The organism is uncultured Thalassospira sp. (assembly GCF_963976115.1).
Lineage (GTDB): Bacteria > Pseudomonadota > Alphaproteobacteria > Rhodospirillales > Thalassospiraceae > Thalassospira.
In genome coordinates, this window is record NZ_CAXBJJ010000024.1 from 1 (window position 1) to 57,094 (window position 57,094).

General features: G+C 52.8%; 47 protein-coding genes and 3 tRNA genes. 30 read left to right on the forward strand and 20 right to left on the reverse strand.

Features of this window, described 5'->3' with window-relative positions:
• Window positions 1-195: 195 nt before the first annotated feature.
• Complete coding sequence (locus AAC086_RS21680; RefSeq protein ID WP_339781941.1) at window positions 196-1,104, reverse strand: DMT family transporter; 909 nt, start codon at window positions 1,102-1,104, stop codon at window positions 196-198.
• A 200-nt stretch (window positions 1,105-1,304) separates the two neighbouring features.
• On the opposite strand from AAC086_RS21680, the gene AAC086_RS21685 reads away from it, so the two are divergent.
• Window positions 1,305-2,198: an AraC family transcriptional regulator gene (locus AAC086_RS21685; protein WP_339781943.1), complete on the forward strand. Its 894-nt coding sequence runs from the start codon at window positions 1,305-1,307 to the stop codon at window positions 2,196-2,198.
• Here AAC086_RS21685 and AAC086_RS21690 read toward each other — a convergent pair.
• Window positions 2,182-2,373: a hypothetical protein gene (locus tag AAC086_RS21690; protein WP_339781945.1), complete on the reverse strand. Its 192-nt coding sequence runs from the start codon at window positions 2,371-2,373 to the stop codon at window positions 2,182-2,184. The genes AAC086_RS21685 and AAC086_RS21690 overlap by 17 nt on opposite strands.
• Before the next feature lie 122 nt (window positions 2,374-2,495).
• Here AAC086_RS21690 and AAC086_RS21695 point away from each other — a divergent pair, with 122 nt between their 5' ends.
• The 5 genes from AAC086_RS21695 to AAC086_RS21715 all read left to right on the forward strand — a co-directional run bounded on the left by AAC086_RS21695 (window position 2,496) and on the right by AAC086_RS21715 (window position 8,206).
• Window positions 2,496-3,089 (forward strand): GNAT family protein, encoded by a 594-nt coding sequence (locus AAC086_RS21695; RefSeq protein ID WP_339781946.1) that lies wholly within the window; start codon window positions 2,496-2,498, stop codon window positions 3,087-3,089.
• 113 nt (window positions 3,090-3,202) lie between these two features.
• Window positions 3,203-4,054 carry an AraC family transcriptional regulator gene (locus AAC086_RS21700; RefSeq protein WP_339781948.1) on the forward strand — a complete coding sequence of 284 codons (852 nt, stop codon included), beginning with the start codon at window positions 3,203-3,205 and terminating at the stop codon, window positions 4,052-4,054.
• Window positions 4,055-4,205: 151 nt separating this feature from the next.
• Entirely contained in the window at window positions 4,206-5,099 is an 894-nt protein-coding gene (locus AAC086_RS21705) for a DMT family transporter (RefSeq protein ID WP_339781949.1), read from the forward strand.
• A 195-nt stretch (window positions 5,100-5,294) separates the two neighbouring features.
• The gene (locus AAC086_RS21710; RefSeq protein WP_339781951.1) at window positions 5,295-7,076 is read left to right on the forward strand and encodes a sulfotransferase; all 1,782 of its coding nucleotides are present in this window, start codon (window positions 5,295-5,297) and stop codon (window positions 7,074-7,076) included.
• Between the two features lie 155 nt (window positions 7,077-7,231).
• Window positions 7,232-8,206 carry an adenosine deaminase gene (locus AAC086_RS21715; protein ID WP_339781953.1) on the forward strand — a complete coding sequence of 325 codons (975 nt, stop codon included), beginning with the start codon at window positions 7,232-7,234 and terminating at the stop codon, window positions 8,204-8,206.
• A 66-nt stretch (window positions 8,207-8,272) separates the two neighbouring features.
• On the opposite strand, the gene AAC086_RS21720 is transcribed toward AAC086_RS21715, so the two are convergent.
• Window positions 8,273-9,274 (reverse strand): phytanoyl-CoA dioxygenase family protein, encoded by a 1,002-nt coding sequence (locus AAC086_RS21720; protein WP_339781955.1) that lies wholly within the window; start codon window positions 9,272-9,274, stop codon window positions 8,273-8,275.
• 142 nt (window positions 9,275-9,416) lie between these two features.
• Between AAC086_RS21720 and AAC086_RS21725 the strand changes: the two genes are divergently transcribed.
• Window positions 9,417-10,337: an AraC family transcriptional regulator gene (locus AAC086_RS21725; RefSeq protein WP_339781957.1), complete on the forward strand. Its 921-nt coding sequence runs from the start codon at window positions 9,417-9,419 to the stop codon at window positions 10,335-10,337.
• A gap of 36 nt (window positions 10,338-10,373) precedes the next feature.
• Here the strand turns inward: AAC086_RS21725 and AAC086_RS21730 are convergent, their stop codons facing one another.
• The 3 genes from AAC086_RS21730 to AAC086_RS21740 form a co-directional block, all read right to left on the reverse strand.
• Window positions 10,374-11,363: an alpha/beta hydrolase gene (locus AAC086_RS21730; protein ID WP_339781959.1), complete on the reverse strand. Its 990-nt coding sequence runs from the start codon at window positions 11,361-11,363 to the stop codon at window positions 10,374-10,376.
• Window positions 11,364-11,460: 97 nt separating this feature from the next.
• The gene (locus AAC086_RS21735) at window positions 11,461-12,756 is read right to left on the reverse strand and encodes an alpha/beta fold hydrolase (RefSeq protein ID WP_339781960.1); all 1,296 of its coding nucleotides are present in this window, start codon (window positions 12,754-12,756) and stop codon (window positions 11,461-11,463) included.
• Window positions 12,757-12,959: 203 nt separating this feature from the next.
• Window positions 12,960-13,364, reverse strand: coding sequence for an OsmC family protein (locus AAC086_RS21740; protein WP_339781962.1), 405 nt, complete (start codon window positions 13,362-13,364; stop codon window positions 12,960-12,962).
• 316 nt (window positions 13,365-13,680) lie between these two features.
• On the opposite strand from AAC086_RS21740, the gene AAC086_RS21745 reads away from it, so the two are divergent.
• On the forward strand, window positions 13,681-14,034 hold the full coding sequence (locus tag AAC086_RS21745) for a hypothetical protein (protein ID WP_339781964.1): 354 nt from the start codon (window positions 13,681-13,683) through the stop codon (window positions 14,032-14,034).
• 143 nt (window positions 14,035-14,177) lie between these two features.
• The gene (locus AAC086_RS21750) at window positions 14,178-15,890 is read left to right on the forward strand and encodes a diguanylate cyclase (protein ID WP_339781966.1); all 1,713 of its coding nucleotides are present in this window, start codon (window positions 14,178-14,180) and stop codon (window positions 15,888-15,890) included.
• Window positions 15,891-16,020: 130 nt separating this feature from the next.
• Here AAC086_RS21750 and AAC086_RS21755 read toward each other — a convergent pair whose 3' ends face one another.
• The 3 genes from AAC086_RS21755 to AAC086_RS21765 all read right to left on the reverse strand — a co-directional run bounded on the left by AAC086_RS21755 (window position 16,021) and on the right by AAC086_RS21765 (window position 19,285).
• Window positions 16,021-17,082: a Tat pathway signal protein gene (locus AAC086_RS21755; RefSeq protein ID WP_339781968.1), complete on the reverse strand. Its 1,062-nt coding sequence runs from the start codon at window positions 17,080-17,082 to the stop codon at window positions 16,021-16,023.
• 391 nt (window positions 17,083-17,473) lie between these two features.
• Window positions 17,474-18,883, reverse strand: coding sequence for a type I glutamate--ammonia ligase (gene glnA, locus AAC086_RS21760; protein WP_339781970.1), 1,410 nt, complete (start codon window positions 18,881-18,883; stop codon window positions 17,474-17,476).
• Window positions 18,884-18,946: 63 nt separating this feature from the next.
• A complete protein-coding gene (locus AAC086_RS21765) occupies window positions 18,947-19,285 on the reverse strand; it encodes a P-II family nitrogen regulator (RefSeq protein ID WP_007091888.1) in 339 nt (112 codons plus the stop codon).
• A gap of 494 nt (window positions 19,286-19,779) precedes the next feature.
• On the opposite strand from AAC086_RS21765, the gene AAC086_RS21770 reads away from it, so the two are divergent.
• Window positions 19,780-20,946 carry an aminotransferase gene (locus AAC086_RS21770; RefSeq protein ID WP_339781972.1) on the forward strand — a complete coding sequence of 389 codons (1,167 nt, stop codon included), beginning with the start codon at window positions 19,780-19,782 and terminating at the stop codon, window positions 20,944-20,946.
• Window positions 20,947-21,045: 99 nt separating this feature from the next.
• Here the strand turns inward: AAC086_RS21770 and AAC086_RS21775 are convergent, their stop codons facing one another.
• Window positions 21,046-22,044 (reverse strand): Gfo/Idh/MocA family oxidoreductase, encoded by a 999-nt coding sequence (locus AAC086_RS21775; protein WP_339781974.1) that lies wholly within the window; start codon window positions 22,042-22,044, stop codon window positions 21,046-21,048.
• Between the two features lie 288 nt (window positions 22,045-22,332).
• Here AAC086_RS21775 and AAC086_RS21780 point away from each other — a divergent pair.
• Both AAC086_RS21780 and pyrC read left to right on the forward strand, forming a co-directional pair.
• Window positions 22,333-22,409, forward strand: a tRNA-His gene (locus tag AAC086_RS21780).
• A 180-nt stretch (window positions 22,410-22,589) separates the two neighbouring features.
• The gene (pyrC, locus tag AAC086_RS21785) at window positions 22,590-23,636 is read left to right on the forward strand and encodes a dihydroorotase (protein ID WP_339781976.1); all 1,047 of its coding nucleotides are present in this window, start codon (window positions 22,590-22,592) and stop codon (window positions 23,634-23,636) included.
• 225 nt (window positions 23,637-23,861) lie between these two features.
• Here pyrC and AAC086_RS21790 read toward each other — a convergent pair whose 3' ends face one another.
• Together AAC086_RS21790 and AAC086_RS21795 are read right to left on the reverse strand one after the other, a co-directional pair.
• Entirely contained in the window at window positions 23,862-24,728 is an 867-nt protein-coding gene (locus AAC086_RS21790; RefSeq protein ID WP_339781978.1) for a putative metalloprotease CJM1_0395 family protein, read from the reverse strand.
• Between the two features lie 394 nt (window positions 24,729-25,122).
• Entirely contained in the window at window positions 25,123-25,356 is a 234-nt protein-coding gene (locus AAC086_RS21795; protein ID WP_339781980.1) for a hypothetical protein, read from the reverse strand.
• A gap of 315 nt (window positions 25,357-25,671) precedes the next feature.
• Here AAC086_RS21795 and AAC086_RS21800 point away from each other — a divergent pair, with 315 nt between their 5' ends.
• The 11 genes from AAC086_RS21800 to AAC086_RS21850 all read left to right on the forward strand — a co-directional run bounded on the left by AAC086_RS21800 (window position 25,672) and on the right by AAC086_RS21850 (window position 34,707).
• On the forward strand, window positions 25,672-26,598 hold the full coding sequence (locus AAC086_RS21800; protein WP_339781982.1) for a DMT family transporter: 927 nt from the start codon (window positions 25,672-25,674) through the stop codon (window positions 26,596-26,598).
• A gap of 157 nt (window positions 26,599-26,755) precedes the next feature.
• Window positions 26,756-29,581, forward strand: a complete 2,826-nt coding sequence (gene gyrA / locus AAC086_RS21805; protein ID WP_339781984.1) for a DNA gyrase subunit A — start codon at window positions 26,756-26,758, stop codon at window positions 29,579-29,581.
• A gap of 14 nt (window positions 29,582-29,595) precedes the next feature.
• On the forward strand, window positions 29,596-30,123 hold the full coding sequence (gene coaD, locus AAC086_RS21810; protein WP_339781985.1) for a pantetheine-phosphate adenylyltransferase: 528 nt from the start codon (window positions 29,596-29,598) through the stop codon (window positions 30,121-30,123).
• Between the two features lie 67 nt (window positions 30,124-30,190).
• Complete coding sequence (locus AAC086_RS21815; RefSeq protein WP_339781987.1) at window positions 30,191-30,721, forward strand: peptidylprolyl isomerase; 531 nt, start codon at window positions 30,191-30,193, stop codon at window positions 30,719-30,721.
• 165 nt (window positions 30,722-30,886) lie between these two features.
• Window positions 30,887-30,962: transfer RNA gene (locus tag AAC086_RS21820), tRNA-Lys, on the forward strand.
• A gap of 172 nt (window positions 30,963-31,134) precedes the next feature.
• Window positions 31,135-31,210: transfer RNA gene (locus AAC086_RS21825), tRNA-Lys, on the forward strand.
• Window positions 31,211-31,688: 478 nt separating this feature from the next.
• Window positions 31,689-32,600 carry a MotA/TolQ/ExbB proton channel family protein gene (locus AAC086_RS21830; protein WP_339781988.1) on the forward strand — a complete coding sequence of 304 codons (912 nt, stop codon included), beginning with the start codon at window positions 31,689-31,691 and terminating at the stop codon, window positions 32,598-32,600.
• Between the two features lie 5 nt (window positions 32,601-32,605).
• Entirely contained in the window at window positions 32,606-32,998 is a 393-nt protein-coding gene (locus AAC086_RS21835) for a biopolymer transporter ExbD (protein WP_339781990.1), read from the forward strand.
• Window positions 32,995-33,399 (forward strand): biopolymer transporter ExbD, encoded by a 405-nt coding sequence (locus tag AAC086_RS21840; RefSeq protein ID WP_339781992.1) that lies wholly within the window; start codon window positions 32,995-32,997, stop codon window positions 33,397-33,399. Before AAC086_RS21835 ends, AAC086_RS21840 begins: the two co-directional genes overlap by 4 nt.
• 10 nt (window positions 33,400-33,409) lie before the next feature.
• Window positions 33,410-34,417, forward strand: a complete 1,008-nt coding sequence (locus AAC086_RS21845; RefSeq protein WP_339781994.1) for a TonB family protein — start codon at window positions 33,410-33,412, stop codon at window positions 34,415-34,417.
• 5 nt (window positions 34,418-34,422) lie between these two features.
• Complete coding sequence (locus AAC086_RS21850; RefSeq protein WP_339782023.1) at window positions 34,423-34,707, forward strand: helix-turn-helix domain-containing protein; 285 nt, start codon at window positions 34,423-34,425, stop codon at window positions 34,705-34,707.
• Between the two features lie 35 nt (window positions 34,708-34,742).
• On the opposite strand, the gene AAC086_RS21855 is transcribed toward AAC086_RS21850, so the two are convergent.
• Complete coding sequence (locus AAC086_RS21855) at window positions 34,743-36,065, reverse strand: globin-coupled sensor protein (protein ID WP_339781996.1); 1,323 nt, start codon at window positions 36,063-36,065, stop codon at window positions 34,743-34,745.
• A 561-nt stretch (window positions 36,066-36,626) separates the two neighbouring features.
• On the opposite strand from AAC086_RS21855, the gene AAC086_RS21860 reads away from it, so the two are divergent.
• Window positions 36,627-37,718, forward strand: coding sequence for a TRAP transporter substrate-binding protein (locus AAC086_RS21860; RefSeq protein ID WP_339781997.1), 1,092 nt, complete (start codon window positions 36,627-36,629; stop codon window positions 37,716-37,718).
• A gap of 355 nt (window positions 37,719-38,073) precedes the next feature.
• Window positions 38,074-39,165 carry a TRAP transporter substrate-binding protein DctP gene (dctP, locus tag AAC086_RS21865; protein ID WP_339781999.1) on the forward strand — a complete coding sequence of 364 codons (1,092 nt, stop codon included), beginning with the start codon at window positions 38,074-38,076 and terminating at the stop codon, window positions 39,163-39,165.
• 105 nt (window positions 39,166-39,270) lie between these two features.
• Here dctP and AAC086_RS21870 read toward each other — a convergent pair whose 3' ends face one another.
• Window positions 39,271-39,663: a hypothetical protein gene (locus tag AAC086_RS21870; RefSeq protein ID WP_339782001.1), complete on the reverse strand. Its 393-nt coding sequence runs from the start codon at window positions 39,661-39,663 to the stop codon at window positions 39,271-39,273.
• A gap of 137 nt (window positions 39,664-39,800) precedes the next feature.
• Between AAC086_RS21870 and AAC086_RS21875 the strand changes: the two genes are divergently transcribed.
• Window positions 39,801-43,721, forward strand: coding sequence for a NahK/ErcS family hybrid sensor histidine kinase/response regulator (locus AAC086_RS21875; RefSeq protein WP_339782003.1), 3,921 nt, complete (start codon window positions 39,801-39,803; stop codon window positions 43,719-43,721).
• A 167-nt stretch (window positions 43,722-43,888) separates the two neighbouring features.
• Window positions 43,889-44,581: a phosphatase PAP2 family protein gene (locus AAC086_RS21880; RefSeq protein WP_339782004.1), complete on the forward strand. Its 693-nt coding sequence runs from the start codon at window positions 43,889-43,891 to the stop codon at window positions 44,579-44,581.
• Window positions 44,582-44,785: 204 nt separating this feature from the next.
• Here the strand turns inward: AAC086_RS21880 and AAC086_RS21885 are convergent, their stop codons facing one another.
• The 4 genes from AAC086_RS21885 to AAC086_RS21900 form a co-directional block, all read right to left on the reverse strand.
• Window positions 44,786-45,583: an outer membrane beta-barrel protein gene (locus AAC086_RS21885; RefSeq protein ID WP_339782006.1), complete on the reverse strand. Its 798-nt coding sequence runs from the start codon at window positions 45,581-45,583 to the stop codon at window positions 44,786-44,788.
• 154 nt (window positions 45,584-45,737) lie between these two features.
• A complete protein-coding gene (locus AAC086_RS21890) occupies window positions 45,738-46,349 on the reverse strand; it encodes a LysE family translocator (RefSeq protein WP_339782008.1) in 612 nt (203 codons plus the stop codon).
• 152 nt (window positions 46,350-46,501) lie between these two features.
• The gene (locus tag AAC086_RS21895; protein ID WP_339782010.1) at window positions 46,502-47,335 is read right to left on the reverse strand and encodes an AraC family transcriptional regulator; all 834 of its coding nucleotides are present in this window, start codon (window positions 47,333-47,335) and stop codon (window positions 46,502-46,504) included.
• 71 nt (window positions 47,336-47,406) lie between these two features.
• Window positions 47,407-48,087 (reverse strand): response regulator transcription factor, encoded by a 681-nt coding sequence (locus tag AAC086_RS21900; protein ID WP_339782012.1) that lies wholly within the window; start codon window positions 48,085-48,087, stop codon window positions 47,407-47,409.
• Window positions 48,088-48,450: 363 nt separating this feature from the next.
• Here AAC086_RS21900 and pepN point away from each other — a divergent pair, with 363 nt between their 5' ends.
• Window positions 48,451-51,084 (forward strand): aminopeptidase N, encoded by a 2,634-nt coding sequence (gene pepN / locus AAC086_RS21905; RefSeq protein ID WP_339782013.1) that lies wholly within the window; start codon window positions 48,451-48,453, stop codon window positions 51,082-51,084.
• Window positions 51,085-51,155: 71 nt separating this feature from the next.
• On the opposite strand, the gene AAC086_RS21910 is transcribed toward pepN, so the two are convergent.
• Complete coding sequence (locus AAC086_RS21910; RefSeq protein ID WP_339782015.1) at window positions 51,156-53,438, reverse strand: methyl-accepting chemotaxis protein; 2,283 nt, start codon at window positions 53,436-53,438, stop codon at window positions 51,156-51,158.
• 829 nt (window positions 53,439-54,267) lie between these two features.
• Between AAC086_RS21910 and AAC086_RS21915 the strand changes: the two genes are divergently transcribed.
• Together AAC086_RS21915 and upp are read left to right on the forward strand one after the other, a co-directional pair.
• Entirely contained in the window at window positions 54,268-55,206 is a 939-nt protein-coding gene (locus tag AAC086_RS21915; RefSeq protein WP_339782017.1) for an SPOR domain-containing protein, read from the forward strand.
• 198 nt (window positions 55,207-55,404) lie between these two features.
• Window positions 55,405-56,055, forward strand: a complete 651-nt coding sequence (gene upp / locus AAC086_RS21920) for a uracil phosphoribosyltransferase (RefSeq protein WP_339782019.1) — start codon at window positions 55,405-55,407, stop codon at window positions 56,053-56,055.
• A 93-nt stretch (window positions 56,056-56,148) separates the two neighbouring features.
• On the opposite strand, the gene AAC086_RS21925 is transcribed toward upp, so the two are convergent.
• Window positions 56,149-56,607 carry a hypothetical protein gene (locus AAC086_RS21925; protein ID WP_339782021.1) on the reverse strand — a complete coding sequence of 153 codons (459 nt, stop codon included), beginning with the start codon at window positions 56,605-56,607 and terminating at the stop codon, window positions 56,149-56,151.
• Window positions 56,608-57,094: the final 487 nt, after the last annotated feature.

Below are 57,094 nucleotides of genomic sequence, written 5' to 3' on the forward strand. Positions count from 1 at the left end.
CCAGGCGGCAGATTGAGCTGGCAAAATGGGTCATATTAAAGGAAAAATGCTTTAGTTCCTTCCGGCAGGTTCAAGCGCCAGGGTGGCGGCTTGGTTTTGTGCCGGAAGGATATGGTTTTAACGGGGTCGTTGCTCGCCATCTTCGGACGTTAACGTTGGGGTATCGCTGCTATAACGCGATGGCAGGCGAGGGTATTATTGGGCGATGCGCGGGGCTACCGCTTTGCGATTGCGGGCCGGAAAGCGGGCGAAAATGGTGATATTGCCCAGCAGGATCAAGGCGAGGCCTACCGCTCCGGTCGGCGTCCAGACATAGCCTTCGAGAAATGTTGAAACGCTAAGGGCGACCACGGGAAACAGAACCGTGACATAGGCGGCCTTGCCCGCCCCCACCCGGTTGACCAGCGCCAGATAGGCCAGAAACGCAATGATGGAGCCAGGAATGGCAAGATACAGCAGGCTGCCGATATAATAAGGATCGGTCGGCAGCACCAGGGTTTGGCCGCGCAACATGGAAAACACGAATAACAAAGCCGCACCATAGGCCATGCCCCGCACCACGGCATCGCGGGTGGGAATGCCCATTTTATGCAGTTTGACCGACACCATATTGCCCGATGCAAAAACAGCCGTTCCCCCCAGCGCGCACGCCATGCCGGTAATGGCAGCGGCATTGTGCGACAATGTTGCCAGTTGGTTGGCAAACAGACAGGCAATACCGCCCAGCCCCAACACCGCACCGCCGACAAAGCGCCAGCCAGGCCGCTGGCCATAAAACACCCAGTTCCCCAACGCGTTAAAGATGGTCGATGTGGTGAATAAAACCGCGATAATGCCACTGGCAATATAGGATGACGCGGTGTACATCGCGATAAAGTTGATGGCAAATAACCCGCATCCCAGTAGAAAAATCCACGGATGGGCGCGCCATGGCACCGGGCGGAGCCGCCCGGTTAAGGCCATTCCGGCGGCCAGGATTGCGGCGGCCAGCGCAAAGCGGTAAAAGATTGAAATTTCAATCGGAATGGTCCCGATCTGTAATTTGATGGCATACCAGGTAAAACCCCAGCACAGGGTCACAATGGCGAACAGGGCGGCGGTCATGGGGCAACTTTCGCAAAATCAATTTCAGGCTGTGTTATAGCCCCGATTAATACGAAGGGCTTTCACGATATTGCGGCGTTTTTCAGATTCTTGCGCAAAAACGCCTCTAAAGTAAGCGAAGGCTGGTCAAACAGGGGGCATGATGCAAATATCTGTATCCGGTTTGATTTCCCCGGTTTTGCCAAGGTCCTCTGTATTCAATGACGATACCGCGTTACCAGAATTATACTGTTTATAACGAATTAAAACGTGATGCCGATCTGGTATCGGCGGGGGATTTTGGTGATAGCATTTCAGCGGCACACTGGCGGCGAGATGTGCATGTACAAAGCCGGTATGACGACCCCGACCATCACACCCTGAGCCTGTATCTGACCGGGGGAACCGGTATTCTGCGCCAGCGTGGTAATGGTCCGTTATCGGGGGGCGGGCCGGGGCGTGTTTGTGTGATGCCGGCCCATGTTTCGTCGGACTGGATGGTGCGCGGGCAGGTGGAATTGTTTCATTTGTATATTCCGGTGGCGGCCTGGAACCGGGCTGTTATTGAAACCCTTGATGTTGATCCTGCCGGTATTGAACTGGCAGAGAAAATATTTTGGGTCGACCCGGTTGTGGAAACAATGGTGCGCGACATTATCATGCCGCTGGACTGGCGCCTTCCGGCGGATCGGCTGGCGATGTCATCGGCAGGGCATTTTCTGCTGGGTCATCTTTTGGCACAGTATACGTTGCAGCGGCCTAATGTTGCGGCGGTCCGTGGCGGGTTATCTGGCGCGGTGCGCCGCCGGGTGCTTGACTATATTGCCGTCAATCTGGAACAGGCGATGACGCTTGATGATTTGGCAACGGTTGCCGGTTTGTCTGTTTTTCATTTTTCACGCATGTTTCGGGCCAGCTTGGGCGAAGCCCCGCACCAGTTTGTTTTGCGTCAGCGCATTATGCAGGCGCGCGCCATGCTGGGGGATGGTGAACTGACCCTTGCCGAAATTGCTCATGCCTGTGGTTTTTCCAGCCAGGCGCATTTAACCACGCGGTTTGGCAATATGGTCGGTGTATCCCCCGCGCGCTATCGTCAGATTATAACGGATGGCTGATCTCATCGTCGCGGGCAATCGGGCTTCTGGTGGCGGCAATTGGCTGAAACAGGCAGACTGCGCCAACGCCATTTAGAATAATCATGATGTTCATACCAATGGCGCACGCCAGCATATCGGCATTACCCGAAATTGCAATATAAGCGCCGGTAAAACAAAAATAGATGGATACCATGCCGATTTGGATACATTTTTAATAGCCGGTTTGATTAATCACGAAATAGTGTGCAGACCTTGGGGAAAAATGCATTTAACACATCAATTGGTTAATGATTTTCAAGAGATAACAGGCTTCATATGCAAGAAATTATTACAGATCGATTGGTCATAAGGCAGTTTTCTGAAGATGATGCTGCCAGTCTGTTCGAATATATTTCTAATCCACGAGCAAACTGTTTTCTGATTGATAAGGTTAATACCTTGGCCGAGGCTGAGGCGGAAGCCAAAAGACGCGCTAAAGACGGGTCTTGTGTCGCGGTGTGTTTGAAAGATACAGGAACTTTGATTGGGGACTTGTTTTTTCATAAAGAAGAAGAACATGGCACGCAGACCGAACAGGCTGATACCTATTCAGTTGGCTGGAATTTTAACGGCGCGTTTGAAGGCAAGGGCTATGCCAGTGAAAGTGCGCGGGCCTTATTTGATTATTTGTTTTCTCAACAAGGTGCGAGACGGCTTTACGCATATGTCGAGGATAACAATTTTAGATCTCAAAAGCTGTGTGAAAAGCTTGGTATGCGCAAAGAGGGCTGCTTTGTGGAGTTTATTTCGTTTGTCAATAATGCGGACGGTACGCCTGAATATGAGAACACCTTTCAGTATGCGATTTTAAAAAAGGAATGGCCTCCGAAGGGTGATTCAAAAAACATATTAACCAGTTGCTGTCATTAGGTCGGCTTGAATGAGGCTGGGGCCTTGTCGATCTTATTGCGGATCCTTGTTGTCAGGACTGTTGCAGCGCGCATAATAGCCAATAAGCAAAGGGGGCCGTATAGAGGAAAGACATGTCGCTTAGTTTTCGCAATTACCGGTCAGAAACCCGGTCGCACAGCCACGATGATTTTCACCAGATCATTGTCTCGCATCATGGCGTGCTTGATCTTGACGTTGAAGGGGCCGGGGGCGAAGTGCGCGGGCGACAAATTGCTTTTGTGCCTGCCGGGGCCTGTCATGCGTATCGCGCACAGGGGATGAACCGGTTTTTAGTCATCGATCTGAATACCAACCTTGCGGCCCAGGCCGGGATTGAACAATTATGGCATCGGGCTGGCGGCGGGGCGTATTTATCGATCACGAATGATGTGCGTTTTGGTGATCTTGAAGCTTTGTTTGCCGGGGATGCGTGCGATGTGGCAGCACCGCAGGATGTGTCGTCAGTCTCATCCTCATTATCATCTCATCGTGCTGTTTCCCTCAACCATCGTCAGCCCAATCCGCCGGTTTTGGCTTTTTTGGCCGATTTGTTGCGCCATGCGCGGCGCGGCGCGGCAGGGCGGCATGATGCACATGTCGGTGATTGGGGGGTTCCGCCCCGGTTGCGGCGCACAATGGAATGGGCGGAAGCCCGCCTGAACGAACCCGTTAGCGTCTCGCAAATGGCGCAAATTGCGGCCTTGTCGGAAAGCGCGTTATTCGCCGCGTTTGACCGCCATGTGGGATGTGCGCCGATGCGCTGGCTGGGATTAATGCGCCTGGATCGTGGCCGGGACCTGCTGGCCGATGCCAGTCGCACGGAGAGCGTTGCCTTTATTGCGCAACAGGTTGGCTTTCAGGACCAGGCAGCGTTTTCGCGGGCTTTTTCAAGGCGTTTTGCTATAGCACCCGGCCAGTTTCGCAAACAGTGCCGCCAGAACTGATCCGGTCTTCATCCTGGTCCCTGTCAGCAGGGCGTTGTGGCGGGTTGCTGTTAAGAATTTCATTTCGTTTCCAAGGCAGGAGTTTGGGCAAAGACAGCAAGGGACAGGGGCGTTATGACAGTGTGACATTTGCTCACAACGGAAGATGAACATGACTTTGCTGGACGCCAAAACCAAAGCAACCCTGATTGGCACAATTGCCGTTCTGTTATGGGCATTGCTGGCATTGTTTACCACGGCAGTAAAATCGATCCCGCCTTTTGAACTGGTCAGCCTGTGTTTTATGGTGGCGACGGTTTTTAGCGCCCTGTGGATTTCGCGCAAGGGGGGCGGTGCATTCAGGGCGTTGCGCCAACCTGTGGGGGCGTGGATTTTGTCCGTCGGCGGGTTGTTTGGCTACCATTTTTTCTATTTTGTGGCCCTTGCCAATGCCCCCGCCGTGGATGCCAGCCTGATCGCCTATTTATGGCCGTTGTTTATTGTTTTGTTATCGGCATTGCTGCCGGGCGAAAAACTGCGCTGGTATCATGTGGCCGGGGCGGTGTGCGGGCTGGGCGGGGCGGCCGTGCTTGTTAGCAAGGGGCAGGGTTTTGTCTTTGATCCGGCCTTTAGCTTGGGTTATGGCGCGGCATTGGCATGTTCACTTTTGTGGTCCGGCTATTCCGTTTTAAACCGCCGTTACCGTACTGTTCCGGTGGAGGCCGTGTGCGGGTTTTGTGGTGCGACGGCTATTTTGGGGCTTGTCACCCATGGCCTTTTGGAAACCTGGGTGACCCCCGATTTTATCCAGTGGCTGGCCATTGCCGGGCTGGGGCTCGGCCCGGTGGGGGCGGCCTTTTTTGTTTGGGACTATGGCACCAAGCATGGCGATATTCAGGTTCTGGGGGTGTCGGCCTATGCCGCTCCGCTGCTTTCAACACTGATCCTGATTGCTTTTGGGCGCGCTTCGGCCAGCCCGGCAGTTATTTGGGGTTGTATGCTGATTGTTGGGGGCGCACTTTTGGCCTCGAAAAACATCTTTTCGCGTCGGCGTATCCCTGCATAACAAAAATGTTACCACAACGTGTATATCGGTAAACCCGGCGGAAACTGCCGGGTTTGTCTTTTTTTTGGGCGTCGTTCTATACGAGGCCTATTTTTTGCGCTGTGCATCGCAATATAAATGACATATGTTCAGAAGCGTGCCGGGGAATTTCGGGGGGAATGTCGCCACGGTCAGCAAATGCTTCGGGATGTGATTATGAAGCAAATACAGAAAGACACGCTGTCATCAATGAAGCAAGCGATGGCAGCTCGGGAGTTCGACAAGGCGGCAGCCATTGGTGCCAAAATTGTCAGAACCCACCCGAAAAACACAGAATTTCAGTTGATGACAAGTGTTGCCGAGCTTCAGGGGTCGCAGCCACGTCGCGCTTTTCCACGTCTATCCAGACTGGCACAAACCATGCCGGTCACCGACCGGCATATAGGGATGGTTTTGCAGAACCTTATCGCTTTTGCACGTGCGACAAGTGACTATCAGTCATTAATAACGCTTGCGGAAAAGTTGCATCGTCAGCATCGGGACCAGCCGCTTTATGCGGAGTTTCTGGCAACAATCATTGTCGAATATGACAAGCGCATATCGGTAGCACCGACCTATTCGCCAGACATGTTGCGTGCGATTGAATTGCTGGAAAGTATTCCCGAGAGTTTTAATCGCTATTTTCAATGCCGTATGGTTCTGGCCCAGCTTTATGTTCGTACTGAAATGGCCGACAAGGCCCTTGCGCTTTACGAAAAGCTGGTGGCCCTGCACCCGGATGACATGACCATACGCCATAGGCAGATTTCAGCCCAGGCTTTGATCGGTCAGGTTGATCCAGCTGTTTGCAACAGTCTTGATCTGATTGAAAATCATAACGAAACCAGCACCCAGCCTTATCTTGTGGTAGCGTTTTTGCGCCCGCAAGCCATGCCCGAAAGTGCGCTGCCATTTTTGGAAAGTATTCATGACGATGCGACGCAAAATCCGACACACCGTTATAATGCGGCCTTTGCCTTGGCCCGCACGGCCGAAGTAAAACAGGAATTTGAAACAGCATTTTCCTGGTATAAAAAAGGCCATGCTGCACATCGCGCGGCATCGCCATTTGACGGGGCAGCTGAACAAGCCGAAATTAACCGGATTATTGCTTTTGGCGAAGCTGATGACGCAAAAGTGCTGGCGACGTCGCGAGACGATTTGGTTTCGGATATCGGCAAGGATGATGATCCATCGGCACCTAAGCCGGTCTTTATTGTGGGTTTGCCCCGTTCGGGCACAACCCTGACCGAACGCATTATCGGGGCACATAGCGATGTGCACGCAGCCGGAGAAGTCGGCGATTTTGCCAGGGCCGTTGGTGACGTTGTGGGTTGGGGAACAATCGCGGACCAGATGAAGCGCATTGATCGCAAGGCTGCACGTGCCATTCGGAGCAAATACCTCGCCGCGATGAAGGGTTATGCCCCGCAGGCCAAAATGGTTGCCAATAAAACACCGGCGAACTTTTTGCGGATTGGTCAAATCCGCAAGGTTTTCCCCGATGCGCCGATTGTTCATTGTCAGCGCCATCCGTTGGCGACGTGTTTGTCGATTTATACCACACCCTTTGCCAACCCGATGCGCTTTGCGGATGATTTGCAGGATCTGGCTGATTATTATCGTGGTTACGAAAAAATCATGGCCGCTTTTGCCGTTACCGACCGGGATGGACAGATATTTGATTTGTCTTACGAAGATCTGGTGTCTGATCCTGAAACAGTCGCACCACGCCTGTTGGCCCATTGCGGACTGGACTGGCAGACAGAGTGCCTGGAATTTTATCGCAGTCGTCAGGCTGCTAAAACCGCCAGCCTGATGCAGGTACGTCGGCCGATTAATTCTGAATCGGTCGATAAATGGCAACGGTTTGAACCGTTTATTGGCCCGCTTGTTGAACTTTACGGTGGCGGGGATGATGACGGAAAATCGTCGCGCAATCGCACCCGCGCTGCCTGAGCCGGGATGCCCGGTGACCTTGAAAAAATACCCGCCCGTTTGTTTGGGGCGGGTATTTTGGGTTTGGCTAAAAAACAGGCTTCAATTCCCGTGACGAAGCAATTACCTCTACAGGCAACATTTGTTACCAGTGTTACCTGATCACGGGAGCCCGCATGACATTGACCCTTCCCAAGGCGGAATTGCATTTGCATCTGGAAGGCGCAATAACGCCCGATCTGGTGCGACGTTTCGCGACCCGCAATAAAATCGACATTCTCGATGGCCTGTTTGACAAAAACGATCACTATGTCTGGTCGGATTTCCCCCAGTTTCTTGACAGTTTTGATCGTGCCAGCAATGTCATACGAACGACGCAGGATTATACCGATCTGACCCGTCATTACCTGGTGGAACAGGCAAAAATCGGGGCGGTTTATGTCGAACTGTTTTGCTCGCCCTCCCACGCTGAAATGCAGGGTCTGTCGTTTGAGGATCATTTGTTGGCCGTGGCTGCCGGGATTGATCAGGCCTTTGCGCAAACCGGCATTATTGGCCGCATCATTATGACCTGTGTGCGCCATCTGGGGCCGGATCGCGCGGTGGATGTGGCCCGAAAAACAGTTGATTGTGGGCATCCTCACGTTGTGGGCTTCGGGATGGGCGGCAATGAAAGCCTGTACACCCAGAAGGATTTTTACCCTGCCTATAAAATAGCCGCCGATGCCGGGCTGGGCTGTACCACACATGCCGGTGAAGTGCTGGGACCTCAAAGCGTTTGGGATGCGATTGACCATTTGCCGGTTGATCGTATCGGCCATGGTGTGCGCGCGATAGAGGATGCAAAACTGGTCGATGAACTGGTCAAACGCGGTATTGTTCTTGAAGTTTGCCCTGGCTCCAATATTGCCCTGTCGGTCTACCCTGATTATGCCAGCCATCCGCTCCGCAAACTTTATGACGCCGGGGTCAAGGTAACGTTGGGGTCGGATGATCCACCCTTTTTTCATACGACCCTGGCCGATGAATATCAGCGTGCACATGACACATTCGGGTTTAGCACCGATGAATTGCGCGGCATTACTAAAACCGCCATCGAGGCGGCCTATGTCGATAGCGAAACCAAAGCCCTCCTTTGGTCCCGAATTTGACCCGATATGGGGGCTGCCGGTTGGTCGACAGCCCCTTTTCATCGCCGTGTCGCCGGAAGTCCGGTTTTACCAGGGCTGCTTGCCCAACAGCTTTTCGCCAAGCGGGGTAAGCCGGGCGCGGGCATAGCGGGTTTGTTCCCAATTGCGCGGGTCGCCGGGAAAGGCATGGCCGCGGGCGGGCAGGCGCTGATCCCGGCTTTTAATCCGCCATTCCGTCAGCTCGGTATTTTCCGGCGATGCGGGGGCCATTGAAATATATTGCGCAATGCGCGCCGATGACGACCGGTTGGCGCGAATGCCATGGGCCAGCAAGCTGTTAAAGATCAAAAGATCACCCGCCTGCATGGGCGCGCGGTGGCAGGGATAAGGCATGTTATCCATATCGGGGCGAAACGGGTTGCGCCCGGCCGGGGCTGTTTTTAGCCAGTCGGCAAAATTTTCAAAAAGTTCGGGCACACATTGAAACCCACCTGTTTCATCGGTGGTATCGACCAGCGACAAGACCCCCTGAACATTGATCGGCAGTGGTGTTTGGCTGGTGTCTTCGTCCCAGTGGATAAAACCATCAAAGGCACGTTTGCCGGTATTGGGGGTGTTTAAATTGGCCCGGTCAATCGACACCCACAAATCTTCGCGATCCCAAATATCGACAAAGGCATCGTAAATGCGTGGGGATTGGCGATTATCCCACATTGTTTGATGGTGATAAGCCTCGACCATGCCGGAATTATTTAACTCCGTCATGGCATGGTCGCGCAATTGCGGGCGCGACCATGTTTCACGGTCATTCGGGTCCATTTCCTGAAATTCCCATAAAAAGTCTGCCGTTGCTTTGGCCTGTGTCTGAGAAACGGCATTTCGGACAATCACATAGCCATATTGCTGCCAATGTTCAAAATCCTGTGCGCTTAATACCCGCAACGGCAGCTTTTTTTTCATGTCGCGCAGTTGTGGCCCCGCAATGGTTCCGACCGATGCATTACCCGGGCGGTCAGCATTGGGGGACATGGTTTGCGACATGGTGACATTGGGCGGGGTTGGGGCATTGGACATGCCTGTCATTGTCATCGGGTTTCCTCCTGATCGGAAATGCCGGTTCCGGCTTGTTGTGATAGAGCCATTCTAAATTGCCAGTCGCGCTGCTGCCTACTGACGCAACGGACGATTTCTGATACTATTCGGACAATTCAATGTCAGAAGGTGCCGGAAAGTGAAATTACTGTTCGAGCATGTGCAGATTGCCCCCAATCGCTCGTGGCGCGGGTTGCACCGAAAGCTGCCTGCGATCCCGTTTGAATGGCATTATCACCCGGAATATGAATTAACCCTGACGATAGACAGCCGTGGTCGCCGTTATGTTGGCGACCATATTGGCGATTATCAACACGAGGATCTGGTGCTGCTAGGGCCAAACCTGCCCCATACCTGGCATTCATCGCCGGTGCATGTGCCGGTCGGTTCTGTTGGCGGGTCGATCAGCACGGTGCTGTCGGGGGATCAAAAGAACGCGCAATTGCTCCATCAGGCGTTTGTTTTCTGGTTTTCAGCCGATTGGATAGACCAGACATGCGCCACTATGCCTGAGTTTGCATCGCTTATCCCCCTGTTGCATATGGCACGGCGCGGTGTGGTGTTTGACCGGGAAACTGCCTGCAAGGTTGCGGCATTAACCCCGCGTTTTGACAACGGCCCCTCCACCAGCCAGCTTGTGTTGCTGATCGAGGTTTTAACGATCCTGACCGAGGCACACAGCGTAACACCCTTGGCTTCTGCCCGGTTTGATGCGGCCGCGCCTAATCGTAGTGAAGCGACAAGGCTGGGCAAAATACTGGATATTTTGCACGCCAATTATGCTCATCCGCCCACGGCCGCCGCCCTTGCCGGTCAAATGGGCATGAGCGAACGGACCGTTCGCCGGTTTTTTAAAACCCGCATGGGCAGCAATATTCAGGATTATGTCATGGGGTTGCGGCTGGGGCGGGCGGCCGCGTTATTATTATCGTCCGACATGCCGGTTTATCGGGTGGCCGAAGAAACCGGGTTTGAAAACCTGTCGCATTTTAATCGCCAGTTTGTGCGCCATAAATCCATGACACCATCGGCCTTTCGCAAATCACGCGTGATCTCGTAAAATTGTCATCGATGATGCTATAAATACCCGCGTGCTTTAAATTGCAGCTTCGGTCGGGGGCATATTGACCTGGGCAGGGCTTGCTACAGCCCAACCGCGATGATAGTGGGAAATATGGTTTGTAAAAATACGCCAGAACTGCAAACGCAATTCGTCGCGTTCGTGTAAAATTTCGTGACGGGCCCCGGCTATTTCATACAACTTTACCTGTGGGTGTTTGGCAAACAGGCGTTTGGTTGCCGCATTGCTTACCACGCGGTCGTCGCCCGACATCACCATTGTTATCGGGGGCAGGGCCGTGGTTTTTGTTATTGCCGCTTCCTGGTTGGCGGCGGTCAGTTGGTCGTCGAGTATTTCCTGGGCGCGAAAGCAGGCATGGAGCCAGCCTGCTGACACCCCCCCCACCATCAATTCCGGTTGTTTGTGAAGCAGCGCAAAGCTGCGTTCATATCGGCCCTGGTCAGATGTCAGCAGGTTATCGGGCTGAAACGGCTGAAGCGGGGACAGTAGCTTTTGACCGGGCAGGAATTTTTTATCCATCCCGGTTTTGCACAAACTGGCCGACAGCACCCGTGCTAGCCCCACCAACCAGTCCGGGCCATTTAAATCGAAAAACGGGGAGATCATAAGGACGGATGCAAATCGTTTCGGGTCTGCCAGCACAAGATTGATGCCAACCAGGCCACCGGTGGAATGGGTCATCAGCATCGGGCAGGAAATATCATGTCGGGCTTGTACATGATCGGCAATGGTGATGGCATCGTCCATATAGTCGGCCACATCACCGACATAGCCCATTTCTGGCACAGGCGTTTCGCGAACGGACCCGCCCTGACCGCGAAAATCAAATGTCACGCAACCGATCTGGCGTGCGGCAAGGTCGCGGGCTGTTTCATTGTACCGTTCAATAAATTCCGCCCGGCCTTGCAAGATAAAGATATGACCACGGGCATTGTCCGGCGTTGAGATGCCATAACGCAATTTTATCCCTGTTGATGACAGGCAGTGTTGAATTTCAAATGGCATTCACTGGGTCTCGTCAAACTGATCCGGTCGAGGGGCGGGAATGGCAAGCAATCCGGGGCGGGCCATTGCGGCAATATAGTTACACGAAGTTACGCGATCAGGGTTCCAGCACCTGATGAATGAAAACAACCATTTTTCCCATCATCCCGTCAAAGTCGGGGTTAAAGGTACCACGGCGCAGGGTGCCTGGTGTGGCCGATTCTACCAGGTTGGTTTCGCCATAGATGGCGTCTTTATTGTCTGCTTCACAGGCCTTGTAATCGGCAGGTTCGCTGTAATGATCGCAGCGGCGATAGTCGCCCGTCATGCCATAATGCGGGTTTTGCGGGCGCATGGTCATGGCGGTGTGGGCATGGTTGACGGTGCGCCAGTCGGGGCTGGCAGATTTCACAACATCAATGTCATCGCAAATCGGTTGCATACGGTCTTCAAGGGCTTGCGCTTCGCCCTGATACCAGATCATGTAGCGCTTATCAGACTGCACTTTGCCGCAAAAGAAATGGGCGGCAACATCGGCGCGGACCGTACGGTCGTCCGAGCTAACCGCCATGAACACCGGCTGGGTCAGGGGCGGCAGGGTATTTTCGCGAAAGGGCACGGTTAATAGTTGAAACTCGCCGGCCGCGTGCGTGGCCAGTGTTTCATATTTGGCGACATCGTTATCAGGGCGTTCCGTAACCCACGGTTTTACATAGCTTATATAAGGTGTTAGCCACGCCAGGTTGCTATAGGCTTCAAAGCCTGGCGACAGCAAAATCATGGCCGAGAGTTCGGCATCGTTGCGATGGTTTTCGGCCGCCCGAACCACAAGGGCCGCCCCCATTGAATATCCCACCGGGATAATGTGGCGAATGGTGTTATCGAAGCTTTCCAGTCCGTATTTTACCGTGGCTTGCCATGCGGATGCATCAATATCGCGCAAATCGCCCGGCACCGTGCCGTGGCCGGGTAGCAATACCGCATGCAGGGTGGCGCAGGGCAGGGCATTATGCAGCGATGTTGCAACATCGCTTAAAAGATAGGGGCTGTCGGACAGGCCATGCACCAGCAAAAAACCAACCCCGTCGCCATTTTTTAAAGTCTTGCCCTGTTGGGCGCAGGCCTGATTATCGGCATCAATTTCAAATGGTGCGCGCATGTCAACGGCATCATCGATTGTGTATTTACCAAACGGGTGCTGCCCAGGTGTGTAGCGCACATTTTGCAGGGCATCGCGAATTTTGCTGCGGCTGCCCGATACATATTGTGAAAAGGGTGTGCCCGGTTGGGGGGTGCCAATGGCGTGGCCTGATGCTTCATAACGCGCCGGTTCATTGTCGCAGGCGGCCACCAGGCATAAACCGATCACGGCAAGGCAAAATTTCGGGCGAACAAGGGACCGTAAAACATGCATCGGGTGGATCCTGTCGTGGTCGGGGAAACCGTGCGATCATTGGCGACAATGTCACTTTGTCATATCACACGCTATGCGTCCAAAAAAGTAACGGCACCCAAAATATGGATGCCGTTACAATATACTTCATCGCGGCGATTTTACGGCAATCCATGTGGTGCTGCGCCAGGGGCCGGTTTGGACCAGCGAAAAGTGTGCCTGTCTTAATCCAGCAATTCCCAGCTGTGGGTTATTTCCGCGGCCTTTGCCAGCATGATTGATGCCGAGCAGTATTTTTCGGCGGAAAGATGAACCGCACGTTCGATTTTTGCTTCGTTAAGGTTTTCGCCGCGCACTTTGAAATGCAGATGAATTTTGGTGAAAACCTTAGGGTCGGTTTCGGCGCGTTCAGCGGTGATGTCGGTTTCAACATCAATGACGTTTTCGCGGCTTTTTTGCAAAATGTGAACCACATCGATGGACGAGCACCCGCCGACACCCAGCAACAGCATTTCCATCGGGCTGGGGCCAAAACCATTTTCGCGGTCGCCGTCCATAATAACGCCGTGGCCAGACCCGGTGGTTCCGGTGAATGTCAGCTTATCAAGCCATTTAACCCGTGCTTCCATCTTCTTTTTCCTTTTGGTCCACCCGCCTTTGCAAGCGGATGCTGAATTTACGTTGACGAGGGTCAGGACCTATTAATATGGCCTGTCATTGAGGCGATATTAATAGGTCGCGTGCATAAGCTTTAGCCGGACAATCTTGCTCTATCAAGTCTGCAATTGTCGCAATGAAGGCCGCGGGGTCTTGCAATGGGGCTGATTAGCATAAATATCATAAAAAGCGGCTGTTTTAGGCATTTTGTCATGATAGTGAATCAGGTAAAATAAACACAACAGTATTATATGGTTTGCTGGTTTGTTAACCATAGGGGGATCGCGAATGACCGAAGATGCAGGCCGTACAAAAAGCCGTTTTCGCATGGCCATGGAACATGTGATCCGTGAGATTAATCACGAGGTCATCAGTCCGGCTGTGCCGAATTTGACGGTTGACGAAATTTTGCCACTGATGATTTCGGTGGCGCGATCACGCGCAGAATATTTGCGTTATGCCTTTAAACTGGCCGGAGATGGAAAGTCCAACCATCCGACCGAGGCAGAAGTGCTGAAACTGCGGCAGCTTCGCGAGGCTTATGACGAAATGAAAGCCGCCAGTCGTGAGCTGGAACATTGTGTAGATCGTGGATATATCGATCTCGCTGATGATCCGACGGCGAAAAAGCCTGTTGTCTAAGGGTGTCATACTTGAAATTTTCGCAATGTGACTAGCCATGTGTGTTTTTTCTGCTGGCGGGGTGTTGGCAGGCGGAAAATACCGGGTGCAAAGCTACACAGCGTTTAAACGGGGGGGCGTCGTTATCGGCGCGTATATGTGCATTGGCGATTAGTTCCGATATTGTTGCGACCGCGGCCCTGGGGCGCGATGGTGTTATTTTTCTGTCAGCCAGCGATTTGTCGGTTCAGCATGCAAATGATGTGGCGACCAAAATGCTCGAAAAACTGGCGCTTGGCCTGAAGGCAGGAACGGCGTTAAAACAGTTTTTGGCTTTGTTGTCGCGCGAGGCAACGTTTACCGACAGCAACGGCGTTGAAGCCGTGCGCAAGGCTTTGCAGGAAATCGGCAAAAAAGGTGAGCATGATCTGCCGCCGTTTAGCGTCGCTGATGTCCGGATTGCCTGGCGCAAAAGCGATGGTCCGGCCGGTCTGATTGCCTTGCAATTGTGTGATGTTACACGGAGCGAGGCACTGGCGCGGAACCTGTCTGACCATAAGTTTTTCATTCAGCACCTGATTGATGTGCTGCCGATCCCGATTTACGTCAAAAATATTGACGGCATTATCAATCGCTGCAACACCGCCTTTTCTGATTTCATCGGCTGTAAACTTGATGCGGTTCTGGGGCGTAAATCGTCCGATGTTGCCCCGGCGATGCTCGATGCGACCATGAACCGTATGGAGCAGCCGCTTTTGAAGGCGGAAGGCAATGTGCGTGATGAAATTACCTTTGAACGCGAGGATGGCACACCCAAGGCCGCCATTTTTGCGGCATCGACCCTTAAAACGCCCAGTGGGGCCATTGGCGGGACGATTGGCTCGCTGATCGATATTACCTCGCTTAAAAAGGCCGAGGCCGAGGTTGCTGGTGCGGCCGCGCGTTTGACGGATATCTTGCAAAAAGCCCCGATCGGGGTGGGTATATCAGACCGGGAAACAGGAAAATTCCTGTTTTTTAACAAGACCTTTGTTGAACTTCTGGGGATCGAGGTTGGAAACCGGGAAGACACGGCTAAAGATGATCTTGACGATGCAAACCGGAAGATGACTTTAACGGATGCCACAGACAGCATTTTATTGTCTGAACGCTACCGCGAGAAAAGCCTGTTTGAAATGGATGCAATGGGCGAGTTGCATGATGTTGAACTGCGCATTCGTCCAACCGGCGCCAAGGAAGCGCGCTGGCTGCGCACATCGCTTGAACCTTTGCCTTTTGAGGGCCAGGAAGCGGTTTTGTGGTGGGTTGCCGATATTACAAAACAAAAAATGGCATCGCGCGAATTGCAAAACAAAGCCAATAACGACGAGTTGACCGGCCTTGCCAACCGGGCACGCTTTATGCAGAAGCTGAACCATTGTGAGTCTGTTCTGCGTGGCACGGACACGCCAGCAGCCGTGTTTTTGCTGGACCTGGATGGTTTCAAACAGGTGAACGATACGCTGGGCCATGCGGCGGGTGATTGGGTGCTGATTGAAACGGCCCGGCGCCTTGTGCGGGCGGCACGGCGGGCCGACGAAGTTGCCCGGTTGGGCGGCGATGAATTTACCATGGTTTTTATCAATAAAGGCCGCGCTGCGGAAATGACAAAAATAGCGGGCGCAATTTTAAAGGCGATGGCTGAACCCTATGTTTGGGAAGGCAAGCCATGCCCGATTGGCGCATCAATTGGTATTTCGGTTTTTGATGGCGGCTTTTGCGATATGAGCGAACAACTGCGCCGGGCAGACAAGGCCATGTATGAGGCCAAATTGGCTGGTAAAGGGCGATATGTGGTCTATGATGCCGAGAAGGACGTTGATCTTAACGAGGATTAAGGGGCGACAATTGCCATTGCCCTGTCTGGTTTTTCAAAACGATTGACGATACCTCGTTTGCCGTCAGGTGGGCGGGGTATTTTTATGCCGTGTTACCTGTATACATTCTTTGCCCAAAGACAGGTCGCCATCACGTCAGTACCATGTCCACGGCACGCCGGGCCGAGAACGGAAATGCTGCCCCATAGCCAAAGCGCATGACGATGTCGGGCCGTCGGCCGGGCATGTTGACAAGTGTAGCAAGTTCAGGTTTTAGGCGGGCAACCTCGACAGGTTGATTGATAAAGGCGTGTTTCATGCCCAGTGCTGTCGCCTGCAACGCAAACCGCTGGCACGCGCGACCGGCAAGACACCAATGTTCAGGGGTGTTCTTCGCGGCAACAAAGACCGCAATGCCAGCAGATGAGTCGATTTGGCGGGCATATTTGTCATTTTCGGCATCTGCCTTGAATACAAAATCGAGCATTCTGGAGCCAAGCCAGGTCGGAAGAACAGGATTGCCGGTTGTTGCGGTGAACAAACCGTCTCCCTTGTTGATTGCCTCGCGGGGATTAAAGCGAAGCCAGGCCTTGAGCTCGCGCAGAAATGACGGGTCTGCCATTTGCGTGCTGTTACCCGCAATTACGAGGTCGCGAACCCGGCTCATCTTGACGCGTTCCGTGATCAATACCAGGTCAACGCCCGGCACTGTTGCTGCTTGGGTCAACAGGGTCAGATCCCTGGCGCTGACGGGTTTTCCATCAAAAATGCCGCGTGTTGATTGACGCTTTGTGATGGCATCAAAAAGATCAGGTTCCCCGGCAGACGGATTACCAAAAGTAAGCGAGAGCCCACCCCCATTCGAGGGATTGAAGCTCAGCATACCGGGTTTTCCACGCATGGCAGTTGCAATTGCCAGATTTTCCGCAGCACAGCCCAGACTAGCAAAAAGATGATGATTATCTGGATCAACGGCGGTCAGGCTGCGTGTCATGTCCGGGATGATGTCGATACCGTGTTGGGTGACCTTAAAGGTCCACGGTTGTGTGTTGTGGCTGTTTGCGGCAAGTGTCGCATATCGGATCAGGTCGCGAATCCCGGGGGCTTCGCTTAGTAAGGCGCGGGTTTCTGCAACGGATGCGTTGTAATCTTCCATCGATCCCATATTTCTAAACCCGGTATAAACGGCCCCGGCTCCGGCAACAGCCGCCAAGCTGCCACCTAAAAGAAATGTCCGTCGATTTAACAATGACCTGAAACCTTTGTCGCTTTGAACCCGGGACTTAGCGTAGCATTGCTATGAGCGATTGTAACGACTTTCTGCCTGGCGTTAGAGGTTGCATATACTTATCAACAGCAAACACACGAGCATGTCAGGGCCGGGAGATTGGCAGGATGACCGTCAAAATGTGTCGTGCTGTCGATGCAAGATCGGAGAGGGCATGTTCTATAAATGGGCGAACAGCCGGATGTCACAAAATTGAAGGCGCAAAAGATAAGGTGCTGCGCCGGATGTGGTCTTTGTCAGCGTTATTGCAACAGACAAAAAAACGCCCGGCACTTTTGCCGGGCGTTTCCAATTCGCAGGATGATTGAAAGATCAATCAGCCGCTGTAATACATGTCAAATTCGACCGGGTGCGGAGACTGTTCAAAACGGATGACTTCTTCCATTTTCAACTTGATATACGCTTCGATCAAATCGTCGGTCATCACGTCGCCTTTTTTCAGGAACTCGCGGTCCTTATCAAGGCTTTCAAGGGCTTCACGCAGGGATGCGCAAACGGTCGGAACTTCTTTGAGTTCTTCCGGCGGAAGATCATAGAGGTTCTTGTCCATGGCTTCGCCCGGATGAATCTTGTTTTCGATGCCGTCAAGGCCAGCCATCAGCATGGCCGAGAATGCCAGATACGGGTTGGCAAGCGCATCGGGGAAGCGGATTTCAACGCGTTTGCCCTTCGGTGACGCGGTATAGGGAATACGGCAGGAAGCCGAACGGTTACGGGCAGAATATGCCAACAGAACCGGTGCTTCAAAACCCGGAACCAGACGCTTGTAGCTGTTGGTGGTCGGGTTGGTGAAAGCGTTCAGCGCCTTGGCATGTTTGATGATGCCGCCGATGTAATAAAGGGCCAGGTCCGACAGGTCGGCATAGCCGTTACCAGCAAACAAAGGCTTGCCTTCATTCCAGATCGACTGGTGGACATGCATGCCCGAACCGTTATCGCCCCAAACCGGTTTCGGCATGAAGGTTGCGGTTTTGCCATACTGATGTGCAACCATGTGGATGCAATATTTGTAGATCTGGATCGCGTCAGCATGATCGATCAGGGTGCCAAAACCGATACCCAGTTCGTGCTGTGACGGCGCAACTTCATGGTGGTGCTTTTCGCAACGCACGCCCATTTCGTTGATGTAGTTGACCATTTCAGCGCGGATGTCGTTGGCTGAGTCAACTGGCTGTACCGGGAAGTAACCGCCCTTCGGACCCGGGCGGTGGCCACGGTTGCCGCCCTCGAATTCGGTGCCGGTGTTATACGGACCTTCTTCAGAGTCAAGCTGATAGCCCATGCCTTCGCCAGCGGTGGTCCAGCGAACGTCGTCGAACATGAAGAATTCAGGTTCGGCGCCGAAGAATGCGGTGTCACCAATGCCAGCAGACTTCATGTAGGCCAGGGCGCGTTTTGCGGTCGAGCGCGGGCAACGTTCGTAACCCTGGCCGGTGGCCGGTTCGATAACGTCGCAAACGATGATCAGGGTCGGCTGTGCGGTGAACGGGTCAACAACGGCGGTCGACGGATCGGGCATCAGAACCATGTCAGATTCGTTGATTTCTTTCCAGCCAGCGATGGACGAACCGTCGAACATGATGCCGTCAACGAAAACGTCTTCGTCGATCGTGCAGATGTCCTGTGCGGTGTGCTGCCATTTACCTTTGGAATCGGTAAAACGCAGATCCACAAACTGGATGCCTTTTTCTTTGATCAAATTAAGTACTGAAGCAGCGTCAGACATGATGCAACCCTTTAAAACTCAATAATATAGCGACCGTACAGCAAGCAGGGATGAAATGACCGATCAGATCGCGTCATTGCCCCGTTCGCCCGTACGGATACGGATCGCGTCCTCAAGCGAGGAAACGAAAATTTTACCGTCACCGATCCGGCCCGTATGTGCAGCCTGCTGGATCGCCTCGATTGCCCGCTCTACCAGCGTATCTTCGACCACGATCTCCAGCTTCACCTTTGGCAGGAAGTCGACCACATATTCAGCACCACGGTACAGTTCCGTGTGACCTTTTTGCCGACCAAAGCCCTTGGCCTCGGTAACGGTAATCCCTTTGAGGCCGATCTCCTGAAGGGCCTCTTTAACCTCGTCAAGCTTGAATGGCTTGATGATGGCTTCAATCTTTTTCATTAAGCGCCCTCTGCTTTGTGCGAGAGTTGCGATGAACTCGGTCAATATGGTTAGCACGGCGCGTGCCAGTTTTAAGCTCCTGCCGCCGAGTGTCGATATTCTAGGGAGTCTTATGATGAAAACCTAGAAAAACCCGTTCGTTACCATGGAAATTTTCCGGGCGGCTGATCGTTAATTAGGCAATTTGTATAAAATTTATGCAATTTGGCTATATTGGGTTATGGTTTTGGAAAAATTGTGAAAAAGGGTGCCGACAAAATATACCGCAACGCAAACAATACATTTTTTTGAGAGCGGTTTTGGCTTATTCGATTCTATTTATACGCGCGGACGTTATTTTATTGCGGTGGGGGATGCGCAGCACTGGTCATTGGCCTGTTGGCATGGCAGAAACATATCATCTTAAATGATCGTGTTCGCCGCGCTGGCCTGTGACAGGCGCGCCGCAGCACGGTGACCCCTACGGATAAAGACAAGCAAAAGGACGGTTCACGATGTCGGATTTTATTGGCAATCCCCTGTTCGCATCGGGCGGCATTACGATTTTTGAAGTGATGAGCGGCCTTGCGCGCAAACATAACGCCATCAATCTGGGGCAGGGTGCGCCCGACACCGATGGTCCGGCCGATATTCGCCAGGCCGCCGCAGATGCGACGATGAATTTGTCAAACCAGTATCCCTCGATGATGGGTATTCCCGAGCTGCGCGAAGCCGTGGCACGCCATAACCAGCGTTTTTACGGCCTTGATGTGGATGCTCAGACCGAGGTGATGGTCACCGCCGGGGCGACCGAGGCCCTGGCAAATGCTATTTTGGGGCTGGTGGCGCCGGGGGACGAAGTGGTTTTGATCGAGCCGTTGTATGATAGCTATTTGCCGATAGTGAAACTGGCGGGCGGTATTCCCAAGCTGGTGCGTGTTACACCGCCGCATTGGCAACTGCCGCGAGACGAACTGGCGGCGGCCTTTTCTGATAAAACCAAACTGGTCTTGATCAATTCACCGATGAACCCCTGTTCAAAGGTATTTAACGACGATGAATTGCAGTTTTTATCAGAATTGGTGATCAAACATGATGCCTATGCCCTGTGTGACGAGGTATACGAGCATCTGGTGTTTGACGGGCGCAAACACCGCCCGCTGATGACTTTTCCCGGGATGCGGGACCGGTGTGTGCGCATTGGCTCGGCAGGCAAGACCTTTTCGCTGACGGGCTGGAAAGTGGGGTATATTACGGCATGTCCCAAATTGCTGGAGCCGATTTCAAAAGCCCATCAGTTTCTGGTTTTTACCACGGCCCCCAATTTGCAACATGGCGTGGCCTATGGTCTTAACCAGCATGACAGCTATTTTACCAACTTCACTGCGGAAATGGAGCATAAGCGCGATTACCTGATGAAGGGATTGCGCGAGGTGGGATTTGACGTGCTGGATTCGCAGGGAACCTATTTTATTACCTGTGATTTCCGCCCGTTGGGATTTGAAGGCGATGATGAAGAATTTTGCCAGTATCTGATTGAAAAGGTCGGGGTGGTGGCAATCCCGGTGTCGGCTTTTTACCAGCAGGGTGATGTGCGCCATTTTGTTCGTTTCTGTTTTTGCAAGCGCGAAGAAATGATGGCAGAGGCGATTTCGCGGATGAAGAAGATTTTTGTCGCCTGAGTGTGGGTATCAGTCGCTTTTGTATTGCATAAATAAAGAGGACATCGTTTTGGGTGATGTCCTCTTTATAGTATGTGCCGATATTATGAGACCTGGCTGTTATTTCTGATTAACCATTTCCCAACTGCCGGTGCGGGCCGAACGCGCCAGGCCATCGAGAATTTTCATATTGGCGATGGCATCCTCGATCGGATAATCGACTGCCATATCGCCGTTGAAAATGGCGGTCGCGGTTTCGCCTTGCAGCGTATAGTGGTTGCACACCGGGAAGGTGATTTCGCGGGCTTCGTCAAATCCGGGCTGCTTTTGGGTGCCAACCCGAATAACCGCCGGGTTTTCGGGCATCGGGTTATAGGGCATCACAATTTCAATGCGCCCTTCCGTGCCCAGAATATGTACGCGCTGTACAGCGGCCGATTGTGTGCCGCACACAAAACTGGCCTGAATACCGCTGCCAAAGTCCAGCATGCCGGAAACCAGCCGGTCAGTACCGAATTTGGGGTCTTTATCCATCAGGGAGACCACACGTACCGGTTCGCGCCCGGTAATATAGCGCGGGCCGATAATGCAGTAACAGCCAATATCAAGCAGACCGCCGCCGCCAATATCCTTTTTGTTGCGCACATTGGCCGGGTCGGTGTTGTGATAGGTGAAAATGCTTTGAACCGTTGTCAGGTCGCCGATCTGGCCGCTTTTGACCAGTTCCTGCGTATGTTGCCATTGCGGGTGATGGCGCACCATAAAAAGAACCTGTTTGCCGCTTTTGTTGCGGGCTTCGATCAGGCGCTGGGCATCTTCGGTATCCATGCCAATCGGTTTTTCGCACAGCACATGTTTTCCGGCTTCCAGCGCCTTGATCGTCCATTCAACATGCAAATGGTTGGGCAGGGGATTATAGATCGCCTCGATCGAGGGATCGGCCAGTAATTCCTCGTAGGAGCCATAGGCGCGCGGAATGCGCAGGTTTTCGGCGGCTTCACGGGTTTTTTCCAAATCACGACCGGCGATGGCCAGAATTTCCAGCTTGTCGCTTTGCTGCATGGCCGGAATAACTTTTGCCGTACCAATATTGGCTGTGCTGATCACGCCCCACTTCATCGGATTCTCCGTTTCCTTATCTTGTCCGGCGTTTGTGTTGTAGCTGCCACACACCGGATTCATAATATAGCGTTGACTTAATTGTTCCCATTCTGCCCTGATGCAAGTGAAATATGTGAGGGAAAAAATCGTAACCCCTTAAATCACAGGTCGTGTGATGCCGTTTTACGCGCCAAAAATCGTGGTGAATGGCGGTTTGAGACACCCATTTTGAGGGTGGATGAAAAAAAGTCGAAATCTCCGCTTGACGTACCCGGCCCTCGGCGATAAAAACCGCGCCACACGATGGCGGGTGTAGCTCAGTCGGTTAGAGCGCCAGATTGTGGCTCTGGAGGTCGTGGGTTCGATCCCCATCATTCGCCCCATTGTGAAAAGGTCAGGCTAACAGCCTGGCCTTTTTCGTCTTAAGGTCCATGCGGCTTTTAAAATGCCGTGCAAGCCGATGTTTGCAATTCCCAAAAAAAGGCTAATCTGGTACTCACCACCTGCACGCTCAGGCTTGGTTGCCGCGTGCGCGTTTGATTGCATGTTTTTGGAGGTTTCCCATGTCACCCCGCCGCATTACCCTTCGTCGCCCTGATGACTGGCACCTGCATTTGCGCGATGGGGACATGTTGCGCGCTGTCTTGCCGGAAACCAGTGCGCATTTCGGGCGCGCCATTATCATGCCAAACCTGGTGCCGCCGGTATTGACCCGCGATGATGCCATTGCCTACCGCAACCGGATTGTCAAAGCAGTGCCTGCCGGGCATGATTTTACCCCGCTAATGACATTATATCTAACCGAAGGAACCGACCCTGACGATGTCGAGGCGGCATACCGTGACGGTGTTATCAGCGCGTTAAAGCTGTATCCGGCAGGGGCGACCACCAATTCCGCCAGTGGGGTGCGGGATTTTGAAAAAGCAATGCCGGTGCTCGAACGCATGGCAAAGCTGGGCATTCCGCTATGTGTGCACGGCGAAGTTACCGATGCCGATATTGATATTTTCGACCGCGAAGCGGTGTTCATTGATCGCATTTTGGCTCCGTTGCGCAAGCGCCTGCCGGAACTGCGCATTATTATGGAGCACATCACCACCCAGGACGGTGTTGATTTTGTAACGTCGAACGACACCAATTTTGCGGCAACCATCACCACGCATCATTTGATCATCAATCGCAATGCGATTCTGGTCGGGGGCATTCACCCGCATTATTATTGTCTGCCGGTGGCCAAGCGTGAAAAACACCGCCTGGCCCTGCGGGCTGCGGCCACATCGGGGGATGCACGTTTCTTCCTTGGTACCGATTCTGCCCCGCATACCGATGCTCGCAAGGAAAGCCCCTGTGGCTGTGCCGGTATTTTCACCGCCAATAATACGGTGCAGTTGTTAGCCCACGTGTTTGAAGAAGAAAATGCGCTCGATAAGCTTGAAGCTTTTGCCTCGTTGAATGGCCCGGCTTTTTATGGTTTGCCGGTGAACGAGGCGACCATCACCCTTGAAAAACGCGAAGACCCCGCGAGCTTTGCCGATAAAATCAATACCGCAGAGGGTTTGGTAACCGTGTTTGACCCCGGATATCGGGTTCACTGGCATTATGCAGATTAACAGTTGACCAAAACCGGTCAACGAGCCCCTCAAATGGCGGGCGGGCTCGTCAGGCCATGCGTCGCTGTTGCGTCTAACCAGCTGGCGATTTGACAAAGCCAACGCAATAATGATGAAACCCCGCTGTCAATGTGATGGCGGGGTTTTGTGGTTTAAGCATTGTGCCTGTTGATGGGCAACAATTGAGCCAATGTCTTGGCGCAGAATGTGCAAATTGTCGTGTGATTACGATGTGATGCTAACGCTGGTTTCGCGCGGGGCTGTGTTGGTGATGGCCGCCTTTTGATAGGACTTGCTGGCAATGGTGGAATCCAGCGCCACCATGTGGCTGATGGCACCAGAAGCACTCTGCGCTGCCGAAAAATCGGCGGCAGACGTGCCGACGGATGCCGCACTGCCGATTGCAGCCTGATTGGCCAGGGCCTGAATGCCGCTTAGCCCCTGAAGCGGTTGGATCGACACATGCCCGCCCTGGGCATACAGGCGGCCATCCGGCCCCACGGTATATTGATAGCTGATCATGCCGGCATTGGCACCGGCAAGGGCCTTGTGGCTGTTTTCTTCGGCGCGGACTGTTGCGTCTCTGTCTTGCAGGCGTCGGACCTGATCTTGGGCACCGGCACTTAACGTTTCCGGTGCGCCGTCGGGGGCTTTCGTTTTGGTTGTGTCGGTATCTGCTGTGCTGTCGGTTGTCGGGGCAGTCGTTGCCGAACTGCCGCCCCCACCTGGCAGGCTGCGAGGGTCTACTTGCTGCACCACTGTAACGGTTGCAGCGGAAATGGCTGGGGCCGGGCGCGCAGGGGCCGACGGGGCGGGGAATGATATCGTCTGGTTCGCCGCATCTGTTGCGCCAATCTGTGACCTGGCATTTTGGGAAACACCTGAACTGGCGGGCGGCAGTTGGGGGCTGGCGGGGCTGGTAATGGGCACCAGTGATACGGCGGCCATGCGGCGCGGCAACAAACCACCCTGGGACGATCCCCCGCCGGAGGCTCCCTGGTTATCGGCGCTGGCAAGACCGTTCATGGCGATGACTTCGCCAATCTTTCCGCCGCTACCCGGTATGGTTTGAATGCTGCCTATTGTTGTCATAGCGACAAGTATACCTAAATCGCCGGTTGACACCAGTTTTTGTCACGATGGCGCACTGCGCACGCTAAAAAGGTTCTAATAAAGCCGCTCAAGCCGGGATTCGACGTTAAAATCGCCGGTTTAAAGCACAGGTTGTGACAATTTATGGGAGTTTTTTGTATAGGGACGGCGGCTGATCAGTCTAAACAGATTACTGTTTCGAATAGGTCGGTATGGTTGCTTGTCGAGTCTGTTTGATGCGGGGCAGCCAAAGACTGCCTGTCATTGCCTGACACCGATAGCTTGTGGTGTCAGACCGCGCATTTTCGAAACAGGCCATTGCAAGCAGGCATTGTGCCGCTTTACGGTGCGGCCAGCCTTGTGCAGGCTGGTGCGTGAAGCCCCGGGGCTGGGTTTATGCGGCTGTTTTCGGTGCTGCCACGGGCATGGACTGACGGACCCAGGTTTGGGGTAGCGAAGCATGATAACGCGGGTGCGAGCGTGCGGCCCCCATATCGCGTGCACTGGCAACACGCGCCAGCGTTTTTCGCACGTCTTTTTCGGTGATACCGTCATAGTCCATGAGGGTCCGTACAATCGGATCTGCCAACATTTCATCAATGCTCAGTTCATGATCGATATAGCGCATCTTCTTGCTCGCTCTATTTTTCGCTCTGTTTTCAGCTTAACGCAACTGACAATCATTATCAATAGCGTGATTGCGTTTGTGTCCCTGATTTAATGGCAGGGTTGTATTTGGCCCTGTTTCAGGTGCCAGTTACTGTACGGCCTGTCATCCGCCAGTTTTTATCGCCGCTGGTTGTATAACACGATGTATGTTTCTATTTTATTGATCTTTCTCAAGATAATCGCTAACGCAAACTTTTTGAAAATGTTCCTGTCAGGATAACGTTGGGAGCGAAGCCATATGTACTAATGATTATGGCGATAATAGGCGGAAAACATGACACGTCCGGGACTGCTAGATTACTTTTTGTTGATATTGCTGGCCCTGATGTGGGGCAGTTCGTTTGCCTTTATCAAACTGGGTGTTCATGCCTATTCGCCGCTGGTTGTTGCCGCCGGGCGCATAACGCTGGGGGCTGTGGTTTTATGGGGGCTTGTACTGTTACGCAAAGGTGGGCTTCCCAAAGGGCGGTCGGCATGGGTATCGGCGTTTTTGTGCGGCATTTTGGGCAATGCAGTGCCATTTTTTCTGATCAGCATGGGGGAAACCCGGATAAATGCCGGTCTTGCTGCTATTTTGATGTCAATCGTGCCATTGACTACGGTGGTGCTGGGGCATTTTGTGACCCGTGATGAAAAACTGACGATGGGCAAGGTGGCTGGCATTATTCTGGGCACCTGCGGGGTTATTGTACTGGTTGGCCCGGAAACCCTCAGCGGGCTGGGCGGCGATTTGCCCTATCAGCTTGCTGTGCTGGTGGCGGCTGTTTGTTATGCGGTGTCAGGGCTTGTTGCACGTAATCTGCGCGATCAGCCTCGTGCCGGGTCGGCGGCGGTTATTTTAACCTTTGCATCGGTGTCGATTGCGCCCGTGGCCTTGCTGGTGGACCAACCATGGACCATGGCATGGTCGGCAACGGGGGCGTTGTCGATTATTTATCTCGGGCTGGTGCCGACCGGTATTGCGATGTTTCTGCTGCTTTTAATGGTGGCGCGTGCCGGGGCCGGGTTTGTTGCCTTCAACAATTATCTGGTCCCTGCTGTCGGTGTTCTGGTCAGTTTGATTGTGCTGGGTGAAATTCCTGCCCCCAGCACGCTGTTGGCCATGGCGATCATTCTGGCGGGGATTGCGGTGGCTAATATTCGCTTTGGCGGGCAAAAAAATGCCGGGCCAATTGCGCCGGTCATGTCAAAAAAAGACTGAAAACCCCGCCTGTCGTGATTTGCCTGAAAAGGGACTGCGTCATATGTTGTTTGTGCGCGGTAAACCTGATACTTTCCGCCCTCAATGGCTTGCTGTGCAGATGCATGGGAGGTTGCATTGATTCTTTTTTGATTAAGCGTTTAAGAGGTTACGGCCTTTGTCCTCCGAAGTGTCAAGCACTGCCAACCGCGATATTTTCCCGGTTTCCATCGAAAGCGAAATGCGCCGCAGTTATCTTGATTACGCAATGAGCGTAATCGTAAGCCGCGCGCTGCCCGATGTTCGTGACGGGTTGAAGCCTGTTCATCGTCGTATTCTTTATGCGATGCATGAAAACGGTTTTGACTGGAACAAACCGTTTCGTAAATCGGCGCGTGTCGTCGGGGACGTGATGGGTAAATATCACCCGCATGGCGATAGTGCGATTTACGATGCCATGGTCCGCATGGCGCAGCATTTCTCCATGCGCCTGCAACAGATTGACGGCCAGGGTAACTTTGGTTCCATGGATGGCGATAAAGCCGCCGCCATGCGCTATACCGAAGCCCGTCTGGCCAAGGCGGCCCACTTCCTGCTCGATGATATCGACAAGGATACCATCGATTTCAAGGCCAACTATGACGAAACCACCAAGGAGCCGTCGGTGTTGCCGGCGCGTTACCCCAATATGCTGGTCAACGGGGCCGGTGGTATTGCGGTGGGCATGGCAACCAACATTCCGCCTCATAACCTTGGCGAAGTGATCGATGGTTGCATGGCGGTTATTGATAACCCTGATATTACCGTCGAAGGGCTGATGGAATTTGTTTTTGGCCCGGATTTTCCGACCGGTGGGCTTATTTTGGGCCGCTCTGGCATCCATTCGGCCTTTAAAACCGGACGTGGATCGGTTGTGATGCGCGCCCGGACCCATTTCGAGGAAATCCGCGCCAACCGTGAAGCCATTATTGTCACCGAAGTTCCCTATCAGGTGAACAAGGCGACATTGATGGAGAAAATTGCCGATCTGGTGCGCGATAAAAAGCTTGAAGGGATTTCCGATCTTCGCGATGAGTCGGACCGTTCCGGTGTGCGTATGGTGATCGAGCTTAAACGGGATGCGGTCGCCGAAGTCGTTCTGAACCAGTTGTTCCGTTTTACCGCATTGCAGACGTCATTTGGCGTTAACATGCTGGCGCTCAACCGGGGCAAGCCGGAATTGATGAACCTGAAAGAAATCATTCAGGCATTTGTCGAGTTCCGCGAAGAAGTTATCACCCGCCGGACCATCCATTTGCTGAAAAAGGCACGTGATCGTGCCCATCTGGTGGTCGGACTCGGGATTGCGGTTGCCAATATTGACGAAGTTATTCGCCTGATCCGTGCGGCAGCCGACCCGACGATTGCCCGCGAACAACTGATGGCGAAAAGCTGGCCGGCTGGCGATATTGTTCCGTTGATCGAACTGATTGCAGATCCGCATCAGGTTGGGGCGGAAGATGGCAATTATCGTCTGTCCGAAGCCCAGGCTCGCGCCATTCTTGAATTGCGCCTGCATCGCCTGACCGGTCTGGAACGCGACAAAATTGCTGCCGAACTGACCGAACTTGGCGAAAAGATTATCGACTTCCTCGACATTCTGGGATCACGCGAACGCAAGCTGACCATTTTGAAAGACGAACTGACGGAAATGCGCAACGAATTTGCCGATCCGCGTCGTTCAGAAATTGTCGAAGGCGAATTTGAACACGACATCGAAGACCTGATCGCCCGCGAAGACATGGTGGTAACGGTATCGCATACCGGTTACATCCAGCGTGTGCCGCTGTCGACCTATCGCGCACAGCGTCGTGGCGGCAAAGGCCGTTCGGGCATGGCAACCCGCGAAGAAGACTTTGTTTCCAAGCTGTTTGTTGCCAACACCCATACCCCGGTGCTGTTTTTCAGTTCGTTGGGGATGGTTTATAAAATGAAGGTCTGGCGGTTGCCGCTGGGGACCCCGCAATCGCGCGGCAAGGCCCTGGTCAATTTGCTGCCTTTGTCGGAAGGTGAACATATCACCACCGTGCTGCCATTGCCCGACGAGGAAGAATGGCCAAACTTGCACATTATGTTTGCCACCTCGACCGGTAATGTGCGGCGGAATAGCCTGGCTGACTTTGTTAATGTGAAGTCAAATGGCAAGATTGCCATGAAGCTTGAAGAAGACCGTGGCGACAGCCTGATTGCCGTTCAAACCTGCACGGATGAAGACGACATTTTCCTGACCACGCGTCAGGGAAAATGCATTCGTTTCCGGGTGGCTGACGTGCGCGTGTTTACGGGCCGTAATTCGGTTGGTGTACGTGGCATTCGTCTGGCTGATGGTGACGATGTTATTGCGATGTCGGTTCTGTGGGGATCGCATGCCAGCATGGAAGAACGCAGCGAATATCTGTCGATTGCCAGCAAGCTGCGTCGTGAAGAAATCAGTGCCGATGATGCCCTGCCGCTCGAATTGCTGAGCCAGGAACGTTATGACGAATTGCTTTCGGGCGATCAGCTTATTCTGTCGGTGACCGAAAACGGCTATGGCAAGCGGACCTCGTCTTATGAATACCGGGTGACCGGGCGTGGCGGGCAGGGCTTTGCCAATATCGACATGTCCGAGCGCAATGGTCTGGTTGCGGCATCGTTCGTGATCGAGGAAGGCGACGAGTTGATGATGGTCACCAATGGTGGCAAGGTTATTCGTATGCCAACCCACGACATTCGTATTGCAGGCCGTAAAACGCAGGGTGTTACCCTGTTTAGAACGGCCGAAGACGAACAGGTTGTTGCCGTTGAACGCCTGAGCAACCTTGGCGAAACGGTCGAGGACGATGAAGATGGCGTTGAAGGTGAAGCTGTGATTGATGCGATTGAAGGTGGCGCATTGCCCGATAGCGATGCCACAGCAGATGATGCCGCCGGCATTGACGACAGCCTTGACGATGACGACACTGATGGTTCAACCAACGGGTAACGGAACGAGGACCGATGGCACATACGACAATCGATCCTAATCGTGTCGGGATTTATCCCGGCACGTTCGACCCTGTTACCCAGGGCCACATGGATATTATACGTCGAGCCACCCGCATTGTGGACCGCCTGATCGTGGGCGTTGCTATCAATCCGGGCAAAGGGCCGATGTTTTCGGTCGAAGAACGCTGCGAGTTGGTGCGCGAATCCTTGAAGGCGGCAGGCGGCGAAGTTGCTGCCCGAACCGAGGTAAAGCCCTTTGGGTCGCTTTTGATGCATTTCGCCCAGGAAAATCAGTCTTCGGTTATCGTGCGCGGGTTGCGTGCTGTTTCGGATTTTGAATATGAATTCCAGATGGCAGGCATGAATGCGCGCCTGGCACCGGATATTGAAACCGTGTTTCTTATGGCGTCGGACAAACAACAGTTTGTGTCGTCGCGTTTTGTCAAGGAAATCGCCCGGTTGGGTGGTTCCGTAACCGAATTTGTGCCAGCCAATGTTTTGCAAGCGTTGCAAACAAAGCTGGCGCAAGAAAAGGAATAGGTTGCATAAAATCATGCGTCTGCTTCGTTTTCTTTCTCTTGTTATTCTTTCTTTGGGAATCTTTACCATGTCGAACGGTGGAATCGGCGCAGCACACGCACAGACGACAGATGCGACTGCACTTGACCCTGAAAATACCCTGTATCTTGACCTTAAGGATGGTCGCGTCGTTATTCAAATGCGCCCTGACCTGGCACCGAAAACCGTTGCCCGCATTAAAGAACTGGTGCGTAGCGGGTTTTATGACGGGCTGGTTTTTCATCGCGTGATCGAGGGTTTCATGGCTCAGACCGGCGATCCCAAAGGCGATGGTACCGGTGGATCAGGGCAAAAACTGCCTGCAGAATTTTCGAGCGGGCATCACGCGCGCGGAACTGTTTCGATGGCGCGCGCGGCGGACCCGAACAGTGCAGATTCGCAATTTTTCATCTGCTTTGCCGATGCCCCGCACCTTGACGGTCAATATACCATCTGGGGCCAGGTGGTTTCAGGCATGGAATATGTCGATAACATCAAAAAGGGCGCATCCTGGGCCAATGGCCGTGTGGCGGACCCCGACAAGATTATTAAAATGCAAGTTGCGGCTGACGCACAATAAACGCGAATTTGTTTGGTCAAATTCAATCGGAAACCGCCTCTTTTGGGGCGGTTTTCTGCTTTTTGGTCTTAAATTCCAGCTATTGTGAAAAAACTGTCAGAAAACCGCAAATGAAAGGTTGACCGGGTGGGGGCATCCCTTTAAAACGCCGTTCAACAACGTTGTGGGCCCGTAGCTCAGTTGGTAGAGCAATTGACTTTTAATCAATTGGCCACAGGTTCGAATCCTGTCGGGCTCACCAATAAACCCCTGAAACCTTCCGGTTTCGGGGGTTTATTTTTTCCAGAATCCTGCCTGGTTTTTGTCGCCGATGATGGTCCCGAAAAACGATATTCCGCCAAATTGAAATTTTATCAAAATCAGGGCTTGACCCATCGGTGATCCCGCTTTAAAACGCCGCTCACCCACGCTGTGGGCCCGTAGCTCAGTTGGTAGAGCAATTGACTTTTAATCAATTGGCCACAGGTTCGAATCCTGTCGGGCTCACCAATAAACCCCTGAAACCTTTTGGTTTCGGGGGTTTATTTTTTCAGGTGTCTGGATGCAAAGCGCTATGCGCAGATAACCGAGTTTGCACGTCGTATCAGCAATCTGTGACGGTGCGCCCTGCCGGGATAAAATTCGTAATTGCCGGGGCTTGTGTATGGGTCTTGTGGCGGGCCGCCAAATATGGGCGGGGGCTGCCTGTTGGCTTGGTCGGGGCAGGGCAGCATGCTGTCTTTGCATACGCTGTGTGCGGTGTATTGCCAAAGGAATGGTCAGGGGCATGTAAATAGCATTGGCGCATGGTTCGGGGCGTGTGGGTAAATCCTGTGACCATGCGTTGCAACGAACATGGCTGATTTGTTATATTTTGAGAACAGTTAAGATTGCATCGCAGAGTCATTTGCAGTAATGAATGCAAATCATTTTCAATAGCGAATATGCAACGCCTGCGTTGCGCCATGTGATCAGGATCGGAAGTCCCATGCCAGACAATATTGTCCCCGCCGTAACCGATAGTGTGCAAGCCACTGCGACAGGTGTTGCCCAAGCCGCTGACACTGCGGCACAAGCGGCTACCGGTGCCGTTGGTGCAGACCCCGGCGCGTTGGCGCAAGGGGCTGTTGACGGGGCTGTGGGGGCAGGGCAGATGGCGGATGCTGCATTGCAGAGCGGAGAAACCGTTGCCCATTCAGGCTGGGTGCCCGATGCGATTGCGACTTTGCCGGTATTTGACCTGGTGGACCGGGCGGGCATTGTCGGCTGGATACTGGCGGCAATGGCCCTGGTTGGGCTGATGATGTTTTTCTATAAAATGGTTGGTTTTATTCGCCGGGGGCTGTTTGCCGATGGTTTTGTTGGCGAGCTTGAGCGCCACCTGGTGGCAGGCGAGGACCAAAAGGCCGCAGCCTTGTTGGCCCGTCGCCGTCATCCGGCGGCTGAAATTGGTCGTTTTGGCATGTCCTTGCCGGTGGGCGATGGCGACAGCCGTGAATCGGCCTCCGATTTGATTGCATCGCGCGCGCATAAGGAAATTGATGGTCTTAATGGCGGTTTGCGCCTGATGGCGGCGATTGCGGTGTTAAGCCCGCTTTTGGGGCTTTTGGGTACCGTGATGGGCATGATCAATGCGTTCCAGCAAATGGAAGGGGCTGGCAGCCGGATTGATCCGTCTGTTCTGTCCGGCGGGATTTGGCTGGCATTGCTGACAACGGCGATTGGCCTGGTTGTGGCGATTCCGGCAACGGCCATTCATATGTGGATGCAGGGCATTATCAGCCGTGCGGCCGCCATCACCGAAGAGGTCTGCACCCTGATTGTCAATCGTGGCGAACTTAGGGGGCGTGATGCCCGAGAAGCAGCCAATATTACGCGTTTGCGTCAGGCTGCGGAATAAAGCGGATGCAGTTTCGGTCACGTTATCGCAGTCCGTCGCCGGTCATTGGTCTGACGCCGTTGATTGATGTTGTGTTTATCCTGCTGGTGTTTTTCATGCTGGCGTCGAGTTTTCTTGACTGGCGCGGATATGAAATGTCGGTCTCGGTGCAGGATAAATCGGCAAGCAGCCCGGTGGATAATCCACCGGCACTGGTGCGTATTGATGGCTCTGGTGCGATTACCCTGAATGGTGATGCCGTGCCGCTTGATACCCTGGCTGGACGTTTGCAGAACCAATATGCCGGTGCCCAGGTGCATTTGCAGCCGGTGAATGGTGCCAAATTGCAGCTTCTTGTACATGTGATGGATGTGCTGGGGCGGGGCGGTATTCATAATGTGGATTTGATCGAGCAATGAAACGGCGCATTCAGATAACCGATGACACTATGGGCCAGGAACCGATGTTGCCGTTGATCAACATTGTGTTTTTGTTGCTGATCTTTTTCATGATTGCCGGCAGCCTGCAAAAACTGGGGCCGTTTGATGTTAATCCGCCCTCCAGTGTTGATGCCACCGAAAAAGACGACGAAACGGTTGTTTTGTGGGTCGATAAAGCCGGTGCGCTTGGTGTGGATGACAGAAGCGGGACGCTTGCCGACATTACCAGTTTGCTGCCTGCCAATTTTCAGGATCATCCGATTGAAATTCGGGCTGATCGTGAAACCGACGGACAGATGGTCGTCGCATTGCTAAAGCGCCTACAGGAACTGGGTGTCGATAAGGTTCAATTGATGACAGCCGTAGAAGCGCAGGATTAACGGAAGTTCGATGTCCAAGCGAAGTGACTTTTTAATTGCTACCGCGCTCACCGGTATGGTGTTGGCTGGGGGTGTTGTATTGGCGACCCCGGCACCCGAACCTTCGGGTTGGGGCGGGGCTGGTGCTGTGCAAAGTGTTAGCATTTCGCTGGGAAGTGGCCAAGCTACCAGCGGGGAAGACAGCGAACCTGAAGAAAGTGCCAGTGCCGATGTTGATAACCGCAAAGGTGTAGAAGACGCCGAACCGGCACCCGACGTCAGCGAGCCGGAACCTGAACCTGAAACTGAAACAGAACCGGTGCAGGAGCCTGCCCCGGAACCAGATGTGGTACCCGAACCCGATCCGGAAGTGACCCCCGAGCCTGTGCCAGAACCCGAACCGGTTGTTGAACCAGAACCAGTGCCCGAGCCAGTAAAGGAACCGGACGTAAAACCGGAACCAAAACCCGAACTGGTTGCGATTACACCGCCGAAGGTAAAGCCAAAGCCACCCGCAAAACCGAAACCAAAACCAGACCCCAAGCCAAAACCAAAGCCGGAGCCTGTTGTCCAGCCTCAGCCGGAACCTGCACCCGAGAATGCGGCACCTCGCCCGGTAACACAAAACCGACCGACACAGGGCGGGCAGTTCAATTCGCAAAAATCAGATGGAACAACTGGCACAAAAACCCGAAGTCAGGCGGCCAGTTCGGCGTCGGGCAGTGGCGGGGGGGCTGCGTTAAGCAAGGCAAAGTTTGTCGATTACCAGTCTTCTGTTGTGCAAACCCTGATGCGGTATCGCGAATATCCGTCTGCTGCGCGTCGGCGTGGTATCGAAGGGCGCAATATGGTGCTGCTGGTGATTGAACGTGATGGCACAGTTTCGCTGATTAAAATGGTGCAGGAAAGCGGGAACCGCTTGCTGGATCGGGCGACGGAAAAAATGATCGAACGGGTCAAACGATTTCCGCCGTTCCCCGATGATCTGGATCTGGAACGCATGACCTTGCGCGTACCCCTGATTTACGATTTACGCTAAAGTATATTTCAACGGCCTATGGCACAACCGTGATGGATTTTATGTGCGAAACCCGCTTGCAAATGGCGCGTGACGCCATGGACAAGGATGGTTTGACGATTGGGCAGGCCGCTTATTTGGCGGGATATTCATCGCCCGCCAATTTTTCGACCGCGTTCAAGCGGGTGTTTGGCATGTCCTCTCTGAAGCCCGCGAATGATAACCGGGACAGAAACAGGGTTTGTTTATGCGGCAGGGCCGGAAAAACCAAGGGCCTTTTGCCGGTTTTCCAGCAAAAGGCCCTGTTTTGATGTGTCCGGTCCGTCAGGTTGGTCCTGATAGAAATCTACCCGGCCGAAAGCCGTTTAAGGAAGCTTTCAACATCCCGGCGCAATGTTTCGGCATGGTTGCGCAGTGCCTGGGATGCCGACAGGACTTCATCAGCGACCGATCCGGTATGATCTGCGGTGGCTCCGACATGTTCCAGGCTGTTATTGACGTTGCTATTGGCATTGGAAACGGCATTAATGTTAAGGCTGATTTCGCCGGTCGCCGAGGCTTGTTGTTCAACTGCGGCGGAAATTGCGGTTACCGATTCAACGATAGCGCTGATTTGGCTGGTCACACCCTTGATTGCATCAACCGCCCGGTGAGTGGTTTCCTGCACGGCATTAATTTGCGCCGTAATATCGCCGGTTGCCTTGGCTGTTTGATTGGCAAGGTTTTTCACCTCGCTGGCTACCACGGCAAAGCCTTTGCCAGCATCACCGGCGCGTGCAGCCTCGATCGTGGCATTCAGGGCCAAAAGATTGGTCTGGCTGGCAATTTTGTCAATCAGGTCAACAACTGTGCCAATTTCCTGTGCTGTGACATTGAGAATGCCAATGGTATCGGACGTGGATTTCACAGCGCCTTCAACTTCTTGCGAAATTGTTGATGCCCGATTGACCTGGCTTGAAATCTCGCGGATGGACCCTTCGAGTTCCTCTGCGGCACCGGCTACGGTCGCGGCATTGTCAGCCGAGATTTCGGCGGCACCGCGGGCATCGTTGGTTTGGTTCCGGGTTTGCTGAACGCTGTCGACCAGTGCTTCGGCCGCATTGGACATGTCGCCCGCGCTGCTGGCAACGGCGTTGACCACTTTTGAAACGGTTGTCTGAAAGTCGTCCGACATGTCGGCCAGACGGCGTTTATAGGTATTCTGCGTTTCTTCGTAATAAATTGTAATTGCCATTTCCATATCAATGATCACGGCTGTCGAGGCGGCTGCGATCAGGTCACCGACATCACGGCGTTTGCGAAACGTTTGATGCAGCAATGATATGATAAGGCCGAGAATGAAGTTGTAGCCAGAAACATAAGCTTCTGGTGTTAACCCGATTCTTTCGTGTGCCAGGCCGATCCGGCGGACTTCTTCGAAATAATGATCGTCAAAATGACCGTTAAACAGCGTTTTCCAATGATTGCTTTGTGCCCGTTTCAATCCTTCTACACGGCTGGTATTGCCAATAATCGCTGCCAGGTCAGGGCGCGCCATTATTTTTTTGTAAAAAGAATCCAGCATGGTTGGCAGATTTTTATCGATTACTGGCCATATTTCACGCAGATGGCTGCGCCTGGTTTCATTCAAATCGACAAAGGCAAGACGCCGGTCCAGTTCTGCAGACATCCGTTACCCCGTTGTATCGCAGCTTAAAAAATGTCGACTGTCGCGCCGACGGTTATACTCATAAAGTATGAGGTTGGATTTGATGCGCAAGAATATAACTATACTTTAGTAGTGGCCCCGTTTTTTTGGCGGTTTTTTCTTGATGTTGACGCAATGCGAAAGGGGGAGATGCCAAGATTCTGCCCGCTTTTGCCCCTGTTAGCTCCAATACAAGACCCCATCTTAGAATAAATTGACTAAAAAATATGCTGTATGATATTATTAAAGCTGACTAATTTATATTATTAGGGCATTTGTTCTGGAAAATCAACTTAAAGTCGATACGTCATATACTTTCAGATATTGATCTTAACCTTTCTTGTGCTGACTTTTGGTCAGGTCGAGATTTTTTTTTGGGGTAATCGCGCTGGTTTTACCATGGGCCTTAAGCTCAAAAAATAAGGTTCATATGCCGGTTGGAAAAATAGTGGCAATTGTCCGCAAAATTCGCGAAAATCCCCCCTTCGAAGGCAAAATTTTGTAATAAACCGCTAAAATAAGAACAGGTTAGGGGAAATCAGGATGAAACGTCGCCAGTTTTTAAAAGGTGCCAGTCTTGGCGCGGGTGCATTGGCTGCAACGGTCGCGGCACCTGCGATTGCATCTGCGCAGGAAAAACTGAAATGGCGCATGGTGATGCCGTGGCCCAAAGGCACACCAGGCCTTGGCACCAATGCCGAACAATTTGCCGCCATTGTTAAAGAAATGAGCAACGACCGCTTGTCGATCACGGTCTACGGCGCGGGTGAACTTGTTCCGCCGTTTGAATGTATGGATGCGGTAGAGCAGGGTGTGGTCGAAATGGCCCATGGCACCCCGTATTACTGGCAGGGCAAAAACCCGGTTCTGAATTTTTTCACCACCATTCCCTTTGGCCTAACGGCCTGGGAATTGTCGGCATGGTTGCGTTTTGGCGGTGGTCAGCAATTGTGGGAACAGGTTTATACCGACTTTGGTGTTGTGCCGTTTTATGCCGGTAATTCCGGTATGCAGGCTGGTGGCTGGTTCAACAAGGAAATCAATTCGGTTGATGACATCAAAGGTGTCAAAATGCGCTATGCCGGGTTGGGCGGCGAAGCCATGCGCCAGATTGGTGCCAATATTACAATGTTGCCGCCGGGCGAAATTTTACCGGCAATGCAAAGCGGGGCCATTGATGCCGCCGAATGGGTTGGCCCATGGAATGACCTGGCATTTGGTTTGTATCAGGTTGCTAAATATTACTATGTTCCGGCTTTTCATGAACCTGGACCGGGCCTTGAGATTTTTGTGTCGAAAGAAAAGTTCGACAGTCTGGCACCTGATTTGCAAGCTATTATCCGCTATGCAGCCCAGGCAATTTCCGAAAATACGCTGGCGGACTTCACCTTTAATAATATCCAGTCGTATCAGCCACTGATCGACAAGGGCGTTGAAGTGCGCCAGTTCCCCGATGATGTGATCATGGCGTTGGCCGAGGCCAGCAAGGCCGCTGTCGAGGAAATTGGCAATCAAAGCGAGATCAACAAGAAAATCCACGATTCCTACATGGATATGGTCAGGAAATCGGCCCGCTATGGCAAGGAATTCGAGGCAACAGGCCTGATGCAACGTGCAAAGGTTTGGGGTTTCTGATTTTCGGATGCGCAGCATGTTGCGGGGCTGATATGGGCTTGACGAAAACCGCTTTGCCATCGGGCAGGGCGGTTTTTGCCGGTTTTAATTTGGTCGCAGTTGCGAAGACCGTCAGACGTCTGGCGGGGGGCCATTTTTGGCAATGAGCACAAGCCGTAACGGCAAGTCGGCCTCTTTAAGAGGATGCTGCGGTGCAGCACATAGGTGGTATGCGTTAATTGCATATCAGCATCCCGGAAACACGCATTGTTGCCATTGGTAAAACCAAAGACTCTGCCCTTCTGCAACGTATTTAATGGCATCAATCTGTCGTTTTTACGCAAAAAATTATCAAATAAGACTTGTGGAGTTCTTCATGAAACGTCGTAATTTTCTAAAAGGTGCCGGCCTTGCGGCAAGCGCAGTTGCTGGCGGCATGGCCGCGCCTGCGATCGCCAAGGCCGATGAGACATTTAGCTGGCGTATGGTTATGCCGTGGCCGAAAGGGTCGCCGGGGCTGGGTGCCAATGGCGAAAAATTTGCCGAACGCGTAACGAAAATGTCTGGCGGCCGTTTAAGCATCAAGGTGTATGGCCCGGGCGAACTGGTACCGGCATTTGAATGCATGGATGCTGTTGAACAGGGTGTGGCCGAAATGGCGCATGGCACCCCGTATTACTGGGCCGGCAAGGACGATGCCGTTAACTTCTTTTCGACCATTCCCTTTGGCCTGATGGGCTGGGAACTTTCGGGTTGGTTGCGCTTTGGCGGTGGTCAGGAACTGTGGGAAGAACTTTATTCACAGTTTAACGTTGTTCCGTTCCTGGCAGGGAATACCGGCCTTCAGGCAGGCGGCTGGTTCAACAAGGAAATCAACACCATTGACGATATCAAGGGTGTTAAAATGCGTTATGCCGGTATTGGTGGCGAAGCCATGCGCCGCCTTGGTGCCATTGTGACCATGCTTCCGGCAGCCGAGATTCTGCCTGCCTTGCAAAGTGGTGCCATTGATGCTGCCGAATGGGTTGGCCCGTGGAATGACTATGCCTTTGGTCTGACCCAGGTTGCAAAATATTATTATACACCGGCCTTTGCCGAACCGGGCACTGGCATGGAAGTCTTTATTAACAAGGACAAGTTCAATTCCTTGCCAGAAGACTTGCAGGAAATTGTCCGCGTTGCCGCACAGGCCAATGCCGAGCAAACCCTTGCTGATTTCACCTATCACAACATCACGTCCTATCAGGCGGTTCTGAAAAAGAATATCGAGATCCGCCATTTCCCGGATGAAGTGATCAAGGCGCTGGCCAAGGAAGCAATGGATGCGGTGAAGGAAATTGCTGGTAAAAGCGAATTTAACCAGCGCGTTTACGATTCCTATATGGACTTCACCAAAATTGCCGCCCCCTATGGCAAGGAATTTGAAGCTACCTGCCTGTTGCAGCGCGACAAAGTTTGGGAAAGCTGATTTTTCGTTTCCTCAGGCGTAATTATTCAAGGGCGGCTTGTAATGGTCGCCCTTGTTTTATGAGCGACCGCATTGATAAGAGATCAAAATGCTGTGCCGGGAAGTTTAGTGATGCTTGTGTGCCCCAGGGGGGCGTGGCAGATCAAACACAAAAGATGTCTGGCCTTCGTAATCGGCAACGGCAATGCGTTTGACCAGTTCGCCCGCAAGGGCAAGCGACGTTTCAATCGACCATTTCAGTTGCTCAACCGCGCCCGTGTTGCCATCGGCCAGGGCTTCGGGCAGGATGCGTTCTTGCAAAAATTTGGCGACCCCGGCAAATCCGCGCGCCGCACTTTCGCAATTTCCGCGCAACACCATGAATTTTCCGGTTTTTTCAACCGCATCGGCAATGCCCGCCAAATGCCCCATCATCACCTGAATCTCGGCATCATCGGTTGCGGTTTTTTGGGCAACAAACCGTAAAATTCCGGCAAAAAAGGCATATTGGGACGACATGATCACCTGATGCTTAATAATTGGTCGTAAGGGCTGTGTGCGTCGTTTTAGTCGATGATGCTGGCGTGGTATAGTCCAAATTGGGAAATATATGCGACACCTGCCCGTCAGGTGATGAAAAGGGATTGTGCGGCAATATGCTTCAGGGTGGTTTGATTTTTATTGTCGCAATGGCCTATATCGGCATGTTGTTTGCCATTGCCCATTATGGGGATCGTTACGCAAAATTCTGGCGATCCTCACGGGTTAAGCCGGTTATCTATGCGCTGTCGATGGCGGTCTATTGCACCAGCTGGACGTTTTTCGGCTCGGTCGGCACGGCTGCGCTGCATGGCTTTGCCTTTTTGCCCATCTATATCGGCCCGGTGATCATGATGCTGGCGGGCTATCGGGTGATGGTGAAAATTGCCACGGTGTGCCGGGCGCAAAACATCACCTCAATTGCCGACTTTCTAGGCTCGCGCTATGGCAAAAGCCAAAGCCTGGCCGCCCTTGTGGCTGTCATCGCGATGGTGGGAATTTTGGCCTATATCGCCTTGCAGTTAAAGGCGGTTTCAACATCGTTTGATGTGCTGATCGGCCCGCTGGGCGAGAATGTGGTGCGCCACAGTGCGACCAATTTCACCAAGGACACCGCGTTTTACGTCACCATCCTGATGGCGGTTTTCGGGGTGCTGTTTGGCGTGCGCTATATTCATACATCCGAACATCACGATGGCCTTATTCTGGCCATCGCCTTTGAAAGCATGGTTAAATTGCTGGCCTTGCTGGCGGTTGGGATGTTTGTGGTCTTTGGCCTGTTTGACGGTATTGGCGATTTGGCCCGTCAAGCCACCCGCCGGGCCGATATTACCGCCCTGTTCGAACCGCAAAGCTGGCTTGCGCCGCATTTCTTTGTCGGTTCGCTGATCGGCATGTTTGCCATTATTTGCCTGCCACGCCAGTTTCACGTCACCTTTGTCGAAAATGACGATAGCCGCAATTTAAAGACAGCGCGCTGGCTGTTTCCGGCATATCTGGTGGCGATCAATCTGTTTGTGGTGCCCATTGCCGTTGCGGGCCTGTTGCTGTTTGACGGACAATCGGCGGTAAACCCCGATACCTTCGTTTTGACCTTGCCATTGTTGGGGGGGCAAAACGGTTTGGCGTTGATGGCTTTTGTTGGCGGGCTTTCGGCCAGTACCGGCATGGTGATTGTGTCGTGCGTGGCTGTTTCCACCATGGTTTGCAATGATCTGGTTATGCCGGTTTTGTTGCGTTTGCCGCACTTGCGCGACAAGGCGACAGGTGATGTTAGTCAGCTTGTGCTGAAAATTCGCCGGATGGCGGTTTTGGTGCTGATGTTTCTGGCCTATGGTTTTTACCGGTTTCTAAGCGAAAAATATGCGCTGGCCGATATTGGCATGTTGTCCTTTGCTGCGGTTGCCCAATTTGCCCCGGCTTTGCTGGCTGCCTTGTATGTGAAACGGGTTAACCGCACCGGGGTCCGCTGGGGGTTAATTGGCGGGTTTGCCTTATGGTGCTATACGCTGCTGCTGCCGTCCTTTGTGCAAAGTGGTTTTTTGCCCGAGCCAATCCTGCTTCATGGTCCGTTGGGCCTGTCGTTTTTAAAACCACAGGCCTTGTTCGGGTTGCAGCTTGACCCGTTGACACATGGGGTGATCTGGAGCCTTGGTACCAATATCATTTTGCTTTTTTTAGGATCTGCCACCGGTATTCAGGGGGTGACCCAGCGCCGACAAGCCCAGTTGTTTGTCGATGTTGGGCGGAACCCGGCGCAAACGCGCAACGATATTTGGCCGGGCCGGGTTACGATTGGTGATCTTGAAGGGCTGGCAGCGCGATTTTTGGGCGCACAATGGGCCGAGCGGGCTTTTTACACCTATCTTGCCCAGCGCAATGGCGATGTCGGGCACGATGATCTGGCCGATATTGATGCGGCTAATTTTACTGAACATTTGTTGAGCGGGGCTGTTGGTGCGGCATCGTCGCGGGTTGTGATGGCGTTGCTGCTGCCCGATAAAGCCGTGTCGCGGCGCGACGCGATGGAATTGCTCGACGAAGCCTCCGAGGCGATCAAGTTTAACCGCGATTTGTTGCTTAATACGCTGGAAAATATCTCGCAAGGGGTGGGGGTGTTTGACCGTGATTTGCGTTTGGCAACATGGAACCATCGTTTTATCGACCTTCTGGGCATTGCCCCGGCCGATATTCAGGTGACAATGCCATTATCGCACCTGGTGGAAACCTGCCGTCATACCGGCCCGCGCGGTGTGGATCTTGATATTTTGCTGGGTCGTAATTCGGCCCCGCAAATGCGCCGCCTGCCAGATACCTATGAACGCAAACGTAATGACGGCATGGTCCTTGAAATTCGCACCAATCCGATGCCCGATGGCGGCTTTGTTGCCACCATTGCCGATATTACCGCCCGTGTGCGGACAGAGGATGCCCTGCGCGAAAGCGAACGTAACATTCGCATTTATACCGATAATATTCCGGTCATGATCGCATATGCCGATAAAAACCAGCGTTTACGTTTCACCAATCGTCCCTATGAACGCATGTTTGGCCTGCGCCGGGCTGCTGCCCATGGCATCAGTGTGGCCGAGGCCGTGGGTGAAAAACGCTATCACCGTTTGGCGCCGATGATTGCCGAAGTTTTAAAAGGGTATCGGCAAAGTTTTGAAATTGATTTCCCCCCCATGGAGGGTTTCACCGAAGAACGCTTTGCCGAAGGCACATATATTCCGCATTTTGACGAAACCGGCGAAGTGCTGGGCTATTTTTGCATTTATCACGATATTACCGAACGCAGGCTGGCCGAACAGGCCCTGAAAGAAGCCAATGAAAGCCTGGAAGAACGGGTCGTGGACCGCACCCGCGCGCTTGAAAACCTTAATAGCGAGCTTTCAGTTGCCAAGGAACAGGCCGAAACCGCCAACGACACCAAAACCCGATTTTTTGCCGCTGCCAGCCACGATTTGTTGCAACCTTTAAACGCGGCCCGCCTGTTTACCGTGGCCCTTGGCGGGCGCATTTTGCCCGATGATGCCGCCGATCTGGTCGGCAAGGTTGATTTGTCGCTTAAGGGTGTTGAAGAACTGCTTAACGAGCTTCTCGACATTTGCAAACTTGATGCCGGGGCGATGCAGCCCAGTTTGCAGGATTTCCCGATTTCTAAAATTCTGAATATTCTTAAAACGGAATTTACCCCGATTGCGCAACAGGCCGGGTTGCGGTTTTCAGTGTTGCCGCGTGATATCTGGGTGCGTAGCGATAGTCGTTTGTTGCGCCGTATTTTGCAAAATTTTATCTCTAATGCGCTGCGCTATACCCGTAAGGGCGGTACTGTTGTTGGCTGTCGGTTGCGCGGCGATGTCTTGCGGATCGAGGTCTGGGACAGCGGGCCGGGCATACCGATGGATAAATTGAAAATCATCTTTCGCGAATTTCACCGCCTCGATAGCCCGGAAAACACCGATGTGAAGGGGTTGGGGCTGGGCCTTGCCATTGTTGACAGGCTGGGCCGCAAGCTTGATCATCCCATTTCGGTGCGGTCGCGCCCTGGCCATGGCACCGTATTTTCGGTGGATGTGCCCTTGGGCATCGCGGCACCCGAAACCCAGGTGCCGCGCCCGCAGCGCCGCCTTGCGGGCGAGTTGGGCGGGCTGCGGGTGTTATGTATCGATAACGAACCCGATATCCTCGATGGCATGCGAGCAATGCTGGTGAACTGGGATTGTGTGGTGGCAACGGCACGTTCCGGTGACGCCGCCGAAGCCCTGTTAAATCCGGTTGATGGCACGACAACACCCTTTGTGCCCGATGTTATCCTGGCCGATTATCATTTAAGTGCCGGTGAAACCGGGCTGGATGTGTTGTGCCGCCTGCGCGATCAAAACGGGCTTATGGTGCCTGGTGTTGTGATTACGGCCGATCGAAGCCCGGAAACGGCAGCGCTGGTTGAGGCGCAATCTTTTGCCATACTGAACAAACCGCTGCGTCCGGCAAAATTGCGTGCCGTTATGACAAGGTCACTTGTCCGAAACGGGTAACCCGACAGCATTGTGTTTTGGTTGCTGTGTGTTGGTGCAAGGAACAGGTGACGGGCCGATAGGGGATCGGCGCCTTTTTTTTGGCACAAACCCTTGATCCAAGCGGTTGTTCAACCGTTGCCGCCTTATGCAGTGGGGCGTGCGATGTTATAAAAAGGATGCCGTCTTTGCGTAAAATTGCCCGAAACCTGTCCGATACCATTCGTCAGAAAACCTCGTTTGAACCGCAAATATTGGCCTGTATCGTTGCCATTGCCGGGTTTTTAGTGCTGTTTGGCAAGCTGGTTGAAGATGTTTTCAATCAGGAAAGCGGGGCGTTTGACAAGGCGATCCTGCTTTTTCTGCGCAACGGCAATGATTTGGCGCAGCCGATTGGACCTGCGTGGCTGTTGGGCGTTGTGCGTGACATTACCGCACTGGGGGGCGCTTCTGTCTTAGCGCTGTTTACGTTAATTGTTGTGACCTATTTGCTGGTGGCCGGGCATCGCCGGGCGGCATTGCTGGTGGTGCTGTCGGTCGGGTTGGGGGCTGTGTTAGAAGAAGTCCTGAAAATTGCCTTTGACCGGGTCCGCCCCGATATTGTGCCCCATCTGGTGGCTGTGCATTCGCTGAGCTTTCCCAGTGGCCATGCCATGTTGTCCGCGATCACCTATTTGACACTGGGCACCTTGGTGGCAAGGACCGAAAAGCAGTGGCGGGTGCGGGTGTTTGTGATGTCGGTCGGAGTGTTCATGACTCTTTTTATCGGCTTTGGCCGCCTTTACCTGGGCGTTCATTGGCCGACGGATGTTTTGGCAGGCTGGTCGTTAGGGGCGGCATGGGTGTTGCTGTTCTGGCTGGTGACGCGCCGTTTTTTGTAATTTCTTTGAGAAGCAGTCAAAGAGCATTTAGATTGTTCAAATGCCATGCGTAATCTGCTTTAATTCACCTGACTGGGCGGCAATTTTGCGCCAGCGTGGCAAAAATACAAATAGAATAAAGAAGTCTGCATGGCAGACTGAATAAATCTGGCGGAACTCACATGGCGCCGCCAGATTTATTTTTCTGAGGTGTTTGCTATGGTCCTAGAAATACTTGATCAGGCCAAAACGAACATTGTGGGACTGGAAGTCGGCTTTGTGGTCAAAAGAACCGGCAAAGGTGGCAGCGCCCAAGGGGACAAATCGTGCAAATGATTGTTCTTCACTTATAATTTCCGGAAAATAGTTGAAAACGTAATCCCCGCGGACTGTCCAGCCGTTCCCAAGGTTGTAGGCTACCCCCACATTGGAGGAAACACCCAGCGCCCAGGATTCCTTGTCAAAGTCCTCGGGTTGACCACCCCCATTGTCGTCAATATAGCGGAAATTGTAATTAAAGCGGCTGATTGATGGACCTGCTGCAGCATGGATCATCCAATTATCGAAACTATAGCCAATTTTGGGTCTGATGCTGAAAGAGAACCTGGTTTTAATGGTGGTTTGTGTGGAAAAATCGATTGCAGCGGAGGTGAAACGAACGGGCCCGGTATTGGTCGTTTCTGAATAATCCATCGCTGTGAGGTCGGCTTCGATCCCGTAGATAACATTGCCATGTCTTTGGTTGTAGCCCAACAAACCGGAACCCGTTGCGGAAAAACCGTCGATTGTTTTTTGGAGGCCCGGTCGTAATTGATCAAGATCGCTTTGTTTATTAAAATAGGGGCTGCTTTTCGCCTCGGCATCGAGCTGGGACGTGCCGTATATGCCCCCAATAAGCAAGCCGCCGTAAAACCCTTGCCATTGATGTGATTCTGCAGCATTTGCGTCACGGAATGGACCCGAAATTACTGTTGCGGTTACGCAGAGAATTACGCAAGTGATTAATCTTGGATTGCAATTCATGGTAACGATGTCCTTGAGGATCTCTACTAAATATTGTGGATCATATTTAGCTTCGCGGTCATGCGCAATAAATTATAAAAGCTGAGAACATGAAGGCATTGTGATCGACTTGGTACCGCGATGTGAACGTGGCCTGTTGGCAACAGAAAATGCTTTAGCGTGAGGATAAAGCCAGACGAACGCCAAGTAAGACAAATATGCCGGCCAGACTGCGGCGCAGCCAAAGCATCACTTTGGGCCGTGTCAGAACCTGACGCCGGGCGAGGGCGGCAAAAATGCCGTATCCGGCAAATACCACAAAAGTCAGCCCCATAAACACAGTACCAAGCATGATCATGCGGGTGATGCTGTTGGGGGTATTTTGCGGTATGAATTGCGGTAGAAAGGCAAAAAAGAACAGGGTCAGCTTCGGGTTCAGGATGTTGATCAAAAAACCGTTGCGTATGATCTTCACAATGTTCGATTTGATCAGATTAATTTGGGTATTTAAAATTGAATGATCGCGCCAAATTGCCTGTGCCATGTAAAGAAGATACAACACACCGAGATAGCGCAGGGCCTCGAACGCCAGGGCGCTGCTGTGTAAAAGGGCGGCCAACCCCGCGACACTGGCGATGATGGCCGGAATAATGCCCAGCGTGCATCCAAGTGCGGCCCACAGGCTGGCTTTCCATCCTTGTCCGAGCCCGTAGGTCAGCGTGTAGATAACCCCGGTGCCGGGTAAAAGAATAATAACAAGCGATGTGATGAGAAATTCAGCGGTCATGTCTGTGTCCTGAATAATAATGCCACGGTTCGGCATCACAGCCTTGCGCGGCGTATGCCGAAAAAGGCAAAGGTTTCAGTCCAAAAATGGGACAGGCACAGGTGTACGGTCTTGAATAAAATTGCAGACCGGATGAGGGAGATAAAGATGCCTTAGCGTCGCGATATTGCTTTTGCCAGCTTGCCGGGGCTATAGCCATAAAACCTTGTGAACTGTCGGGTCATGTGGCTTTGATCGGAAAAGCCAGCGGTAAAGGCGGCTTCGGCAAGGGGCATGTTTTGCCCAATAAGGTGGCGGGCAAGAAGGGTGCGTTTTTGCACCAGATAAGCGTGTGGCGTGTAACCGGTATAGCGATAAAAATCGCGGATCAGCTGATATTTTCCCAACCCGCTTGTCCGTGCAAGGTCGCCAAGTTGCAGCGGTTCGCCCGGTGCATCGTCAATTTGCTGTCTGGCTTTCACCACACCGGGGGCAATCAATATGTTTTCGCTCGGGCGGTGGCATTCTGCCAGGCTGGCCCGTGCCAGAAGGATCAGAAGTTCTTCGTATTTCAGATCGTCAGAATTGTAATCATATTCATCATGACTTAGTGTTAATAAATGGAAAACAAGGTTGAAGTATCGCGTCAAGGTTGGTCGCTGAAAAATCGGGCTGGTGAATTCATGTTCAGGCGTATTGCCGTCAAACAGGGCATCGATGGCATTGGTCAGAATGTTGGGGGTGAAATACAGCATCCGCCATGTGCGAGGGGCCTCGTTAATCGGAACACCATCATGGATCTCGCCGGGATTAACCGTAATAACAGTACCGGGGCCTGCTTCAACCATGCCACGTCCGCTGGCCGATTTTTGCGCTCCCCCATCAATCATGCCAATGCCGAACTGGTCGTGGCTGTGACGGGCAAAGTGGTGGCTGGAACAGGCAGTGACCGCCTGGGTACCGGGCTGTGACGTTGTAAGGATGGTAATATGACCTTTGGTCATCATCTGGGTCCACTCCAATGACAGCGGTCATCATGCTATCTGGGGCAGGGACGGTGCTGTGCGATGGCTGCCGCTTAAACCTCTACGGCCGGTTCTTGTAATTGTAATTCGCGCGCGACAATCACCGCCTGGGTGCGGCTATGAACCGATAATTTGCGTAAGATGGCCGACACATGGGCCTTGATTGTGGCTTCGGTGACATCAAGTTCATAGGCGATTTGCTTGTTTAATTTGCCTTCGGTCAGCATGTTCAACACCCGCAATTGTTGCGGGGTAAGCTGACTGATCTTTGCGGCAATGTCGGTGTTGGCGTCTTTCTCCGGGGAATTTTCAATGGCCTCGCGGGCCCAGTCGGGCATCCACATTTCGCCGTCCAGCACGGCACGCATCGCGGCACCAATCTGTTCGACCGGGGCGGATTTGGGCACAAAGGCAGCAGCACCATATTCAATGGCGCGGCGCACTACGGGCAGATCCTGGCTGGCGGAAACAATGGTAACGGGAATATCGGGGTAAGACGCACGCAACGTAAACAAGCCGGTAAAGCCGTTCATGCCTGGCATATGCAGATCTAACAATACCAGATCAATATCCTGGCCTTGCTTGCGACACGCTTCAATCGCGAGAATGGCTTCGCCAAGGCTGCCTGCTTCGTGAATGGTAATCTCGGATAATTCGGACGAAACAGCGTGCGACAGCGCGCCGCGCATCAGCGGATGATCGTCTGCAATCAGGATGTGAAAACCGGTGGTCATAAGCGAACGATCCCCTGAAACAGTAAATTAAAAACCGGATTGCGGATAACCCGCAACCGGTTCACAGCGCTTGCGCGGCACTTTCTGTCCTGCGGGATTTTTATTTTTGGGTGCGACACTGAAAAGGAGTGAGGGAAACCAAAGAACACCTTCGCCCCACGAATGTGAAACTTCGGCCCCCCTCGCGCCACCATTTGTGATTATGACGTGTAATTGCTGCCTCGTAAACTCTGCATTTGTCGGTATGCACAATCCGCGCTATTTGTGAGGGCGAAACAGTTGCAATCGTGCTTGTGAATGCGGGATGATTGCTGTGTGTGATCCGCCCGAAAAGCGCGAAAGAACAAGGAAAAGGACCCTTTCATGTCGGAACAGCCCCAAGTGATTCGCCGCGAGGATTATACCGCGCCCGCGTTTTTGATCGAAACCGTCGAACTGGTTTTTGACCTGGACCGCGAGGCGACAACGGTAACATCGCGGCTTTCGTTAAAAGCGAATCCGGATTGCGCAACCGGTGGCGGCGACGAAGTCGCGCTGGATGGCGAAGGCATGAAATTGCTGTCGGTTGCTGTTGATGGTACCGAACTGGCCGCAAGCGATTATCAGGTGGGTGCGACGTCGCTTAAATTCAACGCACCATCCGATCAGTTTGTTGTTGAAATTCAAACCCTGATCTCGCCGGTTAACAATACCCGCCTTGAAGGACTGTATGTCTCGCAAAGTGCCTATTGCACCCAGTGTGAAGCAGAAGGTTTCCGCCGGATTACCTATTTCCCGGATCGCCCCGATGTCATGGCAACCTACCGCGTGACGATAAATGCGCCCAAGGATAGCTGCCCGGTGTTGCTGTCTAACGGTAATCTTGTTTCCAGCACCGATCTTGATGATGGCCGCCATCAGGCCGTGTGGGATGATCCGTTTCCCAAGCCCTGTTACCTGTTTGCCCTGGTTGCCGGTGACCTTGCCTGTGTCGAAGACAGCTTTAACACCATGACCGGGCGTGACGTTGCCCTGCGTATTTTTGTCGAACATGGCAATGAAGATAGCTGCGATTATGCAATGGATTCGCTCAAACGGGCGATGAAATGGGACGAAGACGTTTATGGTCTGGAATATGACCTGGACCTGTTTAACATCGTCGCGGTTTCGGATTTTAATATGGGTGCTATGGAAAACAAAAGCCTGAATGTTTTCAACGCGAAATACATTCTGGCCAAATCCGATACGGCGACCGATACCGATTTTGAACTGATCGAATCGATTGTTGCCCATGAATATTTCCATAACTGGTCAGGCAACCGCGTTACCTGCCGCGACTGGTTTCAGCTTTCGTTGAAAGAAGGCCTGACGGTTTTCCGTGATCAGGAATTTTCCTCTGATCAACGCTCCCGACCAGTGCAGCGGATCAAGGATGTGCAGCGCCTTCGTGCCGGGCAGTTTCCCGAAGATGGCGGCCCGCTTGCCCATCCGGTACGGCCCGACAGCTATATGGAAATCAACAATTTCTATACCGCCACGGTCTATCAAAAAGGGGCCGAATTGATCCGTATGATGCACACTTTGCTGGGCAGCAGGGGGTATCGCAAGGGGATCGACCTTTATTTTGAACGTCACGACGGCCAGGCTGTAACCTGCGATAATTTTGTTCGCGCAATGGAAGATGCCAATGACGTTAACTTCGATCAGTTCCGCCTGTGGTATTCGCAGGCTGGCACGCCCAATCTGGTGTGGGAAGGCGAATATGACGCCAAACTTCAATCCTATCGCCTGAAGATCACCCAAAAAACCGAACCGACACCGGGGCAGGTGCTCAAATCTGATTTACAAATGCCGGTCAAGATTGGTCTGCTGAGCCGTGATGGTACCGAGATTCTGGCACAAACCCTTGACCTTACAGAGGGGACTCAGGAATTTGTTTTCAACGATATTGCCAAAGAACCGGTTGTGTCGTTCAATCGCGATTTTTCCGCCCCTGTTAATGTCGGCACCACCCCGTCGCACGACGATCTGGCATTTTTGATGGGCAACGATACCGATGCCTTTAACCGCTGGGAAGCGGGCCAGAAATATGCATCAGACCTGCTGGTCCATGCGGTTAACGCGTTTGTGAAATCGGGCGATGCATCAACCGCAGATCACGCCTTGGGCAATGTTGATGCCTTTTGCAATGCGCTGCGGGCAACGCTGACCAACGACGACCTCGATAAGGCCTTTCGCGCACAGGCTATGATTTTGCCAGGTGAAGCCATGTTGGCAGAGCAACTCCAACCAGCAGATCCCGAAGCGATTTATCAGGTCCGTCAGGCCCTGCTTCGCAAGATCGGACTTTCCTTGCAGGATGAATTTGAGGCAGCCTATCGCAATAACGCCTCGAACGATGCCTATAGCCCCGATGCGACATCGGCAGGGCAACGGGCCTTGCGGTCGGTTGCCTTGTCTTATCTGGTGGCAACGGGCGAACGTGTATTTGTTGATTTGGCACTCGAGCAATATCGCACCGCCGATAACATGACCGATCGTATGTCCGCTCTGGTGGTCCTGAACGATCAGGATCACCCGGGGCGCGATGAAGCCTTGGCCGATTTTGAAAGCCGCTTTGCCAGCGATACCGTCGTGATTGATAAATGGTTTGCGCTTCAGGCGATGTCGTCGCGCGCAGATACGCTTGATCAGATCAAAAAGCTGGTGGAACATGCCGCCTTTACCATGCGCAATCCTAACAAGGTGCGCGCCCTGATCGGGGCTTTTGGCATGGGCAATCAGCGTAATTTCCACGCCGCAGACGGCAGCGGCTATGCCTTTTATGCGGATCGTTTGATGGAACTTGATAACCTGAACCCGCAGGTTGCGGCCCGTTTGGCCGCCCCCTTGGGCAAATGGCGCAAGTTCGATGACAACCGCGCATCTAAAATGAAGGCCGAACTTAACCGCATTCTTGCCAAGGAAAACCTGTCGCGTGATCTTTATGAAATCGCCAGCAAGTCTGTTGCCGAATAAAATTGCCGTCATCTGAATAAAAAAGGCGGAGCCGGTTATTGTGGCTCCGCCTTTTTTCGCGAAAATGGTTTTTAATCGCCGATTTTAACCCGTGAACTAAAAGCAGCCATTCGGTCTGACAGGTTTTTCGCCATTTGCGAAAGCTCATGGCTGGCAGTGTTCAGATCATAGGCTGTTTTCCCTGTGCTTTGCGCACCCCCATTCACAAAGCGGATCATTTCATCCATCGTCCCGGCACCCTGTGCAATCCGCTGGACGTTCTCCGAAATTTCATCCGTTGCGCGGCGTTGTTCATCAACCGAACTGCTGATGGTGTTCTGAATGTCATTAACTTGATGAATGACATCGCCAACCGTGCTGATCGAACGGGCAGCTTTTTTCACTTCGGTTTGAATGGCACTGGTCAGATCGCCAATCTTGCCTGTTGCATGTGCCGTTTGGTCGGCCAGCGATTTAACCTCGTTGGCAACCACGGCAAATCCCTTGCCCAGTTCACCCGCCCGTTCGGCCTCGATCGTGGCGTTAAGCGACAGTAATTTGGTGCGGTGGGCAATGTCGTTAATCAGATCAATAATCGATCCGATTTCCGAACTGGCATTTTCCAGCGATATGATGTTGCGTTGCGATTCTTCGGCTTCCGAACGCGCACGTTCCGTTACCGAACTTGCATCGCTCGCCTGACGGTTAATTTCTGCAATCGAAGATGAAAGTTCCTCAACGGCGGTCGCCACATTCTGGGTGTTGTTCGCTGCATCGCGCGATACATCCAGTGCCGTTCCCGACTGGGTAACGGTTTCCTCCGACTGATGGGTCAGGTTATTTGCCAGTTCCAGCAACATTTCCGATTGTTGTGTAACCGAGCGGGCAACATTCTCCACCTCGACCACCAGTTCCTGAATGGCAATGCGTCCTTCCTCGCGTTCGCTCACATTGTTCCAGGCCAGCATGGTGCCAACAAGTTCGCCATCCTTGTCGTGCACCGGTGCGGCAAGAATATCCAGATGGTTCTGACCAGACAGAAGCACGTCTTCGAACGGCAGATTGCTCGGGTCTCGCAATTTGCGCTGAAAGTCGGGGCCAAGTTCAAGGAAGTCTTCTTTGACGTCTTTGGTGTTGCCACCAAGATATTGTTTGGCACTGGCGTTTAAATAGGTCAGATCCCCGTCGGGTGATATAAGGGCCGTCATTGTTGGCGTGTTCTCGACCATGTTTTGTAAAATCATGGCTTGGCGAACCGATTCACGCAATTGCACCAGGGCCTTGCGCATTTCCCCGATTTCATCTGTGCCAACCTTGGGCAAGCGGACACTGGTGTCGCCCTTTGCAATGGATGTCATGGCACGGGCAAAACCGCGTAAATTGCGAAAAACTGTCAGCCGTAACAACAGCCAGCCCGCACCCCAGCCGACGGCCAAAACGGCGACCAGCAACTCGATCGACAAGTTTCGCAATTCGCCGGTGCGGCTGTAAAATCCGGTGATGTCACGGGTAAAACGCGCCTGGGCCCATTGGCCGCCCCGACCATTGTCAATATTGACATCAACCGACGCGCGGTGCTGCTTTTTACGGGTATCTTGCGCTTCTTCTGTTGCCGCTTGGGCATCATCTGCGGTGGCTACCGCCGGGGCGGTGTCTTCTGTTTCCCCGTCATTTTCCAGGCTTTCAAACAAAACCTGTCCGTCATTGCCAACAATGCGAAAGTCACCGCCCAAAACGGCCCCCATACCCTGCAAAATGGGAAGTGGGTCCGTTACCACTTCAAGAAAACCAACGGCCTTGAAACCGCCAATCGGCAGGATCATGCTAAAAACCGGGCGGCCATCACTCATTTGCCAGATATACGAAACTGTTTTGCGCGCAGCGGCCTTGTCGCGTGATTTCAAAATCTCGTTCAGGGCCGGATCGTCGGCAACACTTTCCCCTGCGCTGCCTTCTGAAGACACAACTTTGTTAAAGTTACTATCATAGGCGATTGTCGCAATCAGGTTGATTTCCCCTTGTGTCACCTGACTGGCATTGGAAAAGAACGTTAGTTCCGTTTTTATGTTGTCGACATTGTTTTCCTGCAATGCCTTTACCAGGCGCGTCGTGCGCGACCAGTCATTGGCAACAGGGATGATTCGGTTTGCGTAGTCATTGATGACCCGTGATCTTACAAAAAAATTCACCGTGCTGCTGACCGAACTGTTCAGCGTTTCCACGGCAAAATTGCGGTAATTGTCGCCAGTCCACAGCAGCATCCACGCCACTGCGCCCGACAATAAAAGACCAATTACCATAAGGATACGGCGCAATGTGAATATGCTTGCGCTCTTGTTCCCCACAGCCGTATTCACGGCCTTGTCTCCCGTCATTCAACACCCTCCTCAGTCACGTTGATTTTTTATATCGGTATTGATTGTGACCTCCCGTTGCATCCTTCTGGATGCTTTGAAATCAATCCAAACAGAGCTTTCGCAGAAAGACAACCGTTCTGACGCATTTTGCGTAAATTTCCCGACTTGCTCGAACGCCCCGTTCCCCGTAGGAACGCGACAGTTTCAGAACGGGGAATGGATATTGCCGAGGTCAGACGAAGGTTCAGATTTTCGATGGTTGAGAATGGGGGTAAAAAAATAATTGCGAATGTGTGTGATAATCGTTTGCAATTGTAATTCGAGTTGAGTATGAGTGTTCTTGTCACTGGCCAACGGGATACCCGTTGGTGACATGACTTCCAGAGAACATGGCGTATCTGGAAGTCCTTCTTCGGGAACTCTCTCCCCGAAGGTCGATCTCTCTCACTCGAGGGGCTGGCATCCGGTATTTGTGCGGGACAAAGCCGGGCTCAATGCCAGCCCTTATTTTTTGCCATATTCAGTATCATGTTGTGTTTTATGCTGCGAATTCGTCAGCATTTAAGTGTTTTTTAAACCGCCTTGCGGTTAGAAATACCTTTACCGTGATTTTTATCGCTGGCCGGACACGACACGAATTTGAACAAGGCGCAAAAAAGTGGCCGAGAATGACCCAGACCATTCCAGTAAAGATACAGAAGGGCGGGCGCCCAAAGCGCCCCTGCCAGCGTTTTTTTACGGACAAGGTAAAAACAATGCCGGGTCTCAAGGGGCGCGACCGCTTTTCGCGCAACGGGACCACGGCCGTTCGCCAGCATATTCTACCATTAACAGGACAATAGCAGACATGGATCGCAAAACATTGTTGGGGCTTATCACCGGGGCCTGCATGCTGGGCCTGGTGCTGTTTTTTGGCGGTATGCTGGTGGGGGCAGGTCTGTTTATGGGGCCCGATGCGCCGCAAACAAACGAAACCGCTGCCAATGGCGATAAAATGGAGTTGCTGGCACAAAATACGGCACCGCGTATTCAAACCGACATTACCCCGAAAAACGCGCAGACAAGCGATTCTGGCACCAATAATGCTGCTGGCGCGACAGACACCGAGGGCGAGATGTCGCCCCTGGCGGCACCAGGTGTTGATGCATCGCGTGGGGCCGACGGGGGGGATCCGGTTGGGGATCTGATTGCGGAAAAAGCGGCAGGCGTGTCTGAGCCGGAAATGAAGGCCCTGGACGAAAATGGTGCACCGGCTGTTCCCGATATGGGCGATATGTCGGCTACAGAAAACGCGGCGGTTGATGAGCCAGCGGGGAGCGGCGGCGAAGATGTCGCTGCCCCGGAAAATGCGCCTGCCGCACCGGTGGTCAAAGATGTTGCGCCCGCCAAACCGGTTGCGCCGCAAATTCGCACCGATGCCAAGCCGCCCAAACCGGCGGTTCAGAAAGACACGGTCTCAAAAACGGCTAAAGCAACTGAAACCGAAAGTATGGCATCTGCGGCTCTTCACCGGGAACCAGGCAGCAAGAATATGCCTTATTCCATTCAGGTTGGCGCGTTCAAGGTTGATGCCAATGCCCGCCAGCGGGCAGGGGAATTGCGTAAAAAGGGCCTCGAAGTGGCCGTGGTTGAGCGCGGCAGCAATGATGGTGCCTGGTATTATGTGCGGGTCGGGGCCTATCCCGATGCATCCTCGGCGCGAAACGGGGCTGAAAAAGTTAAAAAAGACACCGGAATTGACGGTTTTCCTGTCCGTGCTGAACCCAATGATAAAACAATTGATTAAACAGGCGGGTGCTCTGCGTTCTTATGTGGTCTGACAATGCAAACGCCGATGATTGACATCGGCGTTTGCATTTTAAGGGGAATGTGCGGCATGCTGTTTTAACAGGTGGGCCAATGGACTTGCCTTCCTTGGGCAAACCCTTTAGGTGACACTCCAATAATTTCCGGCGCAGTGTAATTGAGGATGGCTGGCAGTATCATGACCAATCAAATCGAATTTCCCAATCTTCACATTCTCGATCATCCGCTGATCCAGCATAAACTGACCTATATGCGCAAGGTCGATACATCGACCAAAACCTTCCGGCAACTGTTGCGCGAAATTGCCTTGCTGATGGGCTATGAAATTACCCGCGAATTGCCGGTCAGTTTCGAGGAAATCCAGACCCCGATCTGTAAAATGAAGGCACCGCTTATTCATGGGCGCAAGCTGGCGGTGGTGCCGATTCTGCGTGCCGGGCTTGGTATGGCCGATGGCTTGATCGAATTGATGCCGTCCGCCCGTATTGGCCATATCGGCATGTATCGCGACCCTGAAACCCATTTGCCAGTCGAATATCTGGTGAAATTGCCCGAAGTTGAAGGCCGGACCTTCATTCTGGTCGACCCGATGCTGGCAACAGGCAATTCCGCCGTTGCTGCGATTGATGTTTTAAACAAACACGGGGTCAAGGATCAGGATATTAGGTTTATGGCGCTGGTTGCCGCCCCTGAAGGAATGCGCGTTTTTCAAAAAGCCCATCCGGATGTGCCGGTTTATACCGCGGGCCTTGATGAAAAACTCAATGAAAAGGCTTATATCGTGCCGGGTCTTGGCGATGCCGGTGACCGCCTGTTCGGAACGCGTTGAGTTATTTGATAATCAAAAGGACCGTCATCCTGAATTAGGATGACGGTCCTTTTTTTATTTTGTTACATGGTGTTGGTCGTTATCGCTCCCGGATTATCCCTTGGGCGATACCGTAATATCAATGGTCGATCCGCTAAACGATCCGCCGGTCAGTTTAATGGTCGCAACCCGGCTTTCACGGTCATAGACCAGCACACTGACATCGGCGCGGACCACGGTTACTTTGCTCCAGCCGAAATTCGGCATTTCGCGTTCGTAAAAATCATACATCTGTGCGGGTGTCCCGCGCGAATTTAACACCAGCCGACCGGTCCAGGCATCCGATGCGCCAAAAATAATGCTGCGATCCATATCCAGTGTTGAATTGGACGGCATCGGAATATCGGTAAATTTGGTGAAAGATGGCATTGGCGATCCGCCCTTGTTGCCATCCTGGGTGCTGGCCGTCGCGGTCGAGGAACCCGATGCCATATGTGACAGGTTCTCGCATCCGCCTAATATCAGCGAAGCCACCAACGCCACACCATATATGCCATGTCGTAATTTGATCATGTTTTCCTGTTCCTCATCCCAATCGGCATACTCTAACACCTTGCATAATCAAGTTGTCGGGTAAAATAAAGGTTCTCAATCGCTAAATTCTGTCTTTTTCAGACATATCCGCCGTATCGGCGCATTTTTTATCGTTTAATCCTCATGGCAGGCAGGGCCATCGCCTTATGTTCATGTGATCAATATCTATTGAGGAGCCCCCTCTATAAAGGGGCGCGGCATTGTCGCTTTGTACACGGCACGACATTACAGTACCGATACTTTGCCGGTTCGCATTGATCTTTGCCGGTGTGAATAACGTTGTTTTTGGGGCTTTGGGGCAGGCTGGCAACTGTTGGTCATCTAAGTGCCCGGTCCGGGCGTTACGGTTGATACTGGCTTACTGTTAAGTATATGATTTTTGGCCTTTTGCTAAAAAAACGTCATAAACGTCATTTTTGTTTAAAAAAGGTATTTACAGGTAAGGGAATGGCCCCTATAACCCGCC

What these genes read in the sequence shown, in the direction of transcription:
- upp (WP_339782019.1), top strand. Translation starts at nt 55,405, where the DNA reads ATGACCAATCAAATCGAATTTCCCAATCTTCACATTCTCGATCATCCG.
- pyrC (WP_339781976.1), top strand. Translation starts at nt 22,590, where the DNA reads ATGTCACCCCGCCGCATTACCCTTCGTCGCCCTGATGACTGGCACCTG.
- AAC086_RS21910 (WP_339782015.1), bottom strand. Translation starts at nt 53,438, where the DNA reads ATGACGGGAGACAAGGCCGTGAATACGGCTGTGGGGAACAAGAGCGCA.
- AAC086_RS21720 (WP_339781955.1), bottom strand. Translation starts at nt 9,274, where the DNA reads ATGACAATGACAGGCATGTCCAATGCCCCAACCCCGCCCAATGTCACC.
- AAC086_RS21740 (WP_339781962.1), bottom strand. Translation starts at nt 13,364, where the DNA reads ATGGAAGCACGGGTTAAATGGCTTGATAAGCTGACATTCACCGGAACC.
- AAC086_RS21895 (WP_339782010.1), bottom strand. Translation starts at nt 47,335, where the DNA reads ATGATGACCAAAGGTCATATTACCATCCTTACAACGTCACAGCCCGGT.
- AAC086_RS21875 (WP_339782003.1), top strand. Translation starts at nt 39,801, where the DNA reads ATGCTTCAGGGTGGTTTGATTTTTATTGTCGCAATGGCCTATATCGGC.
- AAC086_RS21855 (WP_339781996.1), bottom strand. Translation starts at nt 36,065, where the DNA reads ATGTCTGCAGAACTGGACCGGCGTCTTGCCTTTGTCGATTTGAATGAA.
- AAC086_RS21900 (WP_339782012.1), bottom strand. Translation starts at nt 48,087, where the DNA reads ATGACCACCGGTTTTCACATCCTGATTGCAGACGATCATCCGCTGATG.
- AAC086_RS21690 (WP_339781945.1), bottom strand. Translation starts at nt 2,373, where the DNA reads ATGGTATCCATCTATTTTTGTTTTACCGGCGCTTATATTGCAATTTCG.
- AAC086_RS21870 (WP_339782001.1), bottom strand. Translation starts at nt 39,663, where the DNA reads ATGTCGTCCCAATATGCCTTTTTTGCCGGAATTTTACGGTTTGTTGCC.
- AAC086_RS21790 (WP_339781978.1), bottom strand. Translation starts at nt 24,728, where the DNA reads ATGACAACAATAGGCAGCATTCAAACCATACCGGGTAGCGGCGGAAAG.
- AAC086_RS21710 (WP_339781951.1), top strand. Translation starts at nt 5,295, where the DNA reads ATGAAGCAAATACAGAAAGACACGCTGTCATCAATGAAGCAAGCGATG.
- AAC086_RS21705 (WP_339781949.1), top strand. Translation starts at nt 4,206, where the DNA reads ATGACTTTGCTGGACGCCAAAACCAAAGCAACCCTGATTGGCACAATT.
- AAC086_RS21915 (WP_339782017.1), top strand. Translation starts at nt 54,268, where the DNA reads ATGGATCGCAAAACATTGTTGGGGCTTATCACCGGGGCCTGCATGCTG.
- AAC086_RS21765 (WP_007091888.1), bottom strand. Translation starts at nt 19,285, where the DNA reads ATGAAAAAGATTGAAGCCATCATCAAGCCATTCAAGCTTGACGAGGTT.
- AAC086_RS21800 (WP_339781982.1), top strand. Translation starts at nt 25,672, where the DNA reads ATGACACGTCCGGGACTGCTAGATTACTTTTTGTTGATATTGCTGGCC.
- AAC086_RS21700 (WP_339781948.1), top strand. Translation starts at nt 3,203, where the DNA reads ATGTCGCTTAGTTTTCGCAATTACCGGTCAGAAACCCGGTCGCACAGC.
- AAC086_RS21815 (WP_339781987.1), top strand. Translation starts at nt 30,191, where the DNA reads ATGTCGAACGGTGGAATCGGCGCAGCACACGCACAGACGACAGATGCG.
- AAC086_RS21745 (WP_339781964.1), top strand. Translation starts at nt 13,681, where the DNA reads ATGACCGAAGATGCAGGCCGTACAAAAAGCCGTTTTCGCATGGCCATG.
- AAC086_RS21680 (WP_339781941.1), bottom strand. Translation starts at nt 1,104, where the DNA reads ATGACCGCCGCCCTGTTCGCCATTGTGACCCTGTGCTGGGGTTTTACC.
- coaD (WP_339781985.1), top strand. Translation starts at nt 29,596, where the DNA reads ATGGCACATACGACAATCGATCCTAATCGTGTCGGGATTTATCCCGGC.
- AAC086_RS21715 (WP_339781953.1), top strand. Translation starts at nt 7,232, where the DNA reads ATGACATTGACCCTTCCCAAGGCGGAATTGCATTTGCATCTGGAAGGC.
- AAC086_RS21735 (WP_339781960.1), bottom strand. Translation starts at nt 12,756, where the DNA reads ATGCATGTTTTACGGTCCCTTGTTCGCCCGAAATTTTGCCTTGCCGTG.
- AAC086_RS21830 (WP_339781988.1), top strand. Translation starts at nt 31,689, where the DNA reads ATGCCAGACAATATTGTCCCCGCCGTAACCGATAGTGTGCAAGCCACT.
- AAC086_RS21885 (WP_339782006.1), bottom strand. Translation starts at nt 45,583, where the DNA reads ATGAATTGCAATCCAAGATTAATCACTTGCGTAATTCTCTGCGTAACC.
- glnA (WP_339781970.1), bottom strand. Translation starts at nt 18,883, where the DNA reads ATGTCTGACGCTGCTTCAGTACTTAATTTGATCAAAGAAAAAGGCATC.
- AAC086_RS21685 (WP_339781943.1), top strand. Translation starts at nt 1,305, where the DNA reads ATGACGATACCGCGTTACCAGAATTATACTGTTTATAACGAATTAAAA.
- AAC086_RS21695 (WP_339781946.1), top strand. Translation starts at nt 2,496, where the DNA reads ATGCAAGAAATTATTACAGATCGATTGGTCATAAGGCAGTTTTCTGAA.
- AAC086_RS21730 (WP_339781959.1), bottom strand. Translation starts at nt 11,363, where the DNA reads ATGCCATTTGAAATTCAACACTGCCTGTCATCAACAGGGATAAAATTG.
- AAC086_RS21795 (WP_339781980.1), bottom strand. Translation starts at nt 25,356, where the DNA reads ATGCGCTATATCGATCATGAACTGAGCATTGATGAAATGTTGGCAGAT.
- AAC086_RS21890 (WP_339782008.1), bottom strand. Translation starts at nt 46,349, where the DNA reads ATGACCGCTGAATTTCTCATCACATCGCTTGTTATTATTCTTTTACCC.
- AAC086_RS21840 (WP_339781992.1), top strand. Translation starts at nt 32,995, where the DNA reads ATGAAACGGCGCATTCAGATAACCGATGACACTATGGGCCAGGAACCG.
- AAC086_RS21925 (WP_339782021.1), bottom strand. Translation starts at nt 56,607, where the DNA reads ATGATCAAATTACGACATGGCATATATGGTGTGGCGTTGGTGGCTTCG.
- AAC086_RS21860 (WP_339781997.1), top strand. Translation starts at nt 36,627, where the DNA reads ATGAAACGTCGCCAGTTTTTAAAAGGTGCCAGTCTTGGCGCGGGTGCA.
- AAC086_RS21835 (WP_339781990.1), top strand. Translation starts at nt 32,606, where the DNA reads ATGCAGTTTCGGTCACGTTATCGCAGTCCGTCGCCGGTCATTGGTCTG.
- AAC086_RS21845 (WP_339781994.1), top strand. Translation starts at nt 33,410, where the DNA reads ATGTCCAAGCGAAGTGACTTTTTAATTGCTACCGCGCTCACCGGTATG.
- dctP (WP_339781999.1), top strand. Translation starts at nt 38,074, where the DNA reads ATGAAACGTCGTAATTTTCTAAAAGGTGCCGGCCTTGCGGCAAGCGCA.
- AAC086_RS21770 (WP_339781972.1), top strand. Translation starts at nt 19,780, where the DNA reads ATGTCGGATTTTATTGGCAATCCCCTGTTCGCATCGGGCGGCATTACG.
- pepN (WP_339782013.1), top strand. Translation starts at nt 48,451, where the DNA reads ATGTCGGAACAGCCCCAAGTGATTCGCCGCGAGGATTATACCGCGCCC.
- AAC086_RS21775 (WP_339781974.1), bottom strand. Translation starts at nt 22,044, where the DNA reads ATGAAGTGGGGCGTGATCAGCACAGCCAATATTGGTACGGCAAAAGTT.